Annotated in this window: 56 protein-coding genes and 1 pseudogene (1 of these 57 cut by a window edge); 18 read left to right on the top strand and 39 right to left on the bottom strand. The window is 68.8% G+C overall.

The features are described 5' to 3' along the window. From BGN98_RS05200 to BGN98_RS05155, 10 genes are all read right to left on the bottom strand, one after another. A protein-coding gene (locus tag BGN98_RS05200; RefSeq protein ID WP_036288048.1) for a UDP-N-acetylglucosamine--N-acetylmuramyl-(pentapeptide) pyrophosphoryl-undecaprenol N-acetylglucosamine transferase crosses the window boundary here: on the bottom strand, positions 1-511 show its beginning. The gene continues 587 nt to the left of window position 1, outside the view; 511 of the gene's 1,098 nt are visible here — the first part of the coding sequence; it begins with the start codon at positions 509-511; its stop codon lies off the left edge, out of view. 10 nt (positions 512-521) lie between these two features. Beyond that, positions 522-1,784: a putative lipid II flippase FtsW gene (ftsW, locus tag BGN98_RS05195; protein WP_288120009.1), complete on the bottom strand. Its 1,263-nt coding sequence runs from the start codon at positions 1,782-1,784 to the stop codon at positions 522-524. Beyond that, positions 1,747-3,348, bottom strand: coding sequence for a UDP-N-acetylmuramoyl-L-alanine--D-glutamate ligase (murD, locus tag BGN98_RS05190; protein ID WP_288120007.1), 1,602 nt, complete (start codon positions 3,346-3,348; stop codon positions 1,747-1,749). The genes ftsW and murD overlap by 38 nt, the downstream gene beginning before the upstream one ends. Then, positions 3,330-4,439: a phospho-N-acetylmuramoyl-pentapeptide-transferase gene (gene mraY, locus BGN98_RS05185; RefSeq protein ID WP_016465364.1), complete on the bottom strand. Its 1,110-nt coding sequence runs from the start codon at positions 4,437-4,439 to the stop codon at positions 3,330-3,332. The genes murD and mraY overlap by 19 nt, the downstream gene beginning before the upstream one ends. Beyond that, positions 4,436-5,848, bottom strand: coding sequence for a UDP-N-acetylmuramoyl-tripeptide--D-alanyl-D-alanine ligase (locus BGN98_RS05180; protein WP_036288057.1), 1,413 nt, complete (start codon positions 5,846-5,848; stop codon positions 4,436-4,438). The genes mraY and BGN98_RS05180 overlap by 4 nt, the downstream gene beginning before the upstream one ends. 40 nt (positions 5,849-5,888) lie before the next feature. Next, positions 5,889-7,700: a peptidoglycan D,D-transpeptidase FtsI family protein gene (locus BGN98_RS05175; protein ID WP_288120004.1), complete on the bottom strand. Its 1,812-nt coding sequence runs from the start codon at positions 7,698-7,700 to the stop codon at positions 5,889-5,891. A 4-nt stretch (positions 7,701-7,704) separates the two neighbouring features. Then, positions 7,705-8,310, bottom strand: a complete 606-nt coding sequence (gene ftsL / locus BGN98_RS05170; protein WP_288120003.1) for a cell division protein FtsL — start codon at positions 8,308-8,310, stop codon at positions 7,705-7,707. Further along, the gene (rsmH, locus tag BGN98_RS05165; protein ID WP_288120001.1) at positions 8,307-9,266 is read right to left on the bottom strand and encodes a 16S rRNA (cytosine(1402)-N(4))-methyltransferase RsmH; all 960 of its coding nucleotides are present in this window, start codon (positions 9,264-9,266) and stop codon (positions 8,307-8,309) included. Before rsmH ends, ftsL begins: the two co-directional genes overlap by 4 nt. A 97-nt stretch (positions 9,267-9,363) precedes the next feature. Further along, positions 9,364-9,795 carry a division/cell wall cluster transcriptional repressor MraZ gene (gene mraZ / locus BGN98_RS05160; RefSeq protein ID WP_036316618.1) on the bottom strand — a complete coding sequence of 144 codons (432 nt, stop codon included), beginning with the start codon at positions 9,793-9,795 and terminating at the stop codon, positions 9,364-9,366. Between the two features lie 213 nt (positions 9,796-10,008). Further along, positions 10,009-10,386, bottom strand: a complete 378-nt coding sequence (locus tag BGN98_RS05155; RefSeq protein ID WP_288119998.1) for an SCO2097 family morphological protein — start codon at positions 10,384-10,386, stop codon at positions 10,009-10,011. A 79-nt stretch (positions 10,387-10,465) separates the two neighbouring features. Here BGN98_RS05155 and BGN98_RS05150 point away from each other — a divergent pair, with 79 nt between their 5' ends. Continuing rightward, entirely contained in the window at positions 10,466-11,554 is a 1,089-nt protein-coding gene (locus tag BGN98_RS05150; protein ID WP_288119997.1) for a polyprenyl synthetase family protein, read from the top strand. Between the two features lie 12 nt (positions 11,555-11,566). Here BGN98_RS05150 and BGN98_RS05145 read toward each other — a convergent pair whose 3' ends face one another. Then, entirely contained in the window at positions 11,567-11,914 is a 348-nt protein-coding gene (locus tag BGN98_RS05145; RefSeq protein ID WP_061681719.1) for an Rv2175c family DNA-binding protein, read from the bottom strand. A 166-nt stretch (positions 11,915-12,080) separates the two neighbouring features. On the opposite strand from BGN98_RS05145, the gene BGN98_RS05140 reads away from it, so the two are divergent. Together BGN98_RS05140 and pknB are read left to right on the top strand one after the other, a co-directional pair. Beyond that, positions 12,081-13,103 (top strand): LysM peptidoglycan-binding domain-containing protein, encoded by a 1,023-nt coding sequence (locus BGN98_RS05140; protein WP_288119994.1) that lies wholly within the window; start codon positions 12,081-12,083, stop codon positions 13,101-13,103. Positions 13,104-13,193: 90 nt separating this feature from the next. Further along, complete coding sequence (gene pknB, locus BGN98_RS05135; RefSeq protein WP_288119992.1) at positions 13,194-15,119, top strand: Stk1 family PASTA domain-containing Ser/Thr kinase; 1,926 nt, start codon at positions 13,194-13,196, stop codon at positions 15,117-15,119. Positions 15,120-15,211: 92 nt separating this feature from the next. Here pknB and BGN98_RS05130 read toward each other — a convergent pair whose 3' ends face one another. The 3 genes from BGN98_RS05130 to BGN98_RS05120 all read right to left on the bottom strand — a co-directional run bounded on the left by BGN98_RS05130 (position 15,212) and on the right by BGN98_RS05120 (position 18,289). After that, positions 15,212-16,549, bottom strand: a complete 1,338-nt coding sequence (locus BGN98_RS05130; RefSeq protein ID WP_005049099.1) for a class II 3-deoxy-7-phosphoheptulonate synthase — start codon at positions 16,547-16,549, stop codon at positions 15,212-15,214. A 51-nt stretch (positions 16,550-16,600) separates the two neighbouring features. Further along, entirely contained in the window at positions 16,601-17,284 is a 684-nt protein-coding gene (locus BGN98_RS05125; RefSeq protein ID WP_005049096.1) for a lysophospholipid acyltransferase family protein, read from the bottom strand. A 66-nt stretch (positions 17,285-17,350) separates the two neighbouring features. Then, positions 17,351-18,289 (bottom strand): ROK family glucokinase, encoded by a 939-nt coding sequence (locus BGN98_RS05120; protein WP_005049094.1) that lies wholly within the window; start codon positions 18,287-18,289, stop codon positions 17,351-17,353. 191 nt (positions 18,290-18,480) lie between these two features. Here BGN98_RS05120 and BGN98_RS05115 point away from each other — a divergent pair, with 191 nt between their 5' ends. Further along, the gene (locus BGN98_RS05115) at positions 18,481-20,316 is read left to right on the top strand and encodes an AMP-dependent synthetase/ligase (protein WP_005049092.1); all 1,836 of its coding nucleotides are present in this window, start codon (positions 18,481-18,483) and stop codon (positions 20,314-20,316) included. A 61-nt stretch (positions 20,317-20,377) separates the two neighbouring features. On the opposite strand, the gene BGN98_RS05110 is transcribed toward BGN98_RS05115, so the two are convergent. The 3 genes from BGN98_RS05110 to BGN98_RS05100 are packed head-to-tail and all read right to left on the bottom strand — an operon-like array spanning position 20,378 to position 25,806. Next, a complete protein-coding gene (locus BGN98_RS05110) occupies positions 20,378-20,869 on the bottom strand; it encodes a peptide deformylase (protein WP_005049090.1) in 492 nt (163 codons plus the stop codon). Further along, complete coding sequence (locus tag BGN98_RS05105; protein ID WP_288119988.1) at positions 20,869-22,365, bottom strand: MinD/ParA family ATP-binding protein; 1,497 nt, start codon at positions 22,363-22,365, stop codon at positions 20,869-20,871. Before BGN98_RS05105 ends, BGN98_RS05110 begins: the two co-directional genes overlap by 1 nt. A gap of 33 nt (positions 22,366-22,398) precedes the next feature. Continuing rightward, the gene (locus BGN98_RS05100) at positions 22,399-25,806 is read right to left on the bottom strand and encodes a pyruvate carboxylase (RefSeq protein WP_288119986.1); all 3,408 of its coding nucleotides are present in this window, start codon (positions 25,804-25,806) and stop codon (positions 22,399-22,401) included. A gap of 116 nt (positions 25,807-25,922) precedes the next feature. On the opposite strand from BGN98_RS05100, the gene BGN98_RS05095 reads away from it, so the two are divergent. Continuing rightward, positions 25,923-26,729 carry a ParA family protein gene (locus BGN98_RS05095; RefSeq protein ID WP_005049082.1) on the top strand — a complete coding sequence of 269 codons (807 nt, stop codon included), beginning with the start codon at positions 25,923-25,925 and terminating at the stop codon, positions 26,727-26,729. Between the two features lie 66 nt (positions 26,730-26,795). On the opposite strand, the gene BGN98_RS05090 is transcribed toward BGN98_RS05095, so the two are convergent. From BGN98_RS05090 to BGN98_RS05080, 3 genes are all read right to left on the bottom strand, one after another. Then, entirely contained in the window at positions 26,796-27,341 is a 546-nt protein-coding gene (locus BGN98_RS05090) for a MerR family transcriptional regulator (protein ID WP_005049079.1), read from the bottom strand. A gap of 103 nt (positions 27,342-27,444) precedes the next feature. Then, entirely contained in the window at positions 27,445-28,128 is a 684-nt protein-coding gene (gene ftsR / locus BGN98_RS05085; RefSeq protein WP_288119983.1) for a transcriptional regulator FtsR, read from the bottom strand. Continuing rightward, complete coding sequence (locus BGN98_RS05080; protein ID WP_183043632.1) at positions 28,125-28,619, bottom strand: FHA domain-containing protein; 495 nt, start codon at positions 28,617-28,619, stop codon at positions 28,125-28,127. Before BGN98_RS05080 ends, ftsR begins: the two co-directional genes overlap by 4 nt. 206 nt (positions 28,620-28,825) lie before the next feature. Between BGN98_RS05080 and BGN98_RS05075 the strand changes: the two genes are divergently transcribed. Further along, the gene (locus BGN98_RS05075; protein WP_005049071.1) at positions 28,826-29,170 is read left to right on the top strand and encodes a hypothetical protein; all 345 of its coding nucleotides are present in this window, start codon (positions 28,826-28,828) and stop codon (positions 29,168-29,170) included. Between the two features lie 22 nt (positions 29,171-29,192). Here the strand turns inward: BGN98_RS05075 and BGN98_RS05070 are convergent, their stop codons facing one another. Next, positions 29,193-29,591, bottom strand: a complete 399-nt coding sequence (locus BGN98_RS05070) for a four-helix bundle copper-binding protein (protein WP_288119979.1) — start codon at positions 29,589-29,591, stop codon at positions 29,193-29,195. A 101-nt stretch (positions 29,592-29,692) separates the two neighbouring features. Here BGN98_RS05070 and BGN98_RS05065 point away from each other — a divergent pair, with 101 nt between their 5' ends. Both BGN98_RS05065 and lpdA read left to right on the top strand, forming a co-directional pair. Continuing rightward, positions 29,693-30,271: a copper resistance CopC family protein gene (locus BGN98_RS05065; protein WP_204946875.1), complete on the top strand. Its 579-nt coding sequence runs from the start codon at positions 29,693-29,695 to the stop codon at positions 30,269-30,271. 9 nt (positions 30,272-30,280) lie between these two features. Further along, positions 30,281-31,681: a dihydrolipoyl dehydrogenase gene (gene lpdA / locus BGN98_RS05060; RefSeq protein ID WP_204946874.1), complete on the top strand. Its 1,401-nt coding sequence runs from the start codon at positions 30,281-30,283 to the stop codon at positions 31,679-31,681. 156 nt (positions 31,682-31,837) lie between these two features. Here the strand turns inward: lpdA and BGN98_RS05055 are convergent, their stop codons facing one another. Genes BGN98_RS05055 through BGN98_RS05040 form a run of 4 tightly spaced genes read right to left on the bottom strand, consistent with a single transcriptional unit; the run spans position 31,838 to position 35,265 of the window. Further along, a complete protein-coding gene (locus tag BGN98_RS05055; RefSeq protein ID WP_036286534.1) occupies positions 31,838-32,482 on the bottom strand; it encodes a CYTH domain-containing protein in 645 nt (214 codons plus the stop codon). Continuing rightward, a complete protein-coding gene (locus BGN98_RS05050) occupies positions 32,479-32,706 on the bottom strand; it encodes a hypothetical protein (RefSeq protein ID WP_036286536.1) in 228 nt (75 codons plus the stop codon). Before BGN98_RS05050 ends, BGN98_RS05055 begins: the two co-directional genes overlap by 4 nt. Positions 32,707-32,760: 54 nt before the next feature. Further along, positions 32,761-34,290, bottom strand: coding sequence for a CoA-acylating methylmalonate-semialdehyde dehydrogenase (locus tag BGN98_RS05045; RefSeq protein WP_061681745.1), 1,530 nt, complete (start codon positions 34,288-34,290; stop codon positions 32,761-32,763). 39 nt (positions 34,291-34,329) lie between these two features. Continuing rightward, positions 34,330-35,265 (bottom strand): NAD(P)-dependent oxidoreductase, encoded by a 936-nt coding sequence (locus tag BGN98_RS05040; protein ID WP_016465379.1) that lies wholly within the window; start codon positions 35,263-35,265, stop codon positions 34,330-34,332. A 200-nt stretch (positions 35,266-35,465) separates the two neighbouring features. Between BGN98_RS05040 and BGN98_RS05035 the strand changes: the two genes are divergently transcribed. Together BGN98_RS05035 and BGN98_RS05030 are read left to right on the top strand one after the other, a co-directional pair. Continuing rightward, positions 35,466-36,317, top strand: coding sequence for a LysR family transcriptional regulator (locus BGN98_RS05035; protein ID WP_036286540.1), 852 nt, complete (start codon positions 35,466-35,468; stop codon positions 36,315-36,317). After that, on the top strand, positions 36,314-37,045 hold the full coding sequence (locus BGN98_RS05030; RefSeq protein ID WP_288119970.1) for a glutamine amidotransferase: 732 nt from the start codon (positions 36,314-36,316) through the stop codon (positions 37,043-37,045). Before BGN98_RS05035 ends, BGN98_RS05030 begins: the two co-directional genes overlap by 4 nt. 230 nt (positions 37,046-37,275) lie before the next feature. Here the strand turns inward: BGN98_RS05030 and BGN98_RS05025 are convergent, their stop codons facing one another. The 5 genes from BGN98_RS05025 to adhE all read right to left on the bottom strand — a co-directional run bounded on the left by BGN98_RS05025 (position 37,276) and on the right by adhE (position 44,563). Continuing rightward, positions 37,276-39,798: a glycogen/starch/alpha-glucan phosphorylase gene (locus tag BGN98_RS05025; protein WP_288119967.1), complete on the bottom strand. Its 2,523-nt coding sequence runs from the start codon at positions 39,796-39,798 to the stop codon at positions 37,276-37,278. A 64-nt stretch (positions 39,799-39,862) separates the two neighbouring features. Beyond that, positions 39,863-40,891 (bottom strand): YihY/virulence factor BrkB family protein, encoded by a 1,029-nt coding sequence (locus BGN98_RS05020; RefSeq protein WP_288119964.1) that lies wholly within the window; start codon positions 40,889-40,891, stop codon positions 39,863-39,865. Positions 40,892-40,951: 60 nt separating this feature from the next. Continuing rightward, positions 40,952-41,431, bottom strand: coding sequence for a prepilin peptidase (locus BGN98_RS05015; RefSeq protein ID WP_288119961.1), 480 nt, complete (start codon positions 41,429-41,431; stop codon positions 40,952-40,954). Beyond that, positions 41,424-41,720 carry a DUF1905 domain-containing protein gene (locus tag BGN98_RS05010; protein WP_036318308.1) on the bottom strand — a complete coding sequence of 99 codons (297 nt, stop codon included), beginning with the start codon at positions 41,718-41,720 and terminating at the stop codon, positions 41,424-41,426. The genes BGN98_RS05015 and BGN98_RS05010 overlap by 8 nt, the downstream gene beginning before the upstream one ends. 122 nt (positions 41,721-41,842) lie before the next feature. Then, positions 41,843-44,563, bottom strand: a complete 2,721-nt coding sequence (gene adhE / locus BGN98_RS05005; protein ID WP_288119956.1) for a bifunctional acetaldehyde-CoA/alcohol dehydrogenase — start codon at positions 44,561-44,563, stop codon at positions 41,843-41,845. Positions 44,564-44,756: 193 nt separating this feature from the next. On the opposite strand from adhE, the gene nrdI reads away from it, so the two are divergent. Next, positions 44,757-45,197 (top strand): class Ib ribonucleoside-diphosphate reductase assembly flavoprotein NrdI, encoded by a 441-nt coding sequence (gene nrdI, locus BGN98_RS05000; RefSeq protein ID WP_005049028.1) that lies wholly within the window; start codon positions 44,757-44,759, stop codon positions 45,195-45,197. A gap of 9 nt (positions 45,198-45,206) precedes the next feature. Here the strand turns inward: nrdI and BGN98_RS04995 are convergent, their stop codons facing one another. Genes BGN98_RS04995 through BGN98_RS04985 form a run of 3 tightly spaced genes read right to left on the bottom strand, consistent with a single transcriptional unit; the run spans position 45,207 to position 47,268 of the window. After that, positions 45,207-46,406, bottom strand: a complete 1,200-nt coding sequence (locus tag BGN98_RS04995) for a cation:proton antiporter (protein WP_036286557.1) — start codon at positions 46,404-46,406, stop codon at positions 45,207-45,209. Between the two features lie 4 nt (positions 46,407-46,410). Beyond that, positions 46,411-46,797, bottom strand: a complete 387-nt coding sequence (locus tag BGN98_RS04990; RefSeq protein ID WP_036286560.1) for a hypothetical protein — start codon at positions 46,795-46,797, stop codon at positions 46,411-46,413. 45 nt (positions 46,798-46,842) lie between these two features. Beyond that, positions 46,843-47,268: a hypothetical protein gene (locus BGN98_RS04985; protein ID WP_061681754.1), complete on the bottom strand. Its 426-nt coding sequence runs from the start codon at positions 47,266-47,268 to the stop codon at positions 46,843-46,845. A 151-nt stretch (positions 47,269-47,419) separates the two neighbouring features. Here BGN98_RS04985 and BGN98_RS04980 point away from each other — a divergent pair, with 151 nt between their 5' ends. Continuing rightward, complete coding sequence (locus BGN98_RS04980) at positions 47,420-47,584, top strand: hypothetical protein (protein WP_005049019.1); 165 nt, start codon at positions 47,420-47,422, stop codon at positions 47,582-47,584. Here the strand turns inward: BGN98_RS04980 and BGN98_RS04975 are convergent. Genes BGN98_RS04975 through msrB form a run of 3 tightly spaced genes read right to left on the bottom strand, consistent with a single transcriptional unit; the run spans position 47,550 to position 49,099 of the window. Next, positions 47,550-48,014, bottom strand: coding sequence for a hypothetical protein (locus BGN98_RS04975; RefSeq protein ID WP_036286566.1), 465 nt, complete (start codon positions 48,012-48,014; stop codon positions 47,550-47,552). The two genes, BGN98_RS04980 and BGN98_RS04975, sit on opposite strands and share 35 nt — an antisense overlap. 60 nt (positions 48,015-48,074) lie before the next feature. Continuing rightward, a complete protein-coding gene (gene msrA, locus BGN98_RS04970) occupies positions 48,075-48,623 on the bottom strand; it encodes a peptide-methionine (S)-S-oxide reductase MsrA (RefSeq protein WP_016465389.1) in 549 nt (182 codons plus the stop codon). Next, a complete protein-coding gene (msrB, locus tag BGN98_RS04965; protein WP_061681755.1) occupies positions 48,620-49,099 on the bottom strand; it encodes a peptide-methionine (R)-S-oxide reductase MsrB in 480 nt (159 codons plus the stop codon). Before msrB ends, msrA begins: the two co-directional genes overlap by 4 nt. A gap of 182 nt (positions 49,100-49,281) precedes the next feature. On the opposite strand from msrB, the gene BGN98_RS04960 reads away from it, so the two are divergent. After that, the gene (locus BGN98_RS04960; RefSeq protein ID WP_061681757.1) at positions 49,282-49,890 is read left to right on the top strand and encodes an HD domain-containing protein; all 609 of its coding nucleotides are present in this window, start codon (positions 49,282-49,284) and stop codon (positions 49,888-49,890) included. Positions 49,891-49,921: 31 nt separating this feature from the next. Here the strand turns inward: BGN98_RS04960 and BGN98_RS04955 are convergent, their stop codons facing one another. Together BGN98_RS04955 and BGN98_RS04950 are read right to left on the bottom strand one after the other, a co-directional pair. Continuing rightward, a complete protein-coding gene (locus tag BGN98_RS04955) occupies positions 49,922-50,608 on the bottom strand; it encodes a GNAT family N-acetyltransferase (RefSeq protein ID WP_271171053.1) in 687 nt (228 codons plus the stop codon). A gap of 39 nt (positions 50,609-50,647) precedes the next feature. Next, positions 50,648-51,016, bottom strand: coding sequence for a hypothetical protein (locus BGN98_RS04950; RefSeq protein WP_036286572.1), 369 nt, complete (start codon positions 51,014-51,016; stop codon positions 50,648-50,650). A 40-nt stretch (positions 51,017-51,056) separates the two neighbouring features. On the opposite strand from BGN98_RS04950, the gene BGN98_RS04945 reads away from it, so the two are divergent. Together BGN98_RS04945 and BGN98_RS04940 are read left to right on the top strand one after the other, a co-directional pair. Further along, on the top strand, positions 51,057-51,344 hold the full coding sequence (locus BGN98_RS04945; protein WP_016464551.1) for an IS3 family transposase: 288 nt from the start codon (positions 51,057-51,059) through the stop codon (positions 51,342-51,344). Between the two features lie 20 nt (positions 51,345-51,364). Further along, complete coding sequence (locus BGN98_RS04940; protein WP_288119947.1) at positions 51,365-51,826, top strand: IS3 family transposase; 462 nt, start codon at positions 51,365-51,367, stop codon at positions 51,824-51,826. Position 51,827: 1 nt separating this feature from the next. Here the strand turns inward: BGN98_RS04940 and BGN98_RS04935 are convergent, their stop codons facing one another. After that, positions 51,828-53,066, bottom strand: coding sequence for an IS30 family transposase (locus BGN98_RS04935; protein ID WP_502687814.1), 1,239 nt, complete (start codon positions 53,064-53,066; stop codon positions 51,828-51,830). A gap of 27 nt (positions 53,067-53,093) precedes the next feature. On the opposite strand from BGN98_RS04935, the pseudogene BGN98_RS04930 reads away from it, so the two are divergent. The 3 genes and pseudogenes from BGN98_RS04930 to BGN98_RS04920 all read left to right on the top strand — a co-directional run. Next, positions 53,094-53,949 (top strand): annotated as a pseudogene (locus BGN98_RS04930) (IS5 family transposase). Between the two features lie 42 nt (positions 53,950-53,991). Then, a complete protein-coding gene (locus BGN98_RS04925; protein ID WP_288119944.1) occupies positions 53,992-54,642 on the top strand; it encodes a DUF6226 family protein in 651 nt (216 codons plus the stop codon). 62 nt (positions 54,643-54,704) lie between these two features. Next, a partial coding sequence (locus BGN98_RS04920; RefSeq protein WP_288119942.1) for a transposase occupies positions 54,705-55,021 on the top strand: 317 nt, incomplete at its 3' end.

The raw sequence follows: 55,021 nt of genomic DNA, 5'->3' as shown, positions 1-55,021 counted from the left end.
TCTCCGCGCGCAACGGCATACCGACCGTCTGGGCGCCGCGCAGCGGGGTGTCGGGGAACGCCGCTCCCACGCCCGCCGCGCGCCGGGCGCCCAAGATGTTCGCCAGTCCAGGGCGCGCGTTGGCCTCGTGCACGACGTACGGCACGCCTTCGCGGCGGGCGGCCACATACGCGGGAGCCGAGGCGTATCCGCCGAAGCCGGCGACCACATCGACCCGGCGGTCGCGGATGTGCCGCCGCACCTGCCCGACGGCGCGATGCCACGCCAGCGGGAACCGGAGCGCGGCGAGGTTCGGCCGGCGCGGAAAGGGGACCTTGTCGACGATCAGCAGCTCGTATCCGCGTTCGGGCACGAGACGGGCTTCGAGCCCTTCGCGCGTGCCGAGGACGAGCACGGATGCCGCGGCATCCCTCGCCCGCAACCCGTCGGCGACCGCGAGCAGCGGATTCACGTGCCCGGCGGTGCCGCCGCCGGCGAGGAGATAGGTCGTCGAGGAAGCCGGCGTCGTCACCCGAGAGAGCCTACCGGCGGCGGGACAGCGACTCAGCGGCGATCGCGGTCGAAGCGGGACCGACGGGGATCGTCCGCGCGAAGGACAGCAGCACACCGCAGGCGAACAGGACCGACAGCAGCGAGGTACCGCCCTGTGACATGAACGGCAGCGGCACCCCCAGAACCGGCAGCAGACGCAGGACGACACCGATGTTGACGAGGGCCTGCCCGACGATCCAGACGATGATGCCGCCCGTGACGATGCGGATGAAGGGGTCGCGGGTCTTACGGATGATCTGGAAGGCGGCGATCGCGAACACCGTGAACAGCAGGAGCACCACGGCGCAGCCGACGAGTCCGAGTTCCTCACCGAGGATCGCGAAGATGTAGTCGTTCGACCGCGCCGGCAGCCAGCCGTACTTCTCGCGCGAGTTTCCCAGCCCCAGCCCGAAGAGCCCCCCGTTGGCGAGGGCCCACACTCCGTGCACCGCCTGATAACAGTCACCGACAGCCGCGTTGTAGCAGTCCATCGAGTCGAAGTTGACGAAGCTGCTCATGATGCGCGCCATGCGGTTCGAGTTGGTCACCGCGAAGAACACGGCGGAGACCACCACGACGATCAGCGGGACGATGAAGATGCGCAGCTTCACGCCGGAGAAGAACAGGCAGCCCAGCAGGATCGCCATCAAGATCATGCCGGTACCGAGGTCTTCGCTGCCGACCGCGACCAGTCCGATCACGAGACCGCCGACGGGCACGACCGGAATGAACACGTGCGTCCAGGACCCCAGCAGCGTCTGCTTGCGAAACAGCACGTAGCCGAGCCAGAGCGCGAGGGCGAGCTTGAGGAACTCCGACGGCTGTGCCTGCAGGCCGCCGATCTGGATCCAGTTCTGGTTGCCGTCGTTGATGACCCCGAGGCCCGGGACGAACACGAGCATCTGGAAGCAGGTGGCCACGATCAGAGCGGGCCAGGCGATCCGCTTCCAAAACGCGACGGGCAGCCTGCTCGCGATGAACATGAGCGGGATGCCGATGACGGCGAAAATCGCCTGCTTCATGACGACCTCGAACGGGCTCTGACCGGCAGCCATAGCCGAGGCCATCGTCGCGGAGAGGACCATCATGAGCCCGAAGCCGGTCAACAGCAGCGCGGTCGAGGCGACGAGCAGGAACTCGCTCGAGACGGGGGCGAACACGCGACCCAGAGACACCCGCGCCGCGAAGCCCGACGTCGCGGCGTCGTCGGGACCGTCAGCGGCGGGACGGGTCGGCGGGGTCGTCGTGGTCATCGGCTCCCCCTGCGTCTGTCGCGCCGTTCTCGTTCGGTGTCTGCGAGGCGGACGAGGACGTCCATTCCCGCACGGCCATCGCGAATCGCCGGCCGCGGTCGGCATACGAGTCGAATTGGTCGAAGGATGCCGCAGCGGGGGCGAGGAGGACCACGTCACCGTCACGGACGATCCGTGCCGCCGCAGCGACCACGTCTGCCATGACGTCTTCAGTCTGAGCGTGGTCCACTTCGAACACGGGAATGGCCGGCGCGTGTCGCGCGAACGCGTCGGTGATCGGTGTGCGTTCGACCCCGATGACGATGACGGCCTTCACGCTCGGGCCGCGCGCGGCGACCAGTTCGCCGATGTCCACGCCCTTCATGTCGCCGCCCACGACCCAGACCGCTCCCGGGAACGCTGCCAGCGACGACGCGGCCGCGTGCGGGTTGGTCGCCTTGGAGTCGTCGATCCAGGTGATGCCGCCTGCGGTGGCGATGACCTCGATGCGGTGGGCGTCGAGCCGGAAACCACGCAAGGCCTCCGCGATGCGCGCGGGCGCTACATCGAGCGAGCGAGCCAGCGCGGACGCGGCGAGGATGTTCGCCACGATGTGCGGCGCGATCAGACCCTGCGCAGCGAGCTCGTCCAGCGTTGTGATCTCGAGCGCGCTGGTGCGCCGATCCTCCAGGAAGGCACGGTCGACGACGATGCCGTCGACGATCCCGAGATCGCTCGGACCCGGAACCCCGAGATCGAAGCCGATCGCTCGGCATCCGTCGACGACATCGGCTTGCTCGACCATGATGCGGGTTGCGATGTCGGACTTGTTGTAGACGCACGCGACGCGCGTGTGCTGGTACACGATCGCCTTCGCATCGCGGTACGCGGCGAACGAACCGTGCCACTGCAGGTGGTCATCGGCGAGGTTCAGGCACACGCTCGCGAACGGCGACACCGGCTCCGATCCCTCCTGCAGTGAGAGATACCACAGCTGGTGGCTGGAGATCTCGACGACGAGCACGTCGAACCCGCTCGGGTCACGCACCGCATCCAGGATCGGTACGCCGATGTTCCCGCACGGCGCGGCACGGAGTCCGCCGGCCACGAGCATCGTCGCGGTGAGCTGGGTCGTCGTCGTCTTGCCGTTGGTGCCGGTGATCAGCACCCAATCCGCGGGCGTACCATCGGCGCGCAGCACCTTGTCGCGGACGCGCCAGGCGAGCTCGATATCCCCCCACAGGGCGGTCCCCCGCTCGCGGGTCCACGCGATCACGGGATGGTGGGGCGCGAAGCCGGGCGAGGCCACCACCACCTCGGGGTCGAAGTCGACGAGCTCGTCCGGAACGGCGCTCAGCGCTCCCAGGTGCAAACGCGCGCCGATCACGGGCAGAAGTCGCGCGTACTCCTCGCTCGCCGACTCGCTGAGCACGAGGACGTCCGCGCCGAGCTCCGCGAGGGTGTCGGCGACGGAGAATCCGGTCATCGACAGACCGAGCACGGCGACGCGCAGTCCACGCCAGTCGGCATGCCAGCTGCGCAGGGCATCGAGGTCGCGCACACCCGTCACAGTGCCGACAGCCATTCGACGTAGAAGAGGGCGACGCCGGTCACCGCGAGCATGCCGGCGATGATCCACATGCGCACGACGATCGTGATCTCTGGCCAGCCGCGCATCTCGAGGTGATGGTGGAACGGGCTCATGAGGAAGAGGCGCTTGCCGCCGGTGGCCTTGAAGTAGATGCGCTGCAGGATCACCGACCCCGGGCCGATGATGAAGACGCCGGCGATGATGACGGAGAGCAGCTCGGCACGCGAAAGGATCGCCATCGCGGCGATCACACCGCCGATGGCCATCGAGCCGACGTCCCCCATGAAGATCTTCGCCTTCGGCGCGTTCCACCAGAGGAAGCCCACGAGCGCGCCCACGAAGGATGCCGCGATGATCGTGAGGTCCATCGGGTCGGGCGTCGCGTAGCAGCCGCCCACGTACGCGGTCACGAGCGCCTCGCTCGCGCAACGCTGCTGGAACTGCCAGAAGGTCACCAGGCTCAGCGCGGAGACGGTGAAGATGCCGGACCCGGTTGCGAGCCCGTCGAGGCCGTCGGTGAGGTTGGTCGAGTTCGACCACGCCACCGAGATGAACGTGATCCAGATGAGGTAGACGATCCAGCCGACCACCGCGCCCAGCGCGAAGAACGACAGCATCGGGATGTCCCGGAAGAAGGAGACGTAGGGCGAGGCCGGCGTCTCCCCGCGCGCGTCGGGGAAGTTCAGCGCCATGATGCCGAAGGGAACCGCCACGATCACCTGGCCGACGATCTTGCGCCACCCCGACAGACCGAGGCTGCGCTGCTGGCGCACCTTCATGAAGTCGTCGATGAAACCGACGACGCCGAACCCGACCATCATCCAGATGACGAGCAGACCCGAGATGGACGGCGGCGCTCCCCCGGTGAGCGTTCCGACGAAGTACCCGACGATCGAGCCCACGATGAAGACGATGCCGCCCATGGTGGGTGTTCCGCGCTTCGTCTGATGGCTGGGATTGTGCGCGTTCTCGGGGGTGCGGATGACCTGACCCCAGCCGAGCTTCTCGAACAGCCGGATGAACAGCGGCGTGAGAAAGAGGGTGAACGCGAGCGAGATCGTCGCAGCCGCCAGCAGTGATCTCACGAGAACGATTCTCCCAGACGATCGCCGAGGTGCCGCAGGCCCGCGGAGTTGGACGATTTCACGAGCACTCGGTCGCCGTCGCGGAGCTCACCGCGAAGATACTCGAACGCGTCGTCGGACGTCTCGAAGAAGACGGCTTCGCCGTCCCACGAGCCCTCGCCGACGGCGGCGAGGTACAGACGGCGGGCGTCGCGGCCGACGACGACGATGCGTTCGATGCGCAGACGCACCGCGAGCAGGCCGACGCGGTCGTGCTCCTCGCCGGCGAGCTCGCCGAGCTCGCTCATCGCTCCCAGCACGGCGACCTTGCGCTCGCCCGGGCCGGCGATCTGTGCGAGCGTGCGCAGGGCCGCGGCCATCGAGTCGGGGCTCGCGTTGTACGCGTCGTTGATGATGCGAACCCGCTCCGAGCCCATCGGCTGCATCCGCCAGCGTTCGGCGATCTCGAGCGTCTCCAACCGTGCGATCGCCGCGTCGAGAGCGACCCCGAGCTCGCGCGCGGCGGTCAACGCGGCCAGCGCGTTCATGACGTGATGTTCCCCGAGGACACGCAGCCGCAGCGGCCACCGCCCCTCGGGGGCCACGATGGTGCACGTCGTGCCGGCGGCCGTGACCTCGACGTCCTCGGCACGCACGTCGGCGGCGGATCCCCTCCCGAACCACCGCACGTCCACACCGCGGGATGCCGCGACGTCGGCCATCGTGGCGACACGCGCGTCATCGCGGTTCAGCACGGCAACCCCACCGGGGCGTACCGCCTGAACGAGTTCGGTCTTCGCCTTCAGCGTCTCCTCGACGCCGCCGAAGCCTCCCGCATGAGCCAGCCCCACCATGAGGACGACGCCGACGTCGGGGGTGACCAGTCCGGCGAGCCTCGTGATCTCACCGGGGCCGGATGCGCCGAACTCGCTGACCAGGAAGCGCGTGTCCTCCCGGACCCGCAGCATCGTCAGGGGTGCGCCGACCTCGTTGTTGAACGAGCCGCGCGGGGCGACGGTCTCGCCCTCCGCCTCCAGGATGCGGGCGAGCATGTTCTTCGTGGTCGTCTTGCCATTGGACCCCGTGATGCCGACGATCTGGAGCCGTCCACGGTCGCGCGCGGCGGCGACCACGGTGCGGGCGAGGTCGGACAGGGCCGCGACGGCGTCCGCAACGACGATCTGACTGACCGGCGCCTCCACGCGTCGCTCGACGATCGCGAGGACGGCGCCCGAGGCGACGGCTCCGGCCACGAAGTTGTGGCCGTCGGTGACCTCTCCGGGCTTGGCGACGAAGATGTCGCCGGCGCTGATCTCGCGCGAGTCGGTGTCGACGTTGCCGTCGACGACGGTGTCAGGGGTGTCGTGGGGGGCCGGGTGCAGGGTGCCCGCCACAGCGGCGGCGACCTCGGCGAGCGTCATCCGGATCATAGGGTTCGTTCCTCACGCGCGGTGGCGCGTCACGGTGTCGTCATTGTGTCACGGGCAGCAGCGGGGTGTCCGAGCCCGAGGGCATCACCCGGTAGTGCGTCAGCACCTGGGTCATGGCCTTCTTGAAGACCGAGCGGTTGGCCGAAGACATCGTGTTGGTCTTCGGCTCGTTGAAAAGGGTCAACACAACGTACTGCGGATCATCAGCCGGGGCGTAACCGGCCAGCGAGGTCATGAAGAGGTTGTCCTTGTAGCCGCCGTGGCCGTCCGGAATCTGAGCGGTACCCGTCTTGACGGCCAGTCGGTAGCCGGGGATCTTGATGTCATCGGCGAGCGTGCCCTGGGCGTAGACGTTCTCGAGCATCTGGGAGACTTCGGCGGCGGTCTGCGGCTTGATGACCTGGACGGGGGCGGGCAAGGTCGGCGTGACGACGGTGCCGTCGGGCTTCGTGCAGGATTCCACGAGCTGTGCCGGCATCCGCACTCCGCCGTTGGCGATCGTCTGGAACAGGCTCGTCACCTGCGTCGGGGTCACCGTGAAGGCCTGCCCGAAGGTCGTCGTGTAGAAGGTCTGGTTGTCCCAGGTGGAGGCGTCGCGGACTTCTCCGGTGGGCTCGCCCGACCAGTTCAGCGCTGTGCCGTCGCCCACGCCGAAGCGCTTCAGGTAGTCGTAGCGCGTCTCGGCGGGAACCTGCGCGCCGAACTGCGACATGGCGACGTTGGAGGACTCCACGAGCCCGCCGGTGAGCGTCAGGTTCTGCGTGGGGTGACTCTCGGAGTCGTTGATCACCGCACCGTTGGGGAACTGGATGCGGTCTGGCGTCTCGACCGTGGAGGTCGGCGTGAGACCGCCCTGCTCGATGACGGTGGCGGCCGTCACGGGCTTGAACGTCGATCCCGGCTCGTAGGAGACGCGAAGCAGCCGCGAACCGCGATTGTCGGGGTCGGAGGCGCCGGGATCGTTGGGGTCGACCGTGTTCGTCTCGGCGAGGGCCCGAATCTTGCCGGTCTTCGCCTCCATGACGATGATGCCGCCCCAGTCGGCCTGGTAGCGCGCGGTCTCTTCGGCGATCAGCTGCTGCATGAACCACTGCAGATCGCTGTCGATCGTGAGCTTCAGTGTGCCGCCGTTGACGGCCGGCTTCTCGATTTCGGTGCCGGGGATGATGACACCGTCCGCCCCGCGCTGGTAGGTCAACGAGCCGTCCGTTGCCTGGAGGCAGGAGTTCTGCAGAGACTCCAGTCCCTCCAGAGGGTCCCCGTCGGACCCGACGAAACCGATCAGGTTGCCCGCGACCGCACCGTCGGGGTAGGTGCGAGAGGGGTGGAGGGGGAAGGTCAGGAACGGGAGCTTGAGCGCCGCGAGTGCGCGGTACTCCTCCGTGGAGACGTACCGCTTCACATACGCGAATCGCGACGCCGAGTTCTCGGCCAGCGCGTCGGACACGATCTTCTCGACATCCGCAGCCGACTGACCTGTGATCGCGGCGATCTTGGGCGCCACGTCGGTCCACGGCGTCATGATGTTCTTGCCGTCGGCATCCGTCATCGCGTTGCCGCCGGCATCGGCCTGCACCGCACCCTGCGCCGCGAGCATGGGGTCGATCTGCACGTCGTAGAGCGTCGTGCTGCTCGCGAGCACGACGCCGTTGTCGTCGACGATGTCGCCGCGCGCGCCGTAGAGGGTGCTCTTGGCCCCGGTCGCGAACTGCTCCGAGTCGTCGACGTGCTCGCGCGCGTTGACCACCTGGATGTCCACCAGACGCACGACGAAGGCGGACAGGACCACCAGGACGACGGCGAGGGCGACGACGGTGCGGCGCCGCGGGCTGCGTGTTGCTCGTGTCGTCATGGACTCAGTGTGTGGCGGGGACGGGCAGGCCGTCGGCGATGGCAGGGGGTGTCGTGGTATCGGGGATGGCCTTGTCGACGACCGAGCTGCCGCCGGTCGCGCCGAGGCTCGCCGCGGGGTCTCCGACGAGCGGGCGTCCGCTGACGAGGGCGTTGCCGACGGCGGCCTTGCTCAACGCGTTCACCGCGCTCGCACCGGTCAGGCCGGCGGCCGTGCCGATGACGGCGTTGTCGCTGAGCCGCAGATAGGTCGGCGCCTGGCCGGTGACCATGCCCATCGCCTCCGCATTCGCGGCGAGGTACTGCGGCGAGCTCAGGCCGGCGATGCTGTCCTGCAGCATCTGCTTCTGCCAGTCGAGACTGCGCTGCTGATCACCGAGAGTCGACAGCTCGTACGAGGATTGCGTCGTCAGGATCGACAGCCCCATCTGCGCGCCGCCGATCAGCAGCGCGCCGCTGACCGCGACGATGCCGTAGACGAGGCGCGGACGGCGTCGCGGCGCGGGCTGCTCGACCGCATGAAGCCGACGCGCCGGCGCCCCCGGGGTGCGCAACGGAAGGGGAGCCGCCCCCACGAACGGATCGAGGTTGCTCTCTGCCGGCACACTCATGCCGCCTCCCGGATGCGTTCGGCCGCGCGCAGGCGCACGGGTGCGGCCCGCGGATTGCGTGCCTTCTCTTCTTCGGAGGCCAGCTCGGCGCCCTTGACCACGAGCCGGAATCGCGGAGCGTGCTCGGGAAGCTCGACGGGTAGTCCCGCCGGCGCGGTGGATGCCGCGGCATCCGCGAACACGCGCTTGACGAGACGATCCTCGAGCGACTGGTAGCTCATGACGACGATGCGTCCGCCCACGTTCAACAGGTCCATGCTCGGCGGGAGGGCACGCTCCAGGACCGACAGTTCGGCGTTCACCTCGATGCGCAGAGCCTGGAAGACACGCTTGGCGGGGTGCCCTCGTCCCTCGCGCTGCACGGCGACCGGCGTCGCAGCGACGAGGATGTCGACCAGCTGCCCAGACCGCTCGATCGGAGCCTCGGCGCGCGCGGAGATGATGGCCCGTGCGTAGCGTCCGGCGAGCTTCTCTTCGCCGTAGCGCTCGAAGATGCGGCGAAGATCGCCTTCGCCGTAGGTCGCGACGATCTCCGCTGCCGTCGTGCCGGTTGTCTGGTCCATGCGCATGTCCAACGGCGCATCCTGTGCGTACGCGAACCCGCGATCGGCCTCGTCGAGCTGCAGCGAGGAGACACCGAGGTCGAAGAGGATGCCGTCGACGCGATCGACGCCGGCGGAGCGCACGGCCGATGCGATCCCGTCGTAGACGGTGTGCACCAGCGTGACGCGCTCGCCGAAGCGCGCCAGCCGCTCCCCCGCGATCCGCAGGGCGTCGGTGTCGCGATCGAGCCCGATGAGGCGGATGTCGCCGAAGCGCTCCAGCAGGGCCTCGGAGTGCCCGCCCATTCCCTCGGTCGCATCGACCAGAACGGCGCCCGGGTGGGCGAGGGCCGGAGAGAGCAGCTCGACGCAGCGCTCGAGGAGGACCGGGGTGTGGATGTCGGAGGTGCTCATGATGAGGGGGGTGTGGGCCGGAGTCGTGATCCCCATCCGCCTGACCTGACACCGGGGAAGTGCGTCAGGGCGTGCGGCTGGGAGTCACGGCCACGGCTCAGAACAGACCCGGGATCACCTCCTGCTCCATGTCCGAGTAGCTGTCTTCGTTGCTGTCTGCGTAGGCGTTCCAGGCCTGCGCATCCCAGATCTCCGCGTGGGCCCCGACGCCCGTGACCACGAGTTCGCGGTCGAGGTTGGCGTAGGCACGCAGGTGCGGCGGAATCGTGATGCGGCTCTGGCTGTCGGGCTTCTCGTCGCTGGCGCCCGACAGGAACATGCGCTGGAAGTCGCGCGCCTGCTTGTTGGTGAGGGGCGCCTCGCGGATCTTCTCGTAGACCCGCTCGAACTCCTTCGTGCTGAACACGTAGAGGCAGCGCTCCTGGCCTCGCGTCACGACGACCCCGTCACCCAGGTCGGTTCGGAACTTCGCCGGAAGGATGAGGCGGCCCTTGTCGTCGAGCTTGGGGGTGTAGGTGCCCAGCAGCATCGGCCACTCCCCCTTCCTCCGGCCCGATCAAGGTGCGCACCACTTTACTCCACTTTCCTCCACCTGACTATGGTTTCGTGGGCGCAACGGTTCCCTGGGCTCCCCCGGTGCGAATCGACGGGAGCGCCCGGCGCCGCGCAGCGCCGTCGCCGGGCACAAAAAAGAGCACCGACCTCGTGGTCGGTGCTCTTCGCGTCGTGCGCGGCGCTGCGGTCAGGATCCGTCTTGGCGGCGGTCCCAACGGTCGTTCATGCGGTCCATGAAGGACGAGGACCCGGTGCGGGACGGCTTGCGCTGGCCCTTGTGCTCCGGCGACGTCTTGAGCGCAGCGAGCCCCTTGGCGGGGGTGGCGGCCAGAACGACGCCACCCACCATCACCAGGAAGGCGATCACGCCGATGGGGATGATGCCGGTGGACACACCCGCGATCAAGCCTCCGAGACCCACGAGCACGAGGATGGTGCCGTAGACGATGTTGCGATAGCTGAGGGTGCGGCCGTCGCGGGACGCGCTCACGACGTCTGCGTCCTTGTTCATGAGATGGCGCTCCATCTCATCGAGCAGACGCTGCTCCTGCTCTGACAGCGGCATGCTGCCCCCTCCTCGCCGTTTCGGACCGGCATCTCGTGCGGTCGATTCTACGCGTGCGGTCGAGAACTAGGCTAGGCCCGTGCACGCTTCCGCCGACCCGATCGAGGCCATTTCCCAGCGACTGGCAAGGTTCGTGACAGCGCAGCGCCTCGCGTGGGCGGATGCCGGCCCCGAAGCGCAGGTCTTCCTGGATGCCGCGACGCGCACCCTGGCCGGGGGAAAGCGTCTACGAGCGCGGTTCTGCGTCACAGGCTGGCGCGCGGTCGCGAACGCCGGCGGGGACGCGAAGGCGATCCCGGACGCCGTGCTCGATGCCGCCGCCGCGCTCGAGGTGTTCCACGCCGCCGCGCTCGTGCACGACGACATCATCGACAACTCAGACACCCGGCGCGGACAACCCGCCGCGCACCGTGCGCTGGAGGCGGCGCACGCGGAGTCCGGTTGGGCGGGCGACGGCTCGGCGTTCGGGCGGTCCGCCGCGATCCTGCTCGGCGACCTCCTCGTCGCCTGGAGCGACGATCTGCTCGAGCAGGGATTCGCGCACGCGTCACACGCGGCATCCGCGCGGGAGGTCTACGCGCTGATGCGCCGGGAGGTCACCATCGGCCAGTTCCTCGACATCGCCGAGGAGGCGGCGTTCACGACGGCCCCCGACGAGGAACACGCCGAGCGCGCCCTCCGCGTCGCCTCGCTGAAGTCCGCGCGCTACAGCATCCAGCATCCCCTCCTCCTGGGCGCGGCGCTCGCCGGCGCCGACGCCGCCCAGTCGGCGGCTCTGGCCGCCTTCGGACACCCGCTGGGACTCGCGTTCCAGCTACGCGACGATGTGCTCGGCGTGTTCGGCGACAGTGCTGTCACCGGGAAGCCGTCGGGTGACGATCTGCGTGAGGGCAAGCGCACGCTCCTCGTCGCCTACACCCGAGAGGGACTGACCGGCGACACGCGTGCCGCGCTCGACAGACTCATCGGCGACTCCGCACTCACGGCGGAGCAGATCGCGCAGATCCAGGAGACCATCGTCGCCACCGGTGCGCTGCAGCGGGTCGAATCCGCGATCAGCGCTTACGCCGCCGAAGCGCAGCGGGCGCTGCACGATGCCCGACTGTCTCCGTCAGCGGTCGACGAGCTGCGCGAACTCGCGGAGGCATCGATCAGCCGCACGGCGTGAGACGCGTCAGCGTCAAGCGAGCGTCTGCGCGACGCGGCGGACCTCGCTCTTGCGCCCCTGTCGGAGTGCGGAGATCGGTGCCTGGCCGATGGAGTCCTCCTCGCTCAGCAGCCAGTCGATGGCCTCGTCGTCGGTGAACCCGGCATCCTGCAGCACGATGATCGTGCCGCGCAGCGACGAGAGCGGGTGTCCGTCGACGATGAAGATCTCCGGCACCGCGAACGCGCCGCGGCGGCGCGAGCCGATCAGGTGCTTGTCGTCGAGCAGTCGACGCACGCGGCCGAGCGGTTCGTGGAGAACCTCGACCAGGTCGGGGAGAGTGAGCCAGCGGGTGGACGCGGGGACGATGTCGTCGGTCACCCTTCCACTATCGCATCTCGCGAGCGCACCATTGGTGCGATCATCGCCGTCGACACGATTCTCACTTCTGTCACAGCAGTCACTTCTTATAGCACCCGTTGACATGAATTTACTTCCATGACACGGTGGCGACGGTACGAATCGGGTGCGAACAGGGAGAAGACCGTTGTCACGACTCGACCACCGCCCGAGCGCGGCGCGCGCGGCCACCACCGGTGTGATCGGCACGATCGGCACACTGGCGTTGACGCTGAGCGTCTCCCCCGCCTCGGCGGCGACGGCCGATCCGCGTCCGGCAGCCCGCGATCAGACGCGCATCGGGGCGCCGACGCCCCTCACTATCGCCCGGCAGGCGGTCGCACCGGCTACCTACACCGTGGAGAGCGGCGACACGCTGTGGGATATCTCCCGACGGGTCGGAATCGAGCTGTCCGCCCTGCGTGCGGCGAACGGGCTCGAGGCCACCACGGTGATCCATCCCGGGCAAGTGCTCGTTCTTCCCGGCGGGATCGCCCCGGCCGCGGAGTCTTCGGCTCCGGTCGCGAGGGCCGATACGTCGACCGGCGCGACCGCGACCTACGGAGTGAACGCGGGTGACACCCTGTGGGCCATCGCCGACGCGCACGGCGTGAGCCTCGATGCCCTGTTGCAGGCCAACGGGCTGGGGCGGGATGCCATCATCTACCCCGGCCAGGTCCTCGCGATCCCCGGGCCGGCCGCCGTGCTCCGAGCGACCCCCGCCGCGGTCGAGACGCCCGTGCCCACGGCGGCGCCGGCCACCGATCTCGATGCGGAGCAGATCGAGAACGCGCGGACGATCATCCGGGTCGGGCGCGAACTGGGCGTCCCCGATCGCGGCATCGCGATCGCTCTGGCCACGGCGATGGTCGAGTCGTGGATCCGCAACCTCGATTGGGGCGACCGCGACTCGCTCGGGATGTTCCAGCAGCGACCCAGCACCGGATGGGGAAGTCCCGACCAGGTGCGCGACCCCGTGCTCTCGACCACCGCGTTCTTCGAAGGGGTTTCGGGCCCCGACGGTCTCATCACACGCGGACTGCTGGATGTGCCCGGGTGGGAGTCGATGGACTTCGGCGCCGCCGCCCAGTCCGTGCAGGTCTCGGCGTATCCGGAGCGTTACGGGCCGTGGGAGCAGACCGCCTACGCGTGGCTCGCGGCACTCGGCTGAGCGCCCGCGCGCCGCGGCATTGCCTGCGCACATGCCGTGAGGGGTGAGCCGCTCCCGGACCGGAGCGTTCCGGCTCCCTAGAATCACAGGGTGAGCACGAGCCAGCAGACCGACCCGCTGATCGGCCGTCTGGTCGACGGACGATACCGCGTCCGGGCTCGCATCGCTCGCGGGGGGATGGCGACGGTGTACGTCGCGACCGATCTGCGCCTCGAGCGCCGCGTCGCCCTGAAGGTGATGCACAGCCATCTCTCCGATGACACGGTCTTCCAGAGCCGCTTCATCCAGGAGGCGCGCGCGGCGGCGCGCCTTGCCGACCCCCACGTGGTCAACGTCTTCGACCAGGGCCAGGACGGCGAGATGGCGTACCTGGTGATGGAGTACCTCCCCGGCATCACCATGCGCGAGCTGTTGCGAGAGCAGAAGCGCCTCAGCATCCCTCAGACGATCACGATCATGGATGCCGTCCTGTCCGGCCTCGCGGCCGCGCACCGCGCGGGCATCGTCCACCGCGACGTGAAGCCCGAGAACGTCCTGCTCGCCGAGGACGGGCGGATCAAGATCGGCGACTTCGGACTCGCGCGCGCGACCAGTGCGAACACGGCGACCGGGCAGATGCTCCTGGGAACGATCGCCTACCTCGCGCCCGAGCTCGTCACCCGCGGAACCGCCGACGCACGCAGCGATATCTACGCCCTCGGCATCATGCTCTACGAGATGCTCGTCGGCGAGCAGCCGTACAAGGGCGAGCAGCCCATGCAGATCGCTTACCAGCACGCGACCGACTCCGTCCCGCGCCCGAGCGCGCGCAATCCCGGCATCCCGGAGCAGTTCGACGAGCTCGTGATGTGGGCGACCGAACGCAACCCCGACGACCGGCCGGTCGATGCGCGCGCGATGCTCGAGCGTCTACGCGAGATCGAGAAGGAACTCGGCGTCTACCCGCATGTCGTCCGAGCGCCGGCCGCCGGCGTGGTCGCGGTCGACGACGGGGCCGACTCGGGTGAGCTCACCAAGGTCATGCCGGGGACCTTCACGGCTCCGACGGTCACCGAGACGGTGGACAACTCCACGCGCCTGCGGCTGCGCAGTCGACGCCGAGCGCGACGGGGCGGATGGCTGGTGGTGCTCGTACTGCTGCTCGCGGCGCTCGCGGGCGGAGCCGGCTGGTGGTTCGGGTCCGGACCGGGTTCGCAGGTCGGCGTTCCGGACGTGTCGGGGCGCACCCTGGACGAGGCGACGACTGCCCTCGCCGCCGAAGGGCTGACCGCGGTGCCCGCCCAGGATCACAGCCGCGACGTGCCCGTCGATCTCGTCATCCGCACCGACCCCGGCGCCGGCGCCCGCGTCGACAAGAACAGCGCCGTGAACGTCATCATCTCGCTGGGCCCGGCATCCCACGACATCCCCGCTCTGGCAGGACAGAGCCTGCAGGCGGCGACCACCTCCCTCGGCACGATCTACATCACTCCCTCGGGCGATCCGACGCAGATCTTCACCGATGCTCCCGCGGGCACCGTGGTGAGCGCGTCGATCACCCCGCCTGGAGGGGGCGCCGCGGTGGACTGCTCGAAGGGCTGCACGGCGCTGGAGGGGTCGACCGTGGCGTTCGAGACCTCCGCGGGGCCCGTCCCGGATGTGGCCGGCAAGACCGTGGATGCCGCGACCGCCGCACTCTCGGCCGTCGACCTGAACGCGACGACGACGCAGGCCTACGACGATGAGGTCGCCGAGGGCCGTGTGATCCGGATCGCGGACAAGGACGGCGGCGCACCGTTCCGCCCCGGCGACACCGTCACCCTGGTCGTCTCGAAGGGACCGCAGCCGATCCCCGTCCCGGACGTCACCGGCAAGACCGTCGCGCAGGCGATGGACCAGTTGAAGCAGGCGGGCTTCGAACCGGGCACGGCGCTCCCCGAGATCGTCTGGGGCATCTTCACCGTGTCGAGCACGAGCCCTGCCGCGGGCACCTCGCAGCTGCCCGGAACCAAGATCACGGTCCGCTCCACCGGCTGAGCTGGGGCGCCTATGGCGCACACACGGCCGCACCCGCTGCAGAGGATTCGGCAGCGGGTGCGGTCGTGTGCAGCGCAGGGCGCTGCCGCGGATCAGCGCTTCTCGAGCTCTTCGGCGACGAGGAACGCGAGTTCGAGGCTCTGCATGTGATTCAGGCGCGGGTCGCACAGGCTCTCGTAGCGCGTCGCGAGAGTGGCCTCGTCGATGTGCTCCGATCCGCCGAGGCACTCGGTCACGTCGTCGCCGGTGAGTTCGACGTGGATGCCGCCCGGGAAGGTGCCGACGGCGCGGTGCGCCTCGAAGAAGCCGCGCACCTCGTCGACGACGTCGTCGAAACGACGCGTCTTGTAGCCGGTCGGGGTCGTGATGCCGTTGCCGTGCATCGGGTCGGTGACCCACAGCGGCGTGGCTCCGGAGTCGCGCACGGCCTCCAGCAGCGGCGGGAGCGCGTCACGGATCTTGCCCGCACCCATCCGTGTGATGAAGGTGAGCCGGCCCGGCTCGCGCTCGGGGTCGAGCTTGTCGATGAGTTCGAGCGCCGTCTGCGGAGACGTCGACGGCCCCAGCTTGACGCCGATGGGGTTGCGGATCTTGGAGAAGTAGTCGACATGGGCGCCGTCGAGCTCGCGCGTGCGCTCACCGATCCACAGGAAGTGCGCCGACGTGTTGTAGGGCGTGCTCGTTCGCGAGTCGATGCGCGTCATGGGGCGCTCGTAGTCCATCAGCAGACCCTCATGACCCGTGTAGAACTCGACACGGCGAAGCTCGTCGAAGTCGGCGCCGGCCGCCTCCATGAACTTGATGGCACGGTCGATCTCGGTGGCGAGACGCTCGTACTGCTGGTTGGCGGGGTTCTGCGCGAATCCCTTGTTCCAGCTGTGCACCTCGCGCAGATCGGCGAAACCGCCCTGCGTGAAGGCGCGGATGAGATTGATCGTCGAGGCCGCCGTGTGGTAGCCCTTCAGCAGGCGCTGCGGATCGGCCGTACGGGACGCTTCGGTGAAGTCGTAGCCGTTGACGATGTCGCCCCGGTAGGCGGGCAGCGTGATGTCGCCGCGGGTCTCGGTGTCGCTCGAGCGGGGCTTGGCGAACTGGCCCGCCATCCGTCCCATCTTCACGATGGGCATCGATGCACCGTAGGTGAGCACGACAGCCATCTGCAGCACCGTCTTGATGCGGTTGCGGATCTGCTCCGCGGTCGCTCCGGCGAACGTCTCCGCGCAGTCACCGCCCTGCAGGAGAAAGGCCCGGCCGGATGCCGCGCGCGCAAGGCGTTCACGGAGGTTGTCGACCTCACCGGCGAAGACCAGCGGCGGCAGCGTCGCCAGCTCATCGGACACCGCGGCGACGGCATCCAGGTCGGTCCAAGAGGGCTGCTGCTTGATCGGGAGCGTGCGCCAGTGATCGAGATCGGCGTGCAGGGTGGGCATCCGCTCAGTCTAGTGGCGCCCTGGACGGCGGGGATGCCGCATGACGACGGCTCACGCGCGCGCTGCGCGTTCCTTCACGGTGGAGGCGTACACGTCGTCGTACTGCTGCTCGCCGAGGCGCTGCAGAGCCACCATGATTTCGTCCGTCACCGAGCGCAGCACGTAGCGATCCGATTCCATGCCCTGGAACCGCGAGAAGTCGAGCGGTTCGCCGATCACCATGCCCACCCGGCCGACGCGCGGGATGGTGCGGCCGATCGGCATGACGGCATCCGTGTCCACCATGACGACGGGGATGACCGGCACCCGTGCTTCCAGGGCCATGCGCGCAAGCCCGGTGCGCCCACGGTAGAGCTTGCCGTCCGGGCTGCGGGTGCCCTCCGGGTAGATGCCCAGGAGGTCTCCCCGCCCGAGCACCTGCAGTCCGGTGTTCAGCGATGCCTCCGACGCCTTGCCCCCGGTGCGATCGACGGGGATCTGGCCGGTCGCCTTCATGAACATGCGGGTCGCCCAGCCCTTGAGCCCCGTGCCGGTGAAGTAGTCGCTCTTGGCGAGGAAGCTCATCGGACGGTCGATCATGAGCGGCAGGAAGATCGAATCGCTGACCGAGAGGTGGTTGCTGGCGAGGATGGCCGCCCCCGACGACGGGACATTCGTCCGGCCGACGATCCACGGTCGGAAGATCGCTTTGACGATCGGGCCGATCACGATGTACTTCATGACCCAGTAGAACATCAGGCGGGACTCACCTCTCTGTGACGATCGTCCGTGTCCACGATGCGACGAGGATAACCCGACGGCTCACTGACTGCGCAGTCCCGCGAGATCGGCGACGCCCACCATCCCCGCGTCGTTGCCGAGCGTCGCCGTGACGAAGCGCGCGGTCGGCCGATTGCCGAACCCGGGCAGCGAGGTCTCGTAGGCCAGGCGCGTGGGCTCGAGCAGAACCTCACCGAGGTCGGCGACCCCGCCGCCGATGACGTAGAGGTCGGGATCGAGAACGGCCTGGAACGCCCCGCAGGCCTCACCGAGCGCGGTGGCCACGCGGCGCACCGCCTCGACGGCGCCGGGGTCGTCCTCGGCGAGGAGTCGGGCCAGGTCGGGCCCGTGGACGATGCCGTCCGCGTCGCGGTGTGCGGCCAGCCGCTCGCCGATGCCCCCGGCCTCGGCGATGTCACCCAGTTCGCGCTGCAGGGCGCGTCCCGATGCGTACTGCTCGAGGCAGCCGTTCTGACCACAGCCACATGGGCGACCGCCACGGACGAACCGCAGATGACCGAGCTCTGCCGCGCTGCCGTTGGCACCGATGAGCAGACGGCCGTCGTTGATGACGGCACCGCCGACCCCGGTGCCGAGGGTCACCATCACCATGTCGGTGGATCCCTGTCCTGCACCGAAGCGGTACTCGCCCCAGCCCGCGGCGTTGGCGTCGTTCTCCAGCGTGACCGGACGGCCGATGCGCGCTTCGAACTGGGCGCGCAACGGCTCGTTGTGCCAGTCGATGTTGGGTGAGAGCAGCATCACCGAGCGGCTGCGGTCGATGTAGCCGGCGGCGGCGACGCCCACCGCGGAGACCTCGTGACGGGAGGCCAGCTCGTGCACCATCGCGGCGACGGCGTCGGCGAGCTCGCCGGTGTCGACTGGCGTCGCGACGCGCGCACGCTCGATGATCGCGCCCGTGTCGTCGACGACACCCCCGGCGATCTTCGTCCCCCCGATGTCGATGCCGACGTTGAGCACGGCGCTCCCTTCCGGCCGGCCCGGGCGGCACGGCATCCGAGAGTCTAGTGTGGACAAGACAGACCCACGGTCGGGGCAGGCCGTGCTTTTCGGCCGACGCTGTCTTCCATGGGACTGAGTTCCACCAGGAGTTAGACTCGATTCCAGCCGTCGATCGCCGACGCCACCCGGTACCGAAGGAGTTGCCGCCCATGAGCGCCGTACAGTTCGAAGTCCCCGCCGTCGTCGCCGCCGACCCGCAGGGCAACATCGCCGATCTTCTCGTCGAGCGCGTCAAAGCGACCCCGTCGTTGGCGCTGTTCGCCGTCCCGGACGGTGACGGCTGGCGCGACATCACCGCCGCCGAGTTCGAACGAGAAGTGATCGCGCTGGCCAAGGGCTTCGCCGCTGTCGGCATCGCTCCCGGCGACAAGGTGGGCTTCATCGCCCGCACCACCTACGAGTGGACGCTCGTGGACTTCGCCCTCTTCTTCGCCGGCGCCGTCATGGTGCCGATCTACGAGACGAGCTCGGCCGCGCAGATCAGCTGGATCCTCTCCGACTCGGGCGCGATCGCGGTGCTCGGCGAGTCCGCCGAGCACGCGGCGCGCATCGCCGAGATCCGCTCCGAAGTGCCGCTCGTCCGCGACGTCTGGTCGATGGAGGCCGGCGATCTCGACACTCTCCGCGCCGGCGGGAGCGCCGTCGAGGATGCCGAGATCGAGCGCCGTCGCCGCATCGCCGTCGGCTCCGACATCGCCACACTGATCTACACCTCGGGCTCCACAGGGCGACCCAAGGGGTGCGTCCTGACCCACAGCAACTTCGTCGAACTCTCCCGCAATGCCGCCAAGGCCCTCGCCGAAGTGATGAACACGCCCGGCGGCGCGTCGACCCTGCTGTTCATCACGACGGCGCACGTCTTCGCCCGCTTCATCTCGATCCTCGACGTCCACGCCGGCGTGAAGACCGGTCATCAGCCCGACACCAAGCAGCTGCTGCCGGCCCTGGGCTCGTTCAAGCCGACCTTCCTTCTGGCCGTACCCCGCGTCTTCGAGAAGGTGTACAACTCGGCGGAGCAGAAGGCGGAGGCCGGCGGCAAGGGCAAGATCTTCCGCGCCGCGGCTCACACCGCGATCGAGCACTCGCGCCTGCTGCAGGAGGGAAAGAAGGTCCCGCTGGGCACGAAGGTGAAGTTCGCCCTGTTCGACAAGCTCGTCTACAGCAAGCTTCGCGAAGCCATGGGTGGGCGCGTCACGTACGCCGTGTCGGGATCGGCCCCTCTGGGCGCCCGTCTCGGCCACTTCTTCCACAGCCTCGGCGTGACCATCCTCGAAGGCTACGGACTGACCGAGACGACGGCGCCGGCCACCGTCAACCTCGCAACGAAGTCGAAGATCGGCACCGTGGGCCCGGTGCTCCCCGGCGTCGGCGTGCGTCTGGCCGACGACGGCGAGATCGAGGTGCGTGGCGTCAACGTCTTCAAGGAGTACTGGCGCAACCCCGAGGCGACCGCCGCCGCGTTCGACGACGGCTGGTTCAAGACCGGCGATATCGGGGCCTTCGACACCGACGGGTTCCTCACGATCACTGGACGCAAGAAGGAGATCATCGTCACCGCCGGCGGCAAGAACGTCGCCCCGGCGGCGCTGGAAGATCCCATTCGGGCGAATCCGATCGTCGGTCAAGTGGTCGTGGTGGGAGATCAGAAGCCGTTCATCTCCGCACTGATCACGCTCGACCCCGAGATGCTCCCGGCATGGCTGGCGAACAACGGCCTGGCGGCAGACATGTCCCTCTCGGATGCCGCGAAGAACCCCCAGGTGCGAGCCGAGGTGCAGCGGGCGGTCGACATCGCCAACAAGAACGTCTCGCGCGCCGAGTCCATCCGCAAGTTCACCATCCTCGACACCGAATGGACCGAGGCGAGCGGGCACCTCACGCCCAAGATGAGCATCAAGCGCAACGTGATCCTGACCGACTTCGCGAACGAGATCGAGGACATCTACACGGTGCCGGTGACCACGACCAACGTGTCGTTGGGCTGATCGGGCGCAAGCGACGACGGGGCGGGCCGGACGGGCCGCCCCGTCGTCGTTTGTCCAGCGGTCAGAACCAGGAGGACTCGCGGATGCGACGCATCGCGACCTTGCGCTCCTCGGGACTGAGCCGGGAGATGTAGAGCATGCCGTCCAGGTGGTCGGTCTCATGTTGCAGCGCCTGCGCCATGAGCCCCTCGCCCTCGAGCACGAGTTCGTTACCGTCGAGGTCGACACCGACGACGCGAGCCCAGGGATAGCGCAGCGTCTCGTGCCAGAGATCGGGCACAGACAGGCATCCCTCTCCGACGAGGACCGGCTCACCCGACACCTCCGTCAGCACCGGGTTCAGCACGTAGCCGATGTCGCCGTCGATGTTGTAGCTGAACGCGCGCAGGCCGACGCCGATCTGCGGGGCCGCCACCCCCGCACGTCCGGGCAGCTCGACCGTGTCGAGCAGGTCCTGGACGAGTGAGCGGATGCCGTCGTCGATCACGTCGATCGTCGCACTGGGCGCGCGAAGGACCGGGTCGCCGAACAGCCGGATCGGACGGACGGCCATCAGGCGGCGACCCGCTGACGCAGGCTTTCGACGACGATGGCGGCGAGTTCGCGCGCGGCCTCGCGTGTCTCGGGCTGCAGGTCGCGGAAGACGATCGCGCTGCCCGACGCGATGTGCGCGTCGTACGGCACGCGGACGACGTGACCCACGCGCGTCTGGAAGTGCGACTGGAGTTCGCCGGCGCGCACGAGCGCAGCTCCCGGGCGCGCCGTGTTCAGCACGACGACCGCGGAGCGAACGAGGTCGGCGTAGCCGTTGCTCTCCAGCCAGGTCAACGTCTCCGAGGCCAGGCGCGCCTCGTCCACGCTCAGACCCGCGACGACGATGAGCTGGTCGGCGCGCTCGAGGGTGGCCGCCATGACGGAGTGGACGATGCCCGTGCCGGTGTCGGTGAGCACGAGGGAATAGAAGTGTGCGGCGACATCGGCCACCGCGTCGTAGTCGTTGTCGTTGAAGGCTTCCGACACATGCGGGTCGGTGTCGGAGGCGATGATGTCGAGCCGGGTGTGATCGCGCGCGACGATCTCCGAGATGTCGTTGAACCCCTGGACGTCGGCGTGGGCTCGCACCAGATCGCGGACCGTCTTGCCGCTCGAGCGTCCGATGCGCTCGGCGAGGGTGCCGCGGTCCGGGTTCGCGTCGACGGCGATCACCCGGTCCTCACGGGCGTCCGCAAGCGCCATGCCCAGCAGCGTCGTGATCGTGGTTTTTCCGACGCCGCCCTTTCGCGAGAGGACGGGGACGAACTTTGCTCCCCCGTGCAGCGGTGCGGCGATGCGCCGGTCGAGAGCCTTGCGCGCACGTGCGCGCTTGCTGTCGCCGAGGTTGATCCGACGTCCCGACAGCGTGTAGACGAGGTGCTGCCACGCTCCGTCCGGCTCCGGTCGTACCGCGTGGGCGGGATCGAGCAGCCGGTCGGGGGTGAGCAGGTCGGAACTCTCCCGTCCCGCCTCGAAATCGCCCAGTCGGCGCGACTGCAGCGCGATCTCGGACGTGCGGGGACGCAGGCGCTCGTGCTGCGCAGCGTCTGCGGTCGCGACCGGGGCCGACGTCAGTGCGACCGCTGCGGCATCGGCCACCCCTGCCCCGTCCGTCTCCTCGACGTCCTCGACGTCCTCGACGTGCTCGACGGCATCGACGACGAGAGCGGATGCGGCGGCGGCATCCGGCCGTTCGACGAGACTCCCGTGGATCTCCGCATCATCGTCGAGCACGACATCGTCGTCGAAGTCGTCGTCGTCGACCGCGACGGGCAACGCGACGTCGATCTGCGCGGTGGCACCGTCGACGATGCCGATCCCGGTCGTCTCGACGCCGGTCACACTCTCCAGCACGCCGTTGTCGGCGTCCTCGCTCGCAGTCTCGTTGCGGTCAGGCACGGCTACACACTCCAGTTCCGGGCCGTCGCCGTCGGGCTCCGGCCGATTCGGGTCGTCCTCGGGACGGCGCAGCCGCGGCGTCACCGCCGGGCCGCGGGGCGGGGTCCCGACCCCCATGGCTCGCGGGACGACTCACGCCCCCGCTCCAGGCTACTCGGAGGGTCGGACCACCAGCAAAAGATCGCCGGCCTCGACCGGCGTCGCCGCCTGGACGACGAGACGCTCGACGACGCCATCCACCGGTGCAGCGATGGCCGCCTCCATCTTCATCGCCTCGATGGATGCGACCGGCTGACCCGTCGAGACCCGATCACCCACCGCGGCCTTCAGCGTGACGACGCCGGAGAACGGAGCGGCGACATGGCCCGGCACGGCCGTATCGGCCTTCTCAGCCTGACGCACGTCGACCGCGATGGCGCGGTCACGCACGAACACCGGACGCAGCTGCCCGTTCAGCGTCGTCATGACGGTGCGCATGCCTCGCTCGTCGGCGTCACCGATCGCCTCCAGCCCCACGTAGAGCTGCACGCCGCGCTCGATCTCGACGACGTGCTCCGTTCCGGGCGCGAGGCCGTACAGGTAGTCCGCCGTGTCGAGGACGCTCAGGTCGCCGTATGCGTCGCGGATCTCACGGAAGGCCACTGTGGGGGCGGGGAACAGCAGCGAGTTGAGCGTGGCGCGCCGGGTCGCACTGCCGGCCTCGAGGTTCGCGGCATCGACGTCGGAGATCTCGGTGATCCCGGTGCGGATCTCGCGCCCGCGCAGCACCTTGGTGCGAAACGGCTCCGGCCAGCGCCCCGGAAGCTCACCCAGCTCCCCCGCCATGAAAGCGACGACGGAGTCGGGGATGTCGTAGGTGTCGGGGTTCTCGGCGAAGTCGGCGGGGTCGGCGCGCACGGCGGCGAGATGCAGAGCGAGGTCGCCGACGACCTTGGAGGAGGGCGTCACCTTCGGGATGCGTCCGAGGATCGCGTCCGCGGCGGCGTACATGTCCTCGATGAGCTCGAAATCCTCCGACAGTCCGAGAGCGATCGCCTGCTGGCGGAGATTCGAGAGCTGACCGCCGGGGATCTCGTGCCGGTAGACGCGTCCCGTCGGCCCGGGAAGACCCGACTCGAACGGACGGTAGAGACGGCGCATCGCCTCCCAATACGGTTCGAGTTCCGAGACGGCGCCGAGGTCGAGGCCGGTGTCGCGCTCGGTGTGCGCGAGCGCGGCGACGAGCGCGGACAGCGAGGGCTGGCTCGTCGTTCCTGCCATCGGGGCCGCGGCGGCATCCACGGCATCGGCGCCCGCGGCAGCCGCGGCCAGCAGCGTCGCGAGCTGTCCGCCGGCGGTGTCGTGCGTGTGCACATGCACCGGGAGCTCGAAGCGGTCGCGTAGTGCCCGCACGAGGCGCGCGGCGGCGCCCGGGCGGAGCAGCCCGGCCATGTCCTTGACGGCGAGCACGTGCGCCCCGGCATCCACGATCTGCTCGGCCAGCCGCAGGTAGTAATCGAGGGTGTAGAGGTCCTCGGTCGGTGACAGCAGATCGCCGGTATAGCAGAGGGCGACCTCCGCGAGCGTGGTGCCGGTGTGCAGCACGGCGTCGATCGCGGGGCGCATCTGGGAGACATCGTTGAGGGCGTCGAAGATGCGGAAGATGTCCACGCCGGATGCCGCGGCCTCCGACACGAAGGCATCGGTCACGCGCGTCGGGTAGGGCGTGTACCCCACCGTGTTGCGGCCTCGCAGGAGCATCTGGATCGCCACGTTCGGCAGCGCGGCGCGCAGGGCGTCCAACCGTTCCCAGGGGTCTTCGCCGAGGAAGCGGAGCGCGACGTCGTAGGTGGCGCCGCCCCAGGCCTCTACCGAGAGCAGCTGGGGTGTGAGCCGGGCGACGTAGGGCGCGACCGTCACCAGGTCTCGGGTGCGCACGCGCGTGGCCAGCAGCGACTGGTGCGCGTCACGGAACGTCGTCTCGGTGACGGCGAGAGGCGTCTGCGCGCGCAGCGTCGCCGCGAACGCGGCGGGTCCTTGTGCGAGGAGCCGCTGTCGCGAACCCGCGGGAGGGGCTACCGAGAGGTCGACGGGCGGTAGCTTCACGCGCGGGTCGACGATGGCGGGGCTCTCTCCGTGCGGACGGTTGACGGTCGTCTCGGCCAGCCAGGCGACGATCTTCGACCCTCGATCCTTGGACGCGCGACCGCGCAGCAGCTCGGGGCGCTCGTCGATGAACGACGTGCTGATGTCGCCCGCGACGAATGCCGGATCGTCCAGCACCGCCTGAAGGAAGGGGATGTTGGTCGAGACGCCGCGGATGCGGAACTCGGCGAGGGCGCGTCGCGACCGCACGACCGCGGCGCCGAAGTCCCGTCCGCGGCACGTGAGCTTGGCCAGCAGCGAATCGAAGTGCGGGCTGACCTGCGACCCTGCGGCTGTCGTCCCCCCGTCGAGGCGGATGCCGGCGCCGCCCGGCGAACGGTATGTGGTGATCTTTCCCGTGTCCGGGCGGAAGCCCTGCGTCGGGTCCTCCGTCGTAATGCGACACTGTAGCGCCGCCCCACGCACGCGGATCTGATCCTGACGCAGTCCGAGGTCGGCGAGCGTCTCCCCCGCGGCGATCCGCATCTGCGATTGCACCAGGTCGACGTCGGTGACCTCTTCGGTCACGGTGTGCTCCACCTGGATGCGCGGGTTCATCTCGATGAAGACGACCTCGCCGGCGCGGGGGCCCGCCGTCTCGAGCAGGAACTCCACCGTTCCCGCGTTCTCGTAGGCGATCGACCGGGCGAACGCGATCGCGTGCGCGTGCAGCGCCGCGGCGATCTCGGGGGCGAGATTCGGCGCCGGCGCGATCTCGATGACCTTCTGATGGCGCCGCTGCACCGAGCAGTCCCGCTCGTACAAGTGCACCGTTTCGCCCGCCTTGTCGGCGAGGATCTGCACCTCGACATGGCGCGGCCGCTGCACGGCCTGCTCGAGGAAGACGCGGGCGTCGCCGAACGCGGCATCGGCCTCGCGCATCGCCTCCGCGATCGCCGGGGCCAGCTGCGCCGCGCTCTCGACGCGGCGCATGCCCCGTCCGCCGCCGCCGGCGACGGCTTTCACGAAGATCGGGAAGCCGATCCCGTCTGCGTGCGCGACGAGAGCGTCGACGTCATCGGACGCGGGCGTCGAGCGCAGCACCGGCACGCCAGCCGCGATCGCGTGCTCCTTTGCGGTCACCTTGTTGCCGGCCATCTCGAGCGCGCGGGACGGCGGGCCGATGAAGACGATGCCGCTGCGCGCGGCTGCCGCGGCGAGCTCGGGGTTCTCCGAGAGGCAGCCGTAGCCGGGGTAGATGGCGTCCGCGCCCGACTCCTTCGCCACGCGGATGATCTCATCGACGTCGAGATACGCGCGGACGGGCTGGCCGACGGTGCCGATCTGGTAGGCCTCGTCGGCCTTCAGACGGTGCAGGGAGTAGCGGTCTTCGTAGGGGTAGACCGCCACCGTGCGCGCGCCGAGTTCGAAGGCGGCACGAAACGCCCGTATTGCGATCTCTCCGCGGTTGGCCACCAGGATCTTGCGGAACATGCGGACCTCTTCTCCGAGCGGCTCCCGCGTGCCGAGAGACCAGATTCCCCGACGAGCCCCCTTTTCACGAGGGCCTGAGTGTCCTCACAGCCTAGAGGACGGTAACGTAGAGCCTCGTGCACGTACTCTCCGTCTCCTCGCTCAAGGGGGGTGTCGGCAAGACCACCGTGACTCTCGGCCTCGCCTCCGCGGCGTTCGCCCGAGGGGTGCGGACTCTCGTCGTCGACCTCGACCCTCAATCTGACGTGTCGACGGGCATGGACATCCAGGTGGCCGGCCGGCTGAACGTGGCCGACGTGCTCGCCAACCCCAAGGAGAAGGTGGTCCGCCAGGCCATCACGTCCAGCGGTTGGGCCAAGGTGCACCCGGGCACGATCGACGTCATGATCGGCAGCCCGTCGGCGATCAACTTCGACGGCCCGCACCCGAGCGTGCGCGACGTCTGGAAGCTCGAAGAGGCTCTGGCCACCATCGAGGCCGACTACGACCTCGTGCTCATCGACTGCGCCCCCTCCCTCAACGCGCTGACGCGCACCGCGTGGGCGGCTTCTGATCGGGTCATCGTGGTGACCGAACCGGGCCTGTTCTCGGTCGCCGCGGCCGATCGCGCGCTGCGCGCGATCGAAGAGATCCGTCGCGGTCTGTCTCCTCGCCTGCAGCCTCTCGGAATCGTCGTGAACCGCGTGCGGCCGCAGTCGATCGAGCACCAGTTCCGCATCAAGGAACTGCGCGACATGTTCGGGCCGCTCGTCCTGTCGCCGCAGCTGCCCGAGCGCACGTCGCTGCAGCAGGCGCAGGGCGCCGCGAAGCCGCTGCACATCTGGCCGGGCGACTCGGCTCAGGAGCTCGCCGGCGACTTCGACGCGCTGCTGGACCGCGTCATGCGCACAGGCCGGATCACCGCCGGCGAGCAGCGCGCCTGAGCCTCACCCGCACACCCACAGCGCTCGTCGAGCGAAAGCGCACACAGCGCCCGTCGCGACGCCGCGTCAGGCGGACTTGACGGCGCGACGAGCGGCGAGCTCGTCGACAGGGTCCGGGGCCTGCGGGTCGAAGTCGAGCAGCGTCGATTCCACCTCGTGCAGCACCTTGCCGACAGCGATGCCGAACACGCCCTGACCCCGGCTGACGAGGTCGATGACCTCGTCGTTCGAGGTGCACAGGTAGACGGAGGCCCCGTCGCTCATCAGCGTGGTGCCGGCCAGATCACGGATGCCGGCGACGCGAAGCTGCTCGACCGCGGTGCGGATCTGCTGGAGAGAGATGCCCGTGTCGAGCAGTCGCTTGACGAGCTTGAGCACCAGGATGTCGCGGAAACCGTACAGACGCTGCGATCCGGAGCCGCTGGCTCCACGGACCGTGGGCTGCACCAGTTCGGTGCGCGCCCAGTAGTCGAGCTGGCGGTAAGTGATACCGGCAGCGCGTGCGGCGACCGCACCGCGGTAGCCGACCTCGTCATCCATCTGCGGCAGACCGTCGGTGAACAAGAGCTCGGTGGCGAAGCGGACCTCATCAGGCGCATCGTGCGCAGTCATGCTCGCCTCCACGGGGACAGTCTGTCGTTTCCTCCACGGTAGATCAGGGCCGTGCCTGCGGCAACGACATCCGCATCCCGACCCCCGGCGTGTCGCGTCACCGTCACGGCGCGATGCGGTCCAACGCCGCGTGCGCGAAAGCGGCGCGCACTTCGTCCAGACGACGAAGCAGCTCGGGCGCGAGCTCGCTCGCGCGTGCGCGCGACACCGCATCCGAGCGCCGCAGCAGAGGTGTCAGAGCGCTCTCTACGAGCGCGACCTCGCGCTCCGCGGCCTGCCGGATGCCCCGCACGTGCCGGGGTTGGATGCCGTGTCCGTCGAGGGCCACGAGTGCACGCAGCACGCTAAGCGTCTTCTCGTCATAGCTCTCGGCTGCCGCGATGAGCCCGGCGCGCACCGCGTCGTTCAGCAATGCCGCCGACGCGCCTGCCGTCCGCAGCTGTTCCTCGCGGCGGTAGCGACGCGGGGCGGTGACGATCGACGCCGTCGCCGGGGGCGCGACGGCGCCGCCGTGCTGTTCGTCGAGGTAATCACGGATACGCGCCAGAGGCATGTAGTGGTCGCGCTGGAGCGTGAGTGCGGTTCGCAGTCGCTCGACATCGATCGGCGAGAACTTGCGGTACCCCGATTCGGTGCGAAGCGGCGTGACGATGCCCTGCACCTCGAGGTAGCGCAGTTTGCTCGCGCTGAGATCGGAGAACTCCGGCGTCAGGCGGGCGAGCACCTGACCGATGCTGAGATAACCCGAGGACGACGCGCGTCCACGGGGCGAGGCAGCCGGGCTCACCCGCTCGTCACCTGACCGCGGTCGGCCGGCGACGCGAAGAAGTTGAGACGGAACTTTCCGATGCGCACCTCGGAGCCGTCGACGAGCACGGCGCGGTCCACACGCTCGCCGTTGACGTAGCTGCCGTTCAGGGAACGCTGATCGACGAGCTCGAAGACAGCGCCGGTACGCGTGATCTCCGCGTGACGACGAGAGACGGTCACGTCATCGAAGAAGATGTCGGCCTCGGGGTGGCGCCCGACGGTGGTGACGTCGGTGTCGAGCAGATAGCGCGCGCCCGCCGTGGGGCCAGAGCGGACGAGCAGCAGCGCAGCGCGCGACGGAAGCGCATCGATCGCCTCACGCTCCACGTCCGTCAGATCTGTGCCGAACGGCACGAAGGACAGGTCGGAGTCGTGACCGAACGTCTGGGTGGTGTCGGCGGAGCCGCCACTCCCGGCGTCACGTCGGATACCGCTGACACCAGCGTCTCGAGCGTTCTCTTCCACCATGGCCTCCTTCCCCTTCACCCTAACGGATCGGCCCGGGCTGCGAACCCCCGCGCACGACGCGGTTTCGCGTAGCGTGCTCCCCGATGCCGCCGAGCGGTGAACACGGCGGCGTGTGTCGATGTGTGACGACGCCCGCGCGGCCGGCGATCCGCCCGACGTAGCCTGATCGCACCGCCGACACCGGCGGCATCCACGAGAGGAACCCCGTGTCCGCGAAGCAGAACCGCCTCACGCCCGACCCGGTGCGTCAGGATGCCATCTGCATGTGCGCGACAGGAGGATCCTGCTCCTCGTTCGCCGCCGGTCACGCCGTCCACCTGATCCAGTCGAGGCTGGTGTCGGCCACGCCCAGCGAGTGGGTCGACGCGATCGCGGTGCACTCCACGACGGATGGCACGCTCACCGTTCTCACTCTGGAGGGCCGCGAGATCGAACTGTGGAACGGATCCGGGGCCGCGGCGTCCGTGCCGCAGGGCGCGCCCGTGGCACTCCACCCGCGCTATCACGCCCTCCACGCAGGGGGACGACTCTACAACGTGCTCGTGGGCTGAGCCGCGAGAGACAGAGGCCCGCTCAGGCGGCGGCCATCATCGCGTCCTTGACGGCCATGCACGCGTCCATGCAGGCGCGGCAGGAGTCCGCGCACATGGCGCACACGGGGCTGTCATCAGCGTGCATCATGCACATGTCCATGCACGTCTGACACATCGCGATGCAGGCGTCGAGCATCGCCATCATCGACGCCGGCGTCATGCCCGGCATCCGCAGCATGGCACGCATCATGGTGTTGCACATGTCGGCGCAGTTCATGCACGACGGGGCACAGTCCATCATCTGCATCGAGCACACCGTGCAGGCCTGCTCACAGGCGGCACAGGCGTCCATGCAGGCCTGCATGACCGCGGCATCCATCGCGGGCATCTCGGCCATCGACATCTCGCCGGCCATCGCTTCCATCATCCTGGCGTCCATCTCGCACCGTCCTTCCGGTCACGGCGAGCGCGACGCTCGCCTGCCGCCATGCTAGGACTCCGACCCGGCGCACAACAGGCGCGGATAGGGTCGAGGACGTGATGTCACACAGAGTTCATACGTTCCGTTCGGTCCTGGTCGGCCTCGTCGCGCTCCTGCTCGGAGGGCTCTCCATCGCCGTGGCCACTCCTGCCTGGGCGCATGATGAGCTGATCGGCGCCGACCCGAGCATCAACGCCGACGTCGGCGCGCTGCCCGCCCAGATCACCATGACGTTCAGCGGCGTGCTGATGGACGAGCCCGGCGCGACGCAGGTCGTGGTCACGGATGCCGCGGGAGCCTCGCTCACCGACGGCGATCCGACGCTGGACGGCACGCATCTGACACAGGGGCTCGCCGGCAACGCGTCCGGCCCGGTGACGGTGACCTGGCGCGTGGTCTCCAGCGACGGCCACCCGGTCGCGGGGCAGTACACGTTCACCGTCGCCGGCGGTGCCACGCAGAGCCCGTCGACCGGCGAGACGACGACCACGCAGACGCTGACGGCGACGCCGACATCGAGCGGCGACGCAGGCGTTCCGGTGTTCGTCTGGGTGCTGCTCGGCCTGGTGGTCGCGGCCGCGCTCGGCGCCCTCGTGGCGGTGCTTCTGCGGAAGTCCCGAGCCACCCCCGAGGACTAGGCTGAGAGCATGCCTCATTTCAACGTCGTCGTCCTCGGTGCCGGCCCTGGTGGCTATGTCGCGGCGGTCCGCGCCGCCCAGCTCGGCCAGTCCGTCGCCATCATCGAAGAGAAGTACTGGGGCGGTGTCTGCCTCAACGTCGGCTGCATCCCCTCCAAGGCGCTCCTGAAGAACGCCGAGATCGCCCACACCCTGAAGCACAAGGCCGACTTCTTCGGCATCACTGGTGAGTTCAGCCTCGACTTCGGCACGGCGTGGGACCGGTCGCGCGTCGTGGCCGACGGCCGCGTCAAGGGCATCCACTACCTGATGAAGAAGAACAAGGTCACCGAGTTCGAGGGCCGGGGCACCTTCACCGGCCCCAAGGCGATCTCGGTCGCCAAGAGCGACGGCTCCACCGAAGAGGTCACCTTCGACAACGTCATCATCGCGACCGGCTCGACGGTGCGCCTGCTCCCGGGCGTGACGCTGAGCGAGAACGTCGTGACGTACGAGGAGCAGATCCTCACCCGCGACCTGCCGAACTCGATCGTCATCGTCGGCGCCGGCGCCATCGGCATGGAGTTCGCCTACGTCATGACGAACTACGGCGTGAAGGTCACGATCATCGAGTTCCTCGACCGCGCCCTCCCGAACGAGGACGCGGACGTCTCGAAGGAGATCGCGAAGCAGTACAAGAACCTCGGCGTCGACCTCCTCGTCTCGACCAAGGTGGAGTCGGTCGTCGACTCCGGCGACAAGGTCACGGTGACCTACACCGACAACAAGAGCGGCGCGCAGGGCTCGATCGAAGCCGACAAGGTGCTCATGTCGATCGGCTTCGCTCCCCGGGTCGAGGGCTTCGGCCTGGAGAACACCGGTGTGAAGCTCACCGAGCGCGGCGCCATCGAGATCGACGACTTCATGCGTACCAACGTCGAGGGCATCTACGCCATCGGTGACGTCACGGCCAAGCTGCAGCTCGCCCATGTCGCCGAGGCGCAGGGCGTCGTCGCCGCAGAGACGATCGGTGGCGCGGAGACCATGGCCCTCGGCGACTACCGCATGATGCCGCGTGCGACCTTCTGCTCGCCGCAGGTGGCGTCGTTCGGCTACACCGAGGCGCAGTACAAGGAGACCGGACGCGAGTACAAGGTCGCGACCTTCCCCTTCATGGCCAACGGCAAGGCGCACGGCCTCGGCGAGCCGGTCGGCTTCGTCAAGCTCATCGCGGATGCCGAGCACCTCGAGCTCGTCGGCGGCCACCTCATCGGCCCCGACGTGTCGGAGCTGCTGCCGGAGCTCACCCTCGCCCAGAAGTGGGACCTGACCGCTCTGGAGCTGGCGCGCAACGTGCACACCCACCCGACGCTGTCCGAGGCTCTGCAGGAGGCCTTCCACGGTCTCGCGGGACACATGATCAACCTCTGAGCTCCGTGAGCTCTGGAGTACGCTGACTCCTACGACTGACGCCGCCCCAACCGAAGCCGGGGGCGGCGTCAGTGGTTTCCGGCATCCGACGTCCGTTCGTCCGTCCCTTCTCGACGCCATCCGCAGGCGAAAGCGACGAGACGGGACGGACGGCCGTCAGAGCCCGAGCGTGCGAGCGAGCTTGGAATCGGATGCCGCGGGGCGTCCGCCCACCGCCGCGACGGCAGCGGTGACCGCGTCGAAGAGCGCGGTGCGGGCACCGTCGGCCGGCGCGGCAGGACCCAGCTCGAACTCCCACTCGCGCCACGTCGTCTGCACACCGCGGACCTCGTCGGTCGCGACGACGTGGTCGTCGACGAACTCCGCGACGAGCGCGCCCACCTCGTCGCGGAGGGCGTAGGCATGGCGGTCGTTGACGATGCGGGCAATCGGCGCCAGGTCTCCGGCGGCGATCTCGGCCACGGCGTCGGCGACGGCATCCGGGACGGTCACCTCACCGGCGGGCGCGCTCGCTGGCGCCTCATCGAGCGGCCAGTGCGTCTCGAGCCGCCCGCCGTCGGCGGTCTTGGGCCCCTTGATGTGCCATCCCTCGTCCGGTCCTCCGGTGCGGCGGCGCACCGCGTAGCCGGCGCGCCCCAGGGCGAAGCCCGGCACGTCCAAGTACCGGGCATCGAGGTCGCGACGCGCGGGCCCATCGACGACGGCGACACCCGGCAGACCCGACAGGTCGGGCAGCGGGGTGTCGCCGTGGACGTCGAACGTCAGCTCGATCTCGAGCGCGCGCTGGGGCTGCGGCGTCACTCGTCCCGGCCGTCGGGGTCGGGATCGATGTCGTCCTCCGCCTCCACGAAGTGGAACTCGGCGGACGTCGGGCCGTCACCCTCGCCGGTGTTCTCGGCCGCGCCGGTGCGCTCGTAGACGATCTGGGTCTCGCTGTAGGGCAGGATCAGCCGGTCCTGGCTCTCGTCGGCCAGGGGAAGGACCTGCCCGTCCAGCGGGCCTCCGTGCAGTCGTGCGATCGCCATGGTGTACCTCCGACGATGGAGCGGAATGTGGAACTCCAGCCTATCCTGGACGATTCAGTGGGTCGGGAAGCCCAGGCTGATCTGGCTCTCGCTGGGGTCGGGCCACCGCGTCGTGACGACCTTCCGGCGCGTGTAGAAGTTGAACGCCTCCGGGCCGTACATGTGCGTGTCGCCGAACAGCGAGTCCTTCCAGCCGCCGAACGAGAACGCCCCGATCGGCACGGGAATGGGGACGTTGACCCCGACCATTCCGACCTCGATGTCGTACTCGAACTGGCGGGCGGTCTTGCCGTCGCGGGTGAACACCGCGGTGCCGTTGGCGTAGCGGTTGTCGTTGATCAGCGCAACGGCGTCGTCGTAGGAGGCGACACGCACGACCGAGAGCACCGGCCCGAAGATCTCCTCGTCGTAGACGCGCATGCCCGGCGTCACGGCGTCGACGAGCGACGGTCCGATGAAGAACCCGTCGCCGTCCACCGCGAGCTCGCGGCCGTCCACCACGATGCGGGCGCCCTCGTCCGCAGCTCCCGCGACGAAGCCGCGGACACGCTCGAGGGCATCGCGCGTGATCAGCGGGCCCATGTCGCTGTCGGGGTCGGTGCCGTCGCCGACGACGAGTCCGCCGATGCGCTCGGCGACCTTCGCGACCAGCGGGTCGGCGACGTCGCCGACCGCGACGACGACCGACACGGCCATGCAGCGCTCCCCCGCCGAGCCGTAAGCCGCCGAGACCGCGGCATCCGCGGCGGCGTCCAGATCGGCATCGGGCATGACGATCATGTGGTTCTTCGCTCCGCCCAGCGCCTGCACGCGCTTGCCGTTCTCGGCGGCACGCGCGTAGATGTACCTGGCGATCGGGGTCGAGCCTACGAACGACACGGCGCGCACGATCGGGTCGTCCAGCAGTGCGTCGACCGCCTCCTTGTCGCCGTGGACGACGTTCAGGATGCCGTCGGGAAGCCCCGCCTCGGCGAAGGCCTCGGCCAGCCACACCGCCGCCGACGGGTCGCGCTCGCTGGGCTTGAGGATCACGGCGTTGCCGGCGGCAATGGCGGTCGTCACCATCCACAGCGGCACCATCGCGGGGAAGTTGAACGGCGTGATGCACGCGACCACACCCACCGGCTGACGCACCTGGTGCACGTCGACGCCCGACGCGACCTGCTCGGAGTAGTCGCCCTTGAGGTGGTGCATCAGACTGGTGCAGAACTCGACGTTCTCGAGCCCTCGAGCCACTTCGCCGAGGGCATCGTCCACCGTCTTGCCGTGCTCGGCGGTGATGATGCGGGCCAGCTCCTCGGCGCGGGAGGCGACGATCTCGCGGAGGCGGAACATCACCTGCTGACGTTTGCCGAGGCCGGTGTCGCGCCAACCACGCTGAGCGGCCTGGGCGCGGCGGGCGGCCTCGTTGACGAACGCGGCCGAGGCCAGGGCGACCTCTCCGCTCTGCCGGCCCGAGGCGGGGTTGAAGACCGGACCGGTCCGGCCTTGGGGGCTGACGCGTTCTCCGGCGACGATGTGCGGGATCACGGTGACCGAGCCGGTGGGATCGGCGGAGGTCTGCGGTGCGGATGCGGTGGTCATGGATTGCCCTCTCGATCGGGGTGTGCAGGGGATGGCGGGTCAGGCGGCGGACGCGCCGTCGCGGGACGGGTCGTAGCCGCGGAGGGTGCCGTCCGGCGAGGCGAACCGCGCGACCAGCGTGCAGTCCTTGCCCCCCAGGCCTTCGGCGATGAGGTCGTCGAGCTGGCCGAGCGCGAGACGCGCCGCCGGCAGGTGCACGCCGGTGTCGTCTCCGGCCTGTACGGCCAGTGCGCAGTCCTTGCGGGCGAGCTCGACGGAGAAGGTCGCGTCGAAATTCTTGTTCGCCGCCGCCTTCTCGACGATGCCCGGCACCGGATACCAGGTGCGCAGCGCCCACGAGTCGGCCGACGAGACGCGGGCGACGTCCCAGAACACCTGCGGATCCAGACCGAGCTGCTCCGCGAGTTGCGAGCCTTCCGACACGGCCATGACCGAGATGAAGAGCATCATGTTGTTGACGAGCTTCGCGGCGATGCCGGCTCCCGCCTCACCGCAGGCGATGACGTTGCCTGCCATCGGCGCCACGACCTCCCGCGCCCTCTCCACGTCGGCGGCACCTCCGCCGAGCATGAACGTCAGCGTGCGCGCCTCCGCGCCCGCGGTTCCGCCGGAGATCGGCGCATCCACGAACGACAGACCGCGCTGCTGCGCTCCGGCGTGGCACCAGCGCGATGTCTCCACGTCGACGGTCGAGGTGTCCAGCAGCAAGGTCGACGGCGCCGCGTGCGCAAGGATGCCGTCGATGCCCCCGTACACGCCGCGGACGTGCTCGGGCTTGGGCAGCGAGGTGATCGCGGCATCCGCGCCGTCGAGGGCCTCGGCAACCGAGGAGACGATCTGCACTCCCCGCTCGGCGGCGGCCGCCGCAGCAGCGGGGTTGAGGTCGACGCCATGGACGGTGTGCCCCGCGGCAACGAGGTGCGCCGACATGGGCGCACCCATGTGACCCAATCCGATGAAGGCGATCGTGGACATGAGACTCCCTTCGACACCGGCGACGGTCGTCGTCGCGGGCAGTGGCCGCCGTCGTCCTCGACGTCGCCCGTGGCCAGCGTAGGCACCGCGTGACCGTGGATCAATGCACACACTCGCCGCAAACTTGCACCGCAGGTGTGCACTGGTGCACACTCGTCGGCATGCCTGCCGCTCCCCCGGATCCCCCACTGGACGCGCTGATGACATTCCTGTCGGTCGCGCGCCTGGGTCGCTACACGGCCGCCGCCGAGGTTCTCGGGGTCAATCACTCCACGGTGTCCCGTCGGGTCACGGCGCTCGAGTCCGCGATGGGAGGACGTGTCCTGGTCCGCACCGCCGGCGGCTGGGAGGTCACCGATCTCGGTCACCGTGCGGTGACGATCGCCGAGCGCATCGAAGCGTCACTGCGCGAGCTCATCGACGGGGAGAACGCCGATGCCGTGCACGGCATGGTGCGCGTCTCCGCCCCCGATGCCTTCACCTCGGTCTTCCTCGCACCGGCGATGACCGCTCTGCGACGCGAGCACCCGCAGCTCGCGGTCGAGCTGCTCTCGGCGACGCAGCGTGTCCGCCAGAACCGCTCCGGCGTCGATCTGGAGATCGTCGTCGGTCGACCTCAGGTGCTGCGGGCGTACGCGACGCCGGTCTGCGCGTACGCGCTTCGTCTCTACGCGACACCCGACTATCTCGACGAGGCGGGTAGGCCCGACTCGATCGCCGAGCTGGCCGCACACCCCCTCGTGTACTACGTGGAGAGCTCGCTGCAGGTCGATGAGCTCGACCGCGCGCTGCAGGAGCTGCCGGACTCGCCGGCATCCGTCCGTTCGACGAGCGTCTTCGCACACGTCGAGGCGACGGCGGCCGGAGCGGGCATCGGCATCCTGCCCGATTTCCTCGGCGACGCCGACCCGCGCCTGACCCGGGTGCTGGACGGCGCCTACGCGCACCCTCTCGCCTACTGGGCCGTCGCTCGCGACGAGGGGCCTCGAAACCCCGCCGTCGCCGCCACCTTGGAAGCCCTCATCTCGTACATCGAAACGGTCCGAGGATGAAGCCGTTCCTGCTGCTCGGGACCCGGGCGGAGGACGTACCCGCCGACGAGGAGTACCGCCTCTTTCTCCGCTTCACCGGGCTGTCGCCGGACGAGCTCGTCCGCGTGCGGATGGAGGCAGGGCCCCTCGGAAAGGTGGACCTGGACGCGTACTCGGGCATCTTCGTGGGCGGCGGGCCGTTCAACGCGTCGGATCCGATCGAGAAGAAGTCACCCGCGCAGCGGCGCGTCGAGGCGGAGATCGCCGCCCTTCTCGACGAGGTGGTGGCGCGGGACTTCCCCTTCTTCGGCGCCTGCTACGGCGTGGGAACCCTCGGCGCACATCAGGGCGCTGCCATCGACGGCACCTACCGGGAGCCCATCAGCGTCATCGAGGTCGACAAGACCGGCGCCGGGCACGACGACCCGCTGCTGGCCGGCCTGCCCGACCGCTTCGCGGCATTCGTCGGCCATAAGGAGGCGATCTCCGCGTTGCCGGTGACGGCGACACTGCTCGTTCGAGGCGAGGCCTGTCCCGTGCAGATGTTCCGCGTGGGCCGCAACGTCTACGCCACACAGTTCCACCCGGAGTGCGACGTCGAGGGCATCAGCACACGCGTCCGGGCGTATGCCGACTACGGGTACTTCGGAGCGGACGAGCTGGAACTCACCCTCGCGGCGGTGCGCCGGCTGCCGGTCGTGCACACCGGCAGTATCCTGCGTGCGTTCGTCGAACGCTACGCCCGCTGACACCGCGTGCGCAGGCGCGAGCCGAAATGCAAGGGATGCCGCGCGACACGCCGCCGCATCCCTCGCGGAGGCGGCGTGCCGGTCAGCACGCCTTGCAGTTGCGGACAGGCAAGGCAAGGCGAGGCGAGGCGGCGCGTTTCGACTCGTCGCTGCGCTCCTCGCTCAACGACCGGGACGCGAGGCGGGCCGGTCGTTGAGCGAGCGCAGCGAGTCGAAGCCGCTGACAGCTCTCAGAGCAGGGGCGGCGTGTGCCAGATGCGCTCGATATAGTCGCGCATCGAGCGGTCGGACGAGAAGAAGCCGGAGCGCGCGACGTTCAGGATCGCGGACCGGGTCCACGCATCCTGGTCGACGTAGGCGGCATCCGCCCGCTCCTGCGTCGCGACGTACGACGAGTAGTCGGCCAGCACCATGAAGCGGTCGTCGTAGAGCAGGTTCGACACGATCGGCTCGAACACGCTGCGATCGCCGCCCGAGAACGCGCCGGAGGCGATGAGATCCATCGCCCGGCGGAGGTTCTCGTCACCCTGGTAGAAGTCGGCGGGCTTGTAACCCCGGGCCCACAGCGCCTCCACTTCGGGCTCGCTCATGCCGAAGAGGAAGAAGTTGTCATCGCCCACGAGCTGACGGATCTCGACGTTCGCGCCGTCGTCGGTGCCGATCGTCAACGCCCCGTTGAGGGCGAACTTCATGTTCCCGGTGCCGGAGGCCTCCTTACCGGCGAGCGAGATCTGCTCCGACAGGTCGGCGGCCGGGATGAGGCGCTCGGCAAGTGTGACGTTGTAGTTCGGCGGGAACAGCACCTTCAGACGCCCCTCGACGCGCGGATCGGCGTTGACGACCTCTCCGACGGCGTTGATGAGGTGGATGATGCGCTTGGCCATGGCATAGCCCGGAGCGGCCTTCGCGCCGAAGATGACGGTGCGCGGCAGGACGTCGGATGCCGCGACCCGCCCCGACACGATGCTCTCGTACTGCGTGACCACGTGAAGGAGCTTGAGCATCTGCCGCTTGTACTCGTGCAGACGCTTGACCATGACGTCGAGCATGTGGCCGTCGCTGATCTCGAGACCGTCGCGCGCCCGCAGCGCATCGCCCAGGCGACGCTTGTTGGCGGCCTTGACCTCGGCGAACGCCTGACGGAACTGGGGATCTTCGGCGTACGCCTCGAGTTCGCGCAGACGCTCGAGGTCGGTGAGCCACCCCGTGCCGATCGCCTCCGTGATCAGCTCGGACAGCCCGGGGTTGGCGAGGCGCACGAAGCGGCGCGGAGTGATGCCGTTCGTGACGTTCGTGAACTTGCCCGGGAAGAAGTCGTTGAAGTCCGGCAGCACCTTGTCGCGCAGCAACTGCGAGTGCAGTTCGGCGACGCCGTTCACCTTCGCACCGGCGACCGTGGCGAGGTACGCCATCCGGACGCTGCGCTCGGGGAACTCGCCGATGATCGACATGTTGCGGATGCGCATCTCGTCATCGCCGTAGCGTTCGCGCACCGCCTCGAGGAACTCTTCGTTGATGCGGTAGATGATCTCCAGATGGCGCGGCAGAAGCCGCCCGAGGAGGTCAACCGACCAGACCTCCAGCGCCTCCGGCAGCAGCGTGTGGCAGGTGTATGCGAAACACTGCTGTGTGATCGCCCAGGCGGCATCCCACTCGAGCTTCTTCTCGTCCACGAGCACCCGCATGAGCTCGGGGACGCCGATCACCGGGTGGGTGTCGTTGAGCTGGAAGATGACACGGTCGGGCAGTTTGTCGATGTCGAAGTCAGCCGGGAGGGTGTGCTCCAGGAAGTCGCCGATGGATGCCGCGACGAAGAAGTACTGCTGCTGCAACCGCAGTTCCTTGCCCTGCGGCGTGGAGTCCTCGGGGTAGAGGACCTTGGAGATGTTCTCGGCGAACGTCTGGGCGCGCACGGCCTCCTCGTAGTCGCCGGAGTTGAAGACGCGCAGGTCGAACGAGTCGGTCGCCTTGGCACTCCACAACCGCAGCGTGTTGACGCGCCCGTTGAGGTAGCCGGGCACCATGTAGTTGTAGGGGACGGCGAGCACGTCCCAGCCCGGCACCCAGCGCGACCGGGTGACGCCGGCGTCGTCGTAGGTCTCGGTGTGGCCGCCGAAGGAGATGCGGCGTGCCGCCTCGGGGTGCGGGAACTCCCAGGGCGAGCCGAGCGTCAGCCACGCGTCGGGCTGCTCGACCTGCTGTCCGTCGACGAACGTCTGGCGGAAGATGCCGTACTCGTAGCGGATGCCGTAGCCGATGTTGGGCACGCCCATCGTCGCGAGCGAATCGATGAAGCAGGCCGCGAGGCGCCCGAGGCCGCCGTTGCCGAGCCCGGGTTCGACCTCCTGTGCACGCAGGTCGTCGATGTCGATGCCGCACGCGGTCATCGCCTCGGTTGCGATCTCGGTGAGGCCGCTCGCGAGCAGGTTGTTGTCCAGTTGACGGCCCAGCAGATACTCGGCGGAGAGGTAGCAGACACCCTTGGCCTGGACGACGCGCTGTCGGCGGAGGTCTTCGAGCCACCGGGCCATGAGGTAGTCGCGCACGGTCATCGCGAACGCGAAGTAGCGGTCGTTCGGGCTGGAGGCCGACAATGCGACGCCCCGCTCGTAGTTGAGGTTGCGCAGGAACTGTCGGACGAATCCGTCCACGGAACTGGCGGGCCCGGTCACGGGCGCGAGCGCCAGGGGGTGGGTCGCGCTCAGCGGGTGGGGCGCGGGAGCAGGAGCGGTTACGGCTTCGGGTTCTGACACAGATCACACGCTAACGTGCACCCCCGCCGGATGCACATCGACGGGGGTCATCTTCACGAGGCCCTTACCTGGTCGTTACATCCGCCCGCGACGAGGCGGCGGAGCGCTCGCGCTCGCCGCGTTCGGCGCGGCGCGCCGCTTCGAGCTCGGCTGTGGCGAGCGCGACGGCGTTCTCCGCCGTCCGCACCCGACGCTGGAGGAAGGTCGCAGACCCGTAGCGCGCACGCACGCGGTCGTCCTGCTCCTCCGCGACGGTGAAGATGTACGACGTGGAGATCAGGATCACCTGCGCCGACAGGTTGACCCAGAGCAGCAGTGCGATGAGCGATGCGAACGAGGCCAGCAGCGGGTTCGACGTGGCTCCGCCGACGAAGAGCCCCGACAGCTGCTGCAGCACCGTGAGCCCGACGGCGCCGATCAGGGCCCCCGTCCACAGCGCCGTAGCCGACGCCCGCACCCCCGACAGCACCCGGAACAGCACCGCGACGACGACGGCGTCCAAGACGAAGGTGACGAGAATGGCCAGCCAGCGGGTGCCCCACGCGATGGCCGGGTCTTCGCGGGCCAGACCCAGCCACTGGGCGACGACGTCGAGTCCGGCGGTGCCGATCATGGTGACGGCGGCGGAGGCCAGCAGCGCGGCGCCGACGCCGACGGCCAGCGCAAGGTTGCGCAGCAGGACGATCCACACGGGAACGTCGTCGATGAGTTTGTCGCACACGATGCGCATCGCCGTCCGCAGCGACCCGATCGCACCGATCGCGGCACCGACGAGACCCACGAGCGAGAGCGCGCCGGCGATCGACAGGCCGACCGGGAGCGAGATCTTGTCGACATTCACGAGACCGTTCTCGCCGACGAGGCCGGGCACAGCCCGGTCGACGGCCGCCACGAGCGCCCGCCACGCATCCGCGTCGCCGGAGAGCCACAGGGCGGCGATCGAGAATCCGAGCAAGACCGCCGCGAAGAGGCTGAACAGCGTGCGATAGGTGACGCTGTCGGCGAGCATCGGCCCCCGCCGTTCGCTGTAGCGCAGGAACGCTCGCACCGGCGTGAGCGTCAGGGCGCGCGCGATGATGCGGGACAGATCCATGCCGCCCAGGATATACACCTCACGCACGACGCACAGGGCCTTGACAGGGGCCGCCGTGCGTCACACGAGGTCGGCGAGCACTCCGATCCACGTCCCGATGACGAGGAACGGCCCGAAGGGGATGCGGGTCGACCTGGTCGCCCGTCGCGCGGCCAGCAGGACGATGGCGACGACGCCCGCAGCGAGGAAAGCGGCGACGACCCCGAGGAGCACGGCAGACCATCCGACCCAGCCGAGAAGCACGCCGACGAGCGCGGCCAGCTTGACGTCGCCGCCGCCGATCGCCCCGCGCCCCGCCACGCGCAGCAGCACGAAGAAGACGAACAGCGCGGCGCCGGCACCGAGCGCGCGCACCAGCGCGGCCCATGGGCCGCCGAACGCACAGGACGCCGCGAGAAGCGCGATCGTCACGATCAACGCAGGAAGAACGATCCTGTTCGGCAGGCGGTGCGTGCGCACGTCGACGACGGTGAGGACCACGCCGGCCACGGCGGCGACGAGGTAAGCCGACGCGGCGAGGATCGTGGCCGGATCAGCCATCGAGAACCTCCAGCGCCACCCGTACGGTGCCCGCGGAACCGATGCCCTCGGCCTCGCGAACCGATCGCTTCAACGGCAACACGTAGCGTGCGCGGTGCGCGTCGGGGAAGACGGACGTGCGCCACTGCGAGCCGCCGATGACGACCGCGACGCGGACGGCGCCGAATCCGCGCGGCGGCCGCGGGAGGTCGCGGATGTCGGCACTGAGCTCGCCCGGCAGCTCGACGAAGTACCAGTCCTCGCGCCGGGCGTCCCAGCGAAAGATCTCCCCGTCGAACTCGAAGCGCACGCGGTCATCGTAGCGACCTCGTGCGCCGCCGTCGACGGTGTGCACAGCCTCGAGGACGCCCGGCGGGCACGGAGAAGGGGGCCGGGTATGCTCCCCCGGCCCCCTTCGTTCCGCAGCGTCGGTCAGGCGCTGGCCTTGGCCTTCTTGGCCGTCGCCTTGGCGGGCGCCGTGCGCACGGTTCCCGTCACGGCCTCGCTCTCGGCGTGGGCGACCTTGCGGGCCGCGCGGACCTCCTCGAAGGAGGTGCCGTAGTAGGCCGCCTCCATGAGGGTCTTCATGTCCTCGATCATCGGCATCCGCGGGTTCGCCGGAGCGCACTGGTCGCGGTACGCGGCCAGGGCGAGCTCCTGCAGGCCCGAGATGAAGGTGGTCTCGTCGACGCCCTGCTGCTGGAACGACCGCTCGATGCCGACCCGGTCGCGCAGCTCCTCGACGGCGCGGGCGTAGCTTTCCACGCCCTCCTCCGGGGTGGCTGCCGGAAGGCCCAGGTGCTTGGCGATCTCCTGGAACCGCTCGGGCGCGATGTAGCGCTCGTACTTCGGCCAGCTGGTCAGCTTGGTCGGGACGGTGCCGTTGTAGCGGATCACGTGGGGCAGGTAGACCGCGTTCGTGCGGCCGTGCACCAGGTGATAGGTCGCGCCGGTCACGTGCGCCATGGCGTGGACGATCCCGAGGAACGCGTTTCCGAAGGCCATGCCCGAGATGGATGCCGCGTTGTGCATCTTCTCGCGGGCCTTGATGTCCTCGGCATCCGTCGAGTTCGGCTGGGCCTTCGTGCTGCGCTCGATGTTCTCGAAGATGAGCTTGATCGCGTGCAGGCACAGGCCGTCGGTGTAGTCGTTGGCGTAGACGGAGACGAACGCCTCGGTGGCGTGGGTCAGGGCGTCGAAGCCGGCGTCGGCGACGAGGAAGCCGGGCAGCACCTTGGTGAGCACGGGGTCGATGATCGCCACCGACGGGGTCAGGGCGTAGTCGGCGAGCGGGTACTTCATGCCCGTTTCGTCGTCGGTGATGACGGCGAACGGGGTCATCTCGCTGCCGGTGCCCGACGTGGTCGGAATGCAGACCAGCTTCGCCTTCTTGCCGAGCTCCGGGAACTTGAATGCGCGCTTGCGCACGTCGAAGAACTTCTCGCACATGTCGGAGAACTCGATCTCGGGGTTCTCGTAGAGCAGCCACATCACCTTGGAGGCATCCATGGGCGATCCGCCGCCGAGGGCGATGATCGTGTCGGGCTGGAACTGACGCATCAAGTCGGCGCCGGCACGGACCTCAGAGACCTTGGGCTCCGGCTTGACCGTGTTGATCAGCTGCACCTGCACACGGTTCTCGCGGCGGTTCAGCACATCCATGATGCGGTCGACGTAGCCGAGCTTGGTCATGGTCTCGTCGGTAACGATCGTGACGCGCTCGAGACCGCGCATGTCGCCGAGGTAGCGGATCGCGTTCGGCTCGAAGTACGTCTTCGCGGGGATCTTGAACCACTGAAGGTTGTTGTTGCGACGCCCGATGCGCTTGACGTTCAAGAGATTCACCGCCGAGACGTTGTTGGAGACCGAGTTGTGACCGTAGGAGCCGCAGCCGAGGGTCAGTGACGGCATGAAGGCGTTGTAGATGTCACCGATGCCACCGAGCGCCGACGGGCTGTTCTCGATGATGCGGACGGCCTTGACGACCGCGCCGAACTGAGCGATGACGTCCTGGTCGTTGGAGTGGATCGCACCCGAGTGGCCGAGACCGTCGAAGTCGACCATCTGGCGCGCGAGGTCGATGCCCTCCGCCGGCGTCTGGGCGCGCAGCACGGCGAGCACCGGCGCGAGCTTCTCGCGCGTGAGAGGCTCCTGCGGGCCGACGCTGCCGACCTCGGCGAGGATGATCGACGTGTTCTCCGGAACGGTGAAGCCCGCGTGCTCCGCGATCCACTGCGGCGACTGGCCGACGACGGTCGGGTTCAGCTTGGCGCCGGCACAGTTCTCGCTGTCGGCAGTGACGCCGAAGATGAATTCCTCGAGCATCCGCTTCTCGTCCGCGGTGGCCATGTAGGCGTGCAGTCGCGCGAACTCGGCGAGCGCCTCGGCGGCGATCGGCTCGTCGAGGATGACGGCCTGCTCGCTCGCACACACCATGCCCATGTCGAACGACTTCGACAGCACGATGTCGTTGACGGCGCGTCCGACCTTCGCGGTGCGCTCGATGAAGGCGGGCACATTGCCGGCGCCGACGCCGAGGGCGGGCTTGCCACAGGAGTAGGCGGCCCGGACCATCGCGTTGCCACCGGTGGCGAGGATGAGGGCCACGCCCGGGTGGTTCATCAGCTCGCCGGATGCCTCCATCGAGGGCTCCTCGATCCACTGGATGCAGTTTTCGGGGGCGCCGGCGGCGATCGCCGCATCGCGGACGATCTTCGCCGCGGCCACGGAGCACTTCTGGGCGGCGGGGTGGAAACCGAAGACGATGGGGTTGCGGGTCTTCAGCGCGATGAGCGACTTGAAGATGGCGGTCGAGGTCGGGTTGGTGACGGGGGTCAGGGCGCAGATGACGCCGACCGGGTCGGCGATCTCGGTGATGCCGGTGATCTCGTCGTGCGAGATGACGCCGACCGTCTTCTGGTTGATGATCGAGTTCGTCACGTGCTCGCACGCGAACATGTTCTTCACGGCCTTGTCTTCGAACAGGCCGCGGCCGGTCTCTTCGACCGCCATGAGCGCGAGTTCGCCGTGGAAGTGCAGGGCCGCGACGCTCGCCTTGCGGACGATGTGGTCGACCTGTTCCTGCGTGAAGGATGCGTACTCTGCGAGCGCGGCTTGTGCGCCTTCGACCAGAGCATCGATCGAGGTGGACATTGTGGGTTCTCCTACCCGGCGCGGACACGGTGTCCGCGTCATCGCTTTCCGGGTCCGAGGGCTCTCGGGCCTGTCTGAGATCAGTATGACATATGTGGTCTGACCACACAAGCGACGTGGATGCGGCCGCCGCCGAGGGTTTGTCACGCCGATGCGGCGAGCGGACGCGGCGGCATCCGATGAGACTGTCGACATGCGGAAGATCCCCGTGTACTACTACTCCTCCTCGTCGAACCTCACCGGCCGGTTCGCGGAGGCTCTCGCGCGGATCGACGGTCGGCGGGTGCTCAATCTCGCCCGCTCCGACGTGAGGCGCGGCGAGCCGAGCGGCCCCTGGGTCCTGCTCACGCCGTCGTACAAGGCCGGCAACGCCGACGAGGTCACCCTGCCGGCCGGCGTGCGGGCGTTCCTGCGCTCGCCCATGACGCGACGACGAATGGTCGGGATCATCGGATCGGGCAACCGCAACTTCGGCGACTACTATCAGGCCGCCGCGCGGCAGCTGTCACAGACGTCGGGGCGCCCCGTCCTGTTCGAGTTCGAGCTGGCCGGCACCCGCGAGGATGTGGAGCGGTGCGCGGCCATCCTTGCGACGCTGGATGCCGCGCTGGACGAGGTCCGCAACGCAGGTTGAACCAGCCGATCAGGTCGGCGGGCGCCCCGAGCGCGTCACCGACCCGGGCGCGGCGCCCGCTGCCTGCGTTCCCGTCGGCGAGAACGACGCGCGGCCCGACGCGACCGCGGCGGCGGCCGCGAGGGCTCCAATGGTGATGATCGCGCCGAGCACGAGCGCAGCCTGCTCCCCCGCGGCGAGCGCGCCCGTCTCGGCGCCGATCGTCGCTGCGGCGATGGGAACGCCGAGTTGCGCCGCCGCGATGACGGCCCACAGTGGATGCTGGTGCATCAGCGCGCCGACGAGGTGCGCGATCAGTGCACCGACGCCGAGCAGCAGTCCGAGCAGGAGGTACGACGGCGACGCCAGGAGACTGCCCAGCGAGAGCGACGATCCCAGCCACACGAAGTAGAGCGGCGACAGGAACCCCTCCGTCACCGCGAACAGCTGGCGCGCGAGCCGCCGCGGCTCGCCGGCGCTGGCAACAGCCAGGCCCCCGGCGAACCCGGCCAGCAGCACGGAAACGTGCGACACCGTCGCGAGCGCGCCGAGGCTGCAGACGAGGATCAGGCTGACGCGCAACTCGATCGCAAGCTCATGCGCTTTGCTCGTCTCGCGCAGACGCTTCCACCGGTCGCCACGATCCGCCCACCTCAGGGCGAGGGCGAGCAGCGAAGCGACGGCCGCGATCCCGAGCGCACCGACGGCGGCGACCGGTGCGCGCTCGGGATCCATCGCCAGCGGCAACGCGACGATGCAGGCGGTGTCGGCGATCGCGACCTGCGCGATCGTGGGCAGGAGCTGCGCACCGCCCAGGCGCGTCTGCTGCACGGCCGGCAGCACGAGCGCGGCGGAGGAGGAGGCCATCACGACGGCGTAGATGGCAGCGTGGCCCGTGTCGAAGACAGCGGCGAGGGCCCACCCCGCACAGGCCGCAGCGATGCCGACGACGATCGCGTGCAGCGCGCCGCGGCCGAGGGCGGGCCGCAGACGGGCGTCACGCAGAGGCACATGCGTCCCCGCGACGAACATCGTGAGACCGAATCCGAGCGTTGCCAGAAAGCTGAACGTGGCGTCGGTGGTGTCGACCAGATGCAGGCCCGACGCACCGATGATCATGCCGGCGACGAGCTCGCCGATCACGACCGGCACGCGCCATCGCGTGCCCGCTGACAGGAGGGGGCCGAGCAACGCGACCGCGCCGACGAGCGCGAGCGTCTCCAGGGTCATGCGCTCACGCCGCGGCGTCGGGGCCGACGATGCGGCACGGGATCTCGGTGTTCTCGTCGAGATACCAACTCGCGCAAACCCGGTGATAGCCGTCGGCGATCTGTGCGGGAAGACCGCGCGTGAGGTCCCCGTGCACGATAAGCACGGGCGACAACGGCTTTCCCGCACGGACCTTGCGGAGATCGTCGGCGACGTGCGGGTTGTCCGTGGGGAGAATCGGCAGACCCGCCGCACGGAGGATGTCCTTCGCCTTCTTCGTCACCGTCGCCCTTGTCCGCAGAGCGGCGATGAGAGAACCTGCGCGCTCAGGGGCGGCGATCAGGCGGAGATAGTCCTCCGCCGCGGGGAAGTCGTGCTCGTCGGGGTCGTTCTTCCAGATCGGGTCGGCCATGAGGACATTGTGCTCCGCGGCAGCGTCAGAGCCGGGTGCGACGCGTCATGAGTCGTGCGCGCGACGTTTCCCGTCGCGGTGCACGGCGAAGTCGGCGAGCGCCGTCGAAGTCGGCAGATCCACCCACAGCCGGAGGCTTCCCGGTCGGGACCCGACGCCGTTGATGAGAGCGGCGCCTCCGAGGCGGTGCAGGATCGGTGCGACCGAGACGGCGACCTCGTGCGGCAGTGAGCCGACACCTCGCCCGTTGGAGGAGACGGCGACCGAAGCGACGTCGTGCCGGGTCGGAGCGACGTGGCGCATGACGTAGGTGCGCCGCTCATCACCGCGCCGCTCGCGGTCGTTGACCAGGAAATGCGTCTTCTCGAGCGCGACCCGACGCGTCGCGAGCCCCCGCAGATCGGGCAGATCGTCGTGTCGGCTGACACGACCGGTCACGATGTGCAACATCTCTTCCCACCAGGCAGGCATGGCACCGTCCCTTCAGGTCGGTATGCCATCACCGCAGTGGAGCATGTCCCCACCATCTCACAGCGGCCTGTGGGAGTGCTGACCGCGCCTCTCGGGCGCCGGTCCGCACGATCCGGCCCGCCGGGCGGGAAAGGCGCGTAGGGTCGGGACCATGTGGACCGTACTCATCATCCTGCTCGTCGCCTGGGCAGTACTGTCCATCGTCGGCTTCGCCTTCCCGGGCCTGCTGTGGCTCGCCATCATCGGCATCGTGCTGTTCATCGGCACGATCGTCTTCGGCATCATCCGGCAACGTTCGCGCCGGCCCCGAAGCTGACCGAGGCGGCGAGGGCGACGACGGCCGCGGCTCGCTCGCGCTCGCTCTCCGCCGTCTTCTCGTCGCGCCGCGCGGCCGCATCGCGACGCTCGTGCGCGTGGTCACTGATGGCGGCGAGACGTTCGGCGAGCACGCTGCCCAGGCCGTCGCGGAGCTCTTCGAGAGTGGTGTTCGCGATCTCCAGCCGACGGTCGGAGACCGTGAGCTCGACCGTGGGATACCCCTCACGGACGAGGGTCTCCCGCGTCTCATCGCCGAGGATCTCGGCGATCTCCTCACGCTGCGGGCGCCGAGTGAACACCGCCTCGACGGTGTAGCGGGCGGGGGCGTCGGCAGTCATCAGCGCGGACGGCAGAGAGCCGACCAGCACCGATCCGAGGCCGAGGGGGGCGCTGGCGGACGAGGTCGTGGTCGTGCTCGGTGTACTCATGGCCTGACGGTACGCCCCGAAGATGTGCGGCTCACAGCTTCGAGGCGCACGGACCGTCGATCAGGCGTCAGCGCGGGACGGCAGCACCCAGCCCGCTCGCGGGAAGTGGCAGGTGTAGCCGTTCGGATAGCGCAGCAGGTAGTCCTGATGCTCGGGCTCCGCCTCCCAGAACGATCCAAGGGGCTCGATCGTGGTGACGGCGGGAGCCGGCCACAGGCCGGAGGCGTCGACGTCGGCGATGGTGTCACGAGCGACGCGCTCCTGCTCGGGCGTGACGGGGAAGATGGCCGAACGGTAGCTCGTACCGATGTCGTTGCCCTGGCGGTTCAGCGTCGACGGGTCGTGGATCTGGAAGAAGAACGCCAGGATGTCACGGTAGGTGGTCGCGCTCGGGTCGAACACGATCTCGACCGCCTCGGCGTGACCGGGGTGATTGCGGTAGGTCGCGTGGTCGTTCTGACCCCCCGTGTACCCCACGCGGGTGCTGATCACTCCGGGCTGGCGACGGATCAGATCCTCCATTCCCCAGAAGCAGCCGCCCGCGAGAATCGCGGTCTCGGTGCCGGCCGGCTGGGTGATCGCTCCGGTGTCGCTGGGTCCGCTGGTCATGCTGCATCCTCCTCGGAAGTGGGGCTGTCGGGGGTGGGGAAAAGGCCGAGATACTCACCGTAACCCTGGTCTGCGAGCTCATCGACGGGCACGAAGCGCAGCGACGCCGAGTTCATGCAGTAGCGCAGTCCGCCCTCGGCGCGCGGGCCGTCGTCGAAGACGTGACCGAGGTGGCTGTCCGCGCCGGAGGAGCGCACCTCGGTGCGCGTCATCCAGAGCGTCCGATCGGTGGTCGTGACCACGGCATCCGGATCGATCGGGCGGGTGAAGCTCGGCCATCCCGTGCCGCTGTCGAACTTGTCGTTCGACGAGAACAACGGCTGCCCCGAAACGACATCAACGTAGATGCCGTCGTCGTGCAGGTTCCAGTACGCGTTTCGGAACGGAGGCTCGGTGCCCTCGTCCTGTGTCACGGCGTACTGCTGTTCCGTGAGGCGGCTGAGCGCCTCGGGCGACTTGTGGTAGTCCTTCGACATGGTGCCTCCTCTGCGATGCCGCTGGCTGCGGCATCACTCGTTCCAACAGAGGATGCGCCCGATTTGGTCCCGTGAGGCTGGGCGCCGGCTGTGAGTTCTGGCCGCCTTGTCTGGCAGGAATACGTCGAGGCTCGACCGGCCCCGGCATCCTCTGTGGGCGCGTCCGTCGCGAGACTGGATCCATGCACCTCACCGACTTCCACGCACCCGACACCCTGGCTGCGCGCGGAGCGCTCGAACTCGCCCGCCAGTACCAGTCGCCCGCGATCACGGCCCACGCCCTGCGCTCCTGGCTGTGGGCCGAAGCGTTCGCGCGCATCGACGGCATCGGTGAGGTGGACCACGAGCTCCTCTACGTCGCCGCCGTGCTCCACGACATCGGCACCGTCACCGCGTTCGACAACCACACCGTCTCGTACGAGCACGCCGGGGGTCACGTCGCTGTCGCGCTCACGGCCGGGGCGGGGTGGCCGGTGGAGCGTCGCGCCCGCGCGCTCGATGTGATCGTGCGGCACAACTGGCCGCGGGTCGATCCGGCGATGGATGCCGAGGGATACCTCTTGGAGGTCGCGACCGGTCTCGATATCTCGGGTGCCCGGCCGGAGGCGCTTCCCGAAGCGTTTCGCCGTGAGGTGCTCGCGGTCTATCCCCGGGGAGCGCTCGCCGCGGAGTTCGGCGCCTGCGTGCTCGACCAGGCGGCACGCAAGCCCGACACCGCGGCACGACGCCTCGTCGACGGCGGCGTCATCGAAAAGCTCGCGGAAAATCCGCTGGAACGGCTGTCGATCTGACCAGGCTTCCGCGCCCGAGCGTGCGGATCGGTCAGCGCGGGACGAGGAGGTCGCGGCCGAAGCGGACCAACACGTCCGACCCGGCATACGAACCGAACAGCGGGATAGGCGCGTATCCCTCGCGCTGGTAGAAGCGGATCGCGTCGGGCTGAGCCGTACCGGTCTCCAGCACGAGACGTCGGGCACCGAGGGGACGAGCGTGCTCCTCCAACTTGCGAAGCACCGCGCTGGCGACCCCGGAACCACGGACCGACGGCGCCGCACCCGGTTCGTGATCGCCGGAACCGTAGCGCGCGTCGAGCTCCTGGCGCTGGCCCTGTCTGAGGCGGTCAGCGTCGGAGTCGTCGAACGGGGTGAGCTCGAGAGTCCAGGGCCCGGGCGCTCGCGCATCGGCACGCGCCTGGAGAACGGCGATGACGCCGATCATGTCGAGCTCTCCCCTGCCGTCGGCGACCGCGCTCTCGTAGAGCTCGCGACTGGCCGTGATCAGCGGGTGGGCGGAGCCGGCCGCGTCTGCCGCCGTCTCGGCGAGCCGCGCGTTCTTGAGCACGTCGGCGATCGCCGCCTGCGCCGCCAGGTCGTCGTCGGTAAGCTTCTGAGCCTTACCCCGCGATACGACCGACGCCATGGGTCCGGCGTCGAGCACGTCGCGCAGAACGTTCGCGTCGATGCCGGCGCGTTCGGCGAAGTGAAAGGCAGCCGACGACGACGACGAGATGTGACGCTACCCAGATAGTTCCTTGCATCGGTTGAGACATTAGCGGGATCGCGTCGGTGTGAAACCGGCTCTTTGTTGCGTTCCCCATTCTGCTTTCCGCCGGGTGACGGCGCGGACGAGGCCGATGGTGCGCCACCACGCGTGGGCGGCGTGGAACCAGACGGGTTCGATGGCGCCGGCAGCAAGCAGGTTGAGGACGTCTCGAGTCCTTGAGAACCGGTGGTACGCCGATTCTTCGAGGAGGACGGCGAGAGCGGAGTTGAGGAACCCGAGGCCCGCGGACGCGGCGACGACGAGCCAAAACAGGCTCCACGGGGCGAAGCCGAGCAGAGACGAAAGGAAAACCGTGGCGAACCCGACTCCCCCGATGAGTGGACCGAGGGGGTCTGCCCCGAGTTTGGTTGACATCTGAACTGTGAGGATTCGTCCTCGCTGGAAGGATGTTCCTGTGGCAAAGCCCTATCCCCGAGAGTTCCGCGATGATGTCGTGGCTGTGGCCCGGAAGGGTCAAGCGCCGTTGGCGCAGATCGCGAAGGACTTCGGTATCTCCGAAGGCTCGCTGAGCAACTGGTTGAAGCAGGCCGACGTGGAGGACGGCAAACGGTCCGGGCTGACCGACGATGAGCGCAAGCAGTTGCGTGAGGCGAACAAGCGGATCCGGTTGCTGGAGCAGGAGAACGAGGTGCTGCGGCGGGCCGCGGCGTATCTGTCGCAGGCGAACCTGCCGGGAAAATAGTCTTCCCGCTCGTCCACGAGATGGCTGCGGCCGGCGCTCCCGTGCGGGTGCCGGTCGCGGTGGCGTTGCGGGTCCTGGGTCTGTCCAGGCAGGGGTACTACCAGTGGCTCAAGGACCCGGTCTCTCAGCGGGACTGGGACGACGCGCACCTCATTGACGTGCTCTACGACCTGCATGCGGATGACCTCACCCTCGGGTACAGGTTCCTCACCGACGAGCTCGACACCGAGCACGGCATCATCGCGAGCGAGAACCGGGTGCACCGACTCTGCCGGATCGCCGGGATTCACGCATCGCACCATCGCAAGCGCAGCAAGCCCGGCAGTACCGGGCCGGCGCCGCACGACGATCTCCTCGCGGTCGTCGACGAGCACGGCGTGGTCCGGCACGAGTTCGTCGCCAACGGGCCGAACAAGGTGTGGCTCTGGGACATCTCGGAGCACCCGACGACTTGGATTCCAGCGATCGTCGCAACGGTCTGATCTATGCGCTGTCCACTAAAGCAGCGAAGCGTTCGGCCGGGGTGTCCCAATCGAGGGCTTTCCGGGGACGGCCGTTGAGCTCGGCGGCCATCGCGGCAAGGTCGGAGGGGCCGTGGGCGCTGAGGTCGCTGCCCTTGGGCAAGTACTGGCGCAGCAGCCCATTCGTGTTCTCGTTCGTGCCGCGCTGCCAGGGCGATGCAGGGTCGCAAAAGTAGACCTGCATGTTCGTCGCCGCGGCGAAGGAGCGATGCTCGCTCATCTCGGCGCCCTGATCCCAGGTCAGAGTCCGCCGCAGGTCAGCGGGCAGATCAGCGAAGGCCACGACCAGGCTGTCGCGAACTGCTTCCGCAGTGCGTTCAACGGGCAGATGGCCGAGGATCGTGTAGCGAGTAGTGCGCTCGACCAGAGTGGCGACCGCGGAGCGTTGCCTTCCGCCGACGATCAGGTCGCCCTCCCAGTGCCCGGGCACGATGCGGTCTTCGACCTCGGCAGGGCGTTCCGCCAGCGGGGTGATCGGATCGACGAAGCGACCGGTGCGGGACTGCGGGTCGCGGTGTGGTTTCCTCGCGCCGCGACCCCGGCGCAGCGACCGGGCGAGCTCGCGCCTGAGTTCGCCGCGCGCGTGGACGTAGACGGCCTGGTAGATCGTCTCGCTGCTCACACGCATCCCGAGGTCATGCGGAAAGTCTCGCCGAAGCCGGCAGCTGATCTGCTCCGGCGACCACCGCTTCGCGAGCTTCGCCGTCACATAGTCCCGAAGCGGCCCCTCGAGGCTGAGCTTCGCCCGCCGGGGTCGCTCGCGCCGCTTCACTGACGCTCGGTGCGCAGAGTGAGGCAGGTAGCCGTGGCGACTGACCGTGTTGCGTCGCAGCTCACGGCTGATCGTCGACGGGGCACGACCCATCAAGGCGGCGATCTGCCGGATCGACAAGCCGCCCTGCTGCAAATCCTTCAGCCGCTCGCGCTCCAGCAGACTGAGGTAGCGGGCATCGATCACCCGCTCGACCCGCCCCAGATCGACGCGCTCACCCTGATGCCAGACCGTCCTCGGCTTCTTCACGTTCGCCAGTATCTCCGCCGGCTTGTAGAGCGCCACCCGTCCGTCCGGGTAGATGCGCCCCTTTGAGAACACGCGGATACCCTTGTCCCAATCCAGCGCCTGATGCGACTCCACGCCTAGGCCGTGTTGATCAAGAGGTTTCGCTCCCGGCTGGGTGAGTCTTGAACGGTGACGCGACAGGAGATCTCTGACGAGGTGTGGGCCGTGATGGAGCCGTTGATGCCGACGGCGTCCGGGAGGTCGAGGCCGTGGGCGGATCATCGGTTGGCTGTCGAGGGGATGGCGTGGAAGTACCGCACCGGGGCTCCGTGGCGGGATGTGCCGGACCGGTTCGGGAAGTGGAACTCGATCTACAAGCGGTTCAACCGTTGGGCCGTGGACGGCACCTGGGAGAAGCTGCTGGCCGAGGTGCAGAAGCGGGCCGACGCTGCCGGGAAGATCGACTGGGTCGTCTCGATCGACTCCACGATCGCTCGTGTGCATCAGCACGGCGCGACCCTGAAGCGGGACACAGGGGGCTCTGCCGAATCACAAGAATCCGTGGTTCGAGCCGCCTGATCACGGGATCGGACGCTCCCGTGGCGGGCTGACGACCAAGCTGCACCTGGTCTGCGACGGTCGCGGTCGGCCGCTGGGGATGATGATCACCGGCGGGAACATCAACGACACCACGATGATGACCGCAGTACTCGAGGACATCCGCGTCCCCCGCGACGGGAAGGGCAGGCCACGGACCCGCCCGGACCGGGTGCTCGCCGACAAGGGGTACCCGTCGAAGGCGAACCGTGCTTGGCTCCGCGACCGCGGTATCGCGGCGACCATCCCGGAGCGTGATGACCAGGTCGCGCACCGCCGCAAGAAGCCGGGCCGGCCGATCGACTTCGGCGAACAGCAGAAGGAACGCTACAAGGGCCGCAACGTCGTCGAGCGCTGCTTCAACCGGCTCAAGCAGTGGCGCGGCATCGCGATGCGCTCCGACAAGCTCCTCCGCAGCTACCGAGCCGCCGTCAGCCTCGCCGCCACGCTGATCTGGATCAAGACGGACCTGTCCCGTCCGGTCTGAGCACGGGCCGGACGGACCGCAAGGATGAGGCAGGATGACGGAATGAGTTCCTACGTCCGCCCCTTGATCGACGCGCCGGTGTTCCGCGATGCTGACGGCGCCGTGGTCAACTATGGGAATCGGTGGCACGGGTCGCCTCCGGAGGACACATACTCGGTCGACACACATCCCGAGCGGTTCGCACCGATCCACGTTGTCGCCGATGCCCTAATCGCGCACCTCCGAGAGACGTACGACGTCGAAGTCGATGAAGGTGTTGAGGCGGCGGCCGATCTGTTGCGTCCCGCATTTCATGATGTAGTGCGCGCCGTGCGGATACGGCCCAATGATCCGAAGTGCGCGTCCTTGACGATGGTCTTCACCGCCTACCCGGGGATCTACATGCACGCGGGCCTATTGCACGACTTCCACTACCCAATCTGCGGTTGCGACGCATGCGACTCGAGCTGGCAGGCCGAAGCCGATGAACTTGAGCAGCAAGTATTGGCGACCGTCAGCGGCAACTACCGAGAGACGATTGAACGCGGACTTCGCCCCTGGGTCGACTACGCCTTCACCTATCCCGACGGCGCGAGCTCCGGAAGGTCCCGCTCCCAAGATCTTCCTGCCCAGCGCCTCAAAGACGCCAAACCCATCCTCCGCGCCCTTCCCGACGGATGGGACTCATGGCCGCGCTCGGCGTCAGCCTCTTGATCAACACGGCCTAGGCCGTGTTGATCAAGTGGTTTCGGGTTCCGGTGGGCGAGTCTTGAACGGTGACGCGACACGAGGTCTCTGACGAGGTGTGGGCTGTGATGGAGCCGCTGATGCCGGTGCCGACGGGAAGGTCTCGGCCGTGGGCGGATCACCGCCTTGCGGTGGAGGGCATGGCGTGGAAGTACCGCACCGGGGCGCCGTGGCGGGACGTGCCGGAGCGGTTCGGGAAGTGGAACTCGATCTACAAGCGGTTCAACCGGTGGGCCGAGGACGGCACCTGGGAGAAGCTGCTCGCCGAGGTGCAGAAGCAGGCCGACGCTGCCGGGAAGATCGACTGGGTCGTCTCGAACGACTCGACCATCGCGCGTGTCCATCA

Source organism: Microbacterium sp. 69-7, assembly GCF_001897985.1.
Classification (GTDB): Bacteria; Actinomycetota; Actinomycetes; order Actinomycetales; family Microbacteriaceae; genus Microbacterium; species Microbacterium laevaniformans.
Note: the sequence above shows the minus strand (reverse complement) of the source record. Positions and strands in the feature narration are given on the sequence as shown.

What these genes read in the sequence shown, in the direction of transcription:
- ftsW (WP_288120009.1), bottom strand. Translation starts at nt 1,784, where the DNA reads ATGACCACGACGACCCCGCCGACCCGTCCCGCCGCTGACGGTCCCGAC.
- murD (WP_288120007.1), bottom strand. Translation starts at nt 3,348, where the DNA reads ATGGCTGTCGGCACTGTGACGGGTGTGCGCGACCTCGATGCCCTGCGC.
- BGN98_RS05180 (WP_036288057.1), bottom strand. Translation starts at nt 5,848, where the DNA reads ATGATCCGGATGACGCTCGCCGAGGTCGCCGCCGCTGTGGCGGGCACC.
- BGN98_RS05175 (WP_288120004.1), bottom strand. Translation starts at nt 7,700, where the DNA reads ATGACGACACGAGCAACACGCAGCCCGCGGCGCCGCACCGTCGTCGCC.
- ftsL (WP_288120003.1), bottom strand. Translation starts at nt 8,310, where the DNA reads ATGAGTGTGCCGGCAGAGAGCAACCTCGATCCGTTCGTGGGGGCGGCT.
- rsmH (WP_288120001.1), bottom strand. Translation starts at nt 9,266, where the DNA reads ATGAGCACCTCCGACATCCACACCCCGGTCCTCCTCGAGCGCTGCGTC.
- mraZ (WP_036316618.1), bottom strand. Translation starts at nt 9,795, where the DNA reads ATGCTGCTGGGCACCTACACCCCCAAGCTCGACGACAAGGGCCGCCTC.
- BGN98_RS05155 (WP_288119998.1), bottom strand. Translation starts at nt 10,386, where the DNA reads ATGCCGCTGTCAGAGCAGGAGCAGCGTCTGCTCGATGAGATGGAGCGC.
- BGN98_RS05130 (WP_005049099.1), bottom strand. Translation starts at nt 16,549, where the DNA reads ATGCCCACCCTGCACGCCGATCTCGATCACTGGCGCACGCTCCCGATC.
- BGN98_RS05125 (WP_005049096.1), bottom strand. Translation starts at nt 17,284, where the DNA reads ATGTTCTACTGGGTCATGAAGTACATCGTGATCGGCCCGATCGTCAAA.
- BGN98_RS05115 (WP_005049092.1), top strand. Translation starts at nt 18,481, where the DNA reads ATGAGCGCCGTACAGTTCGAAGTCCCCGCCGTCGTCGCCGCCGACCCG.
- BGN98_RS05110 (WP_005049090.1), bottom strand. Translation starts at nt 20,869, where the DNA reads ATGGCCGTCCGTCCGATCCGGCTGTTCGGCGACCCGGTCCTTCGCGCG.
- BGN98_RS05105 (WP_288119988.1), bottom strand. Translation starts at nt 22,365, where the DNA reads ATGGGGGTCGGGACCCCGCCCCGCGGCCCGGCGGTGACGCCGCGGCTG.
- BGN98_RS05100 (WP_288119986.1), bottom strand. Translation starts at nt 25,806, where the DNA reads ATGTTCCGCAAGATCCTGGTGGCCAACCGCGGAGAGATCGCAATACGG.
- BGN98_RS05090 (WP_005049079.1), bottom strand. Translation starts at nt 27,341, where the DNA reads ATGACTGCGCACGATGCGCCTGATGAGGTCCGCTTCGCCACCGAGCTC.
- BGN98_RS05080 (WP_183043632.1), bottom strand. Translation starts at nt 28,619, where the DNA reads ATGGTGGAAGAGAACGCTCGAGACGCTGGTGTCAGCGGTATCCGACGT.
- BGN98_RS05070 (WP_288119979.1), bottom strand. Translation starts at nt 29,591, where the DNA reads ATGGACGCCAGGATGATGGAAGCGATGGCCGGCGAGATGTCGATGGCC.
- BGN98_RS05065 (WP_204946875.1), top strand. Translation starts at nt 29,693, where the DNA reads ATGTCACACAGAGTTCATACGTTCCGTTCGGTCCTGGTCGGCCTCGTC.
- lpdA (WP_204946874.1), top strand. Translation starts at nt 30,281, where the DNA reads ATGCCTCATTTCAACGTCGTCGTCCTCGGTGCCGGCCCTGGTGGCTAT.
- BGN98_RS05050 (WP_036286536.1), bottom strand. Translation starts at nt 32,706, where the DNA reads ATGGCGATCGCACGACTGCACGGAGGCCCGCTGGACGGGCAGGTCCTT.
- BGN98_RS05045 (WP_061681745.1), bottom strand. Translation starts at nt 34,290, where the DNA reads ATGACCACCGCATCCGCACCGCAGACCTCCGCCGATCCCACCGGCTCG.
- BGN98_RS05040 (WP_016465379.1), bottom strand. Translation starts at nt 35,265, where the DNA reads ATGTCCACGATCGCCTTCATCGGATTGGGTCACATGGGTGCGCCCATG.
- BGN98_RS05035 (WP_036286540.1), top strand. Translation starts at nt 35,466, where the DNA reads ATGACATTCCTGTCGGTCGCGCGCCTGGGTCGCTACACGGCCGCCGCC.
- BGN98_RS05030 (WP_288119970.1), top strand. Translation starts at nt 36,314, where the DNA reads ATGAAGCCGTTCCTGCTGCTCGGGACCCGGGCGGAGGACGTACCCGCC.
- BGN98_RS05020 (WP_288119964.1), bottom strand. Translation starts at nt 40,891, where the DNA reads ATGGATCTGTCCCGCATCATCGCGCGCGCCCTGACGCTCACGCCGGTG.
- BGN98_RS05015 (WP_288119961.1), bottom strand. Translation starts at nt 41,431, where the DNA reads ATGGCTGATCCGGCCACGATCCTCGCCGCGTCGGCTTACCTCGTCGCC.
- adhE (WP_288119956.1), bottom strand. Translation starts at nt 44,563, where the DNA reads ATGTCCACCTCGATCGATGCTCTGGTCGAAGGCGCACAAGCCGCGCTC.
- nrdI (WP_005049028.1), top strand. Translation starts at nt 44,757, where the DNA reads ATGCGGAAGATCCCCGTGTACTACTACTCCTCCTCGTCGAACCTCACC.
- BGN98_RS04995 (WP_036286557.1), bottom strand. Translation starts at nt 46,406, where the DNA reads ATGACCCTGGAGACGCTCGCGCTCGTCGGCGCGGTCGCGTTGCTCGGC.
- BGN98_RS04990 (WP_036286560.1), bottom strand. Translation starts at nt 46,797, where the DNA reads ATGGCCGACCCGATCTGGAAGAACGACCCCGACGAGCACGACTTCCCC.
- BGN98_RS04985 (WP_061681754.1), bottom strand. Translation starts at nt 47,268, where the DNA reads ATGCCTGCCTGGTGGGAAGAGATGTTGCACATCGTGACCGGTCGTGTC.
- BGN98_RS04980 (WP_005049019.1), top strand. Translation starts at nt 47,420, where the DNA reads ATGTGGACCGTACTCATCATCCTGCTCGTCGCCTGGGCAGTACTGTCC.
- BGN98_RS04975 (WP_036286566.1), bottom strand. Translation starts at nt 48,014, where the DNA reads ATGAGTACACCGAGCACGACCACGACCTCGTCCGCCAGCGCCCCCCTC.
- msrA (WP_016465389.1), bottom strand. Translation starts at nt 48,623, where the DNA reads ATGACCAGCGGACCCAGCGACACCGGAGCGATCACCCAGCCGGCCGGC.
- msrB (WP_061681755.1), bottom strand. Translation starts at nt 49,099, where the DNA reads ATGTCGAAGGACTACCACAAGTCGCCCGAGGCGCTCAGCCGCCTCACG.
- BGN98_RS04960 (WP_061681757.1), top strand. Translation starts at nt 49,282, where the DNA reads ATGCACCTCACCGACTTCCACGCACCCGACACCCTGGCTGCGCGCGGA.
- BGN98_RS04950 (WP_036286572.1), bottom strand. Translation starts at nt 51,016, where the DNA reads ATGTCAACCAAACTCGGGGCAGACCCCCTCGGTCCACTCATCGGGGGA.
- BGN98_RS04940 (WP_288119947.1), top strand. Translation starts at nt 51,365, where the DNA reads ATGGCTGCGGCCGGCGCTCCCGTGCGGGTGCCGGTCGCGGTGGCGTTG.
- BGN98_RS04925 (WP_288119944.1), top strand. Translation starts at nt 53,992, where the DNA reads ATGAGTTCCTACGTCCGCCCCTTGATCGACGCGCCGGTGTTCCGCGAT.